Source organism: Meridianimarinicoccus roseus, assembly GCF_003172915.1.
Taxonomy (GTDB): domain Bacteria; phylum Pseudomonadota; class Alphaproteobacteria; order Rhodobacterales; family Rhodobacteraceae; genus Meridianimarinicoccus; species Meridianimarinicoccus roseus.
Window position 1 is genome coordinate 1 of record NZ_QGKU01000010.1, and the last position, 50,605, is coordinate 50,605.

A 50,605-nucleotide genomic window follows, 5' to 3' on the forward strand; every position below is an offset into this window, starting at 1 on the left:
AAGGTCGGCGGGCGCCCAGGCCGACCGCCACGCGGCGCGCGCCAGGTCATGTCCTTGTCGACCCAGATCAGCAGCGATCCTCGCTTCCGCAACGATGCGTTGTAGCTGGACCAGTTCGTCGTGCGATAGCGGGCGGGTGATGGCTTGCTCATGCAGTGCGTCTATCGGCACGGATTCACGAAGTGAATCCTTCACGACGATAGTTCTGAAACAACGCCGTGTGAGAAGGACGATGGGTTCGACTTGTTTGGCCCGGAAACTTCGGAGCGGGGAAACTTGGGTTGCGCTCACTCGGGTGGTGCGTGACGTCTGAGTGCGCCGGTGCTACAAGACGTTTCTTCGGTGCTACAATTGTAGCACCGGCAGCCGAAATAGTCGCAAATCGCTGCGAATGGTCACAGATCGAAGCCGCCATCGACGGAGGATAAGCGAGTGAAACAAGCGATTCGCAGCATGGTTGATACTGCCCGCCTGTCCGTTGCGCCGATGATGGACTGGACCGACCGGCACTGCCGGTATTTTCACCGACTTCTGTCGCGCAATGCCCTTCTTTACACGGAAATGGTGACGGCGCCGGCGCTGGTGCGGGGCGGTGCGAGGCAGCTGCTGGCGCACGATCCTGCCGAACATCCGGTCGCGCTGCAACTTGGCGGGTCCGATCCTGCGGAACTGGCCGAGGCCGCGCGGCTTGGTGGGCAGGCGGGGTACCGCGAGATCAACCTGAATGTCGGCTGTCCGTCGGACCGCGTAAAATCGGGTTGCTTTGGGGCGGTTCTCATGAAGCAGCCGTCGCTTGTGGCGGAGTGCCTTGCCGCGATGGCCGCGGCGACCGATGCCGAGATCACCGTGAAGTGCCGCATCGGCGTGGATGACCAGGTGCCCGCAGAGGTGCTTCCACGCTTCCTCGGAGCGATCCGAGATGCCGGAGTTTCGCGCGCGATAATCCATGCGCGGATGGCGTGGCTAGATGGGCTCAGCCCAAAGCAGAACCGCGATGTCCCGCCGTTGGAGTACGACCTCGTTCTTGCGATGAAGCGGGCCTTCCCGGACATGCACCTGTCGATCAACGGTGGGATCACGTCGCTGGCGCAGGCGCGGGACCTTCTGGATGCGGGCATGGACGGGGTGATGATCGGGCGCGCCGCTTACCACGCACCCGCCGACATCCTTGCCGGGGCCGATGTCGCGATCTGGGGCGACAGCCGCCCGCCGGCTGACCCTGTGCAGGTGGCACGGGCGATGATCCCCTATGTCGATGCCCACGTCGCTGGGGGAGGGCGCGCGCATTCGGTGACGCGGCACATGCTGGGTCTGTTCGCGGGGCGGGCCGGAGCGCGGGGCTGGCGTCGGCACCTGTCGCAGGCCGCGGTGAGGCCTGGTGCGACAGGAGCGGTGATTGCGCAGGCGCTGGACTTCATCGCAGCGCCGCACTCGAGCGCCGCGGAGTGACCGGGCCGGAAACCGGCGCGCAGCTGGCCCATGACGGCTGGTGCCGCGTTCCCGCCGATGCGGGAGCGCGATCCTGGGCCGCCGGAGCGCTGTCGCTGGCACGGGCGGCGCTGTCCGGCGTTCAAGCCGATCAGTGGCGCTGCGGCGCCACATGGTGCGTCGGGCTTGATCTTCTCCCGAACGGACCCGCCGGCCACCTGCCGGACGGCACGCCGCCGCCTGAAGAGGCACTGCGCTTGGCGTGGGCACATCTGGGTCGCGCACCGGCGGCGCTACACCCAGCGCAGGTTTCGGTTTTGCGTCCCGGTTATCCGCGTCACGGACCCGAAGACAGCGCTGCAGCCTTCCGCTACAGGCTGGAGCGGGACGCGGCGCACGTGGACGGGCTGCTGCCCTGCGGTCCCGCGCGTCGGCGCCACCTGCGCGAGGCGCATGGCTTCATCCTGGGGATCGGGCTGACGGCTGGCGGCACCGGGCAAGGCCCGCTCGTCGTATGGAACGGTAGTCACCGGGTGCTTGGCGCGGCCTTTGCGGAGGCGCTGGCGGGACTGGACGCGAACGGGATCGCCGCCACCGACCTGACCGAAACTTACCAGACCGCTCGCCGTGCGGTGTTCACAAGCTGCGACCGGGTTCCGGTCGCGCTGGCGCCGGGCGAGGCTGTTCTGCTGCACCGGCATTGCCTTCACGGAATCGCGCCTTGGCCAGCGGACATACCGGCCATCGATCCGTCAGGATTTCGGATGACCGCCTATTTCCGCCCCGCGCCCTTTGAAGATCTGCGTGAATGGGTGCCGGATCAGAGCTTGGGAACCTGACGCGCCGCGCGTCCGCCGCGGCGGTTCGTCGGCGCGGGCACACGCTGGGGCAGGGCTGTCATGACCGCGCGGCGATCGTCCGCCGACATTCGCGACCACGCTGTGATTTCGTCGATGCTGCGCGCACATCCCGTGCAAAGCCGGGTCTGCGGATGAATCACGCAGATATTTATGCAGGGGCTTTCGATCTCGTCGCGTTTCCAGACCGGGTCCGTCATGGCTGCCTCATGTGATTCAGGCGATCCAGCGCGCCCTGAAGGATGTATCCCGCCGCCACGTGGTCGATCAGATCGGCACGCCGGGCGCGCGACGTGTCCGCTTCCAGGAGGGCGCGTTCGGCGGCGACCGTGGACAACCGCTCATCCCAAAAGGCGACCGGCAGATCAATGACGCGTGACAGGTTGCGCGCGAAGGCGCGGGTCGATTGGCAGCGCGGCCCTTCGCTGCCATCCATGTTGCGCGGCAGGCCGAGCACGATGCCTGCGATATCGCGATGCGCGAACAGGTCCGACAGGGTGGCGGCATCGACAGTGAACTTGGCGCGCCGCACGGTCTGCAGCGGGGTCGCGACACTCAGCAGCCGATCCGACACCGCGACGCCGATCGTCTTGGTGCCGAAATCCAGCCCGGCGATCGCGCGCGTCTCCGGCAGCGCGGCGGCGAATTCGGCCAAATCGTCGGTGATCATTCCCGCAGTCCGGCACGTTCGGCGGCGGCATTCACCTCGGCCAGCCCGGCGCTGTCGTCGGCAAATACGCCCTGCGCCTCGCTCCAGATCGCCTGCGCGTTGCCTGTGTCGCCAAGCACACCGAGCGCAGTGATCAGGCGGGCCCATTCCGCCGCGGTGCCGCCCTGCGACGCGAGGCGATCAGACAGGCCTTCGACCATGCCGCGGATCATCGCCGTGCGGTCGGCCTCGTCCATGTCCTGCGCCGATGCGATATCGGCCGCGGAGGGGCCACGGAGGCCTCCGCCCGGCGGCGGCAGCTGGTAGCGGCGTCCGGCGCGCGCCGCCACGTCGTCAATCTGCGCGCGGATTGCGGGCACCCACGCCGCATCGGGTGACGACGCATCGAGCAGGCTGCGCCAGATGTCGAAAGCGATGTCAGGACGTCCATTCTGCGCTTGCATCAGCCCGGCATAGTACCGCGCGGGACCGTTGTTCGGATCGCGAGACAGCGCCTGCCCCAGCACGGCTTCCGCTTCGGGCGATACATAGCCGCCGGCGGCCAGCACCATCATATCGGCCAGATCGGCGAAATTGTCGGCATCCGCCCGTGCGCCCAGAACGCCGATCAGCCGTTCCTGCGTTTCATAGGCGGTCTTGAAATTGCCAAGGGCAGCTTCGTTGCGCGCCAGAAGTTCCAGCCCGCGGGCATCTTCCGGGCGCGCGGCGACCGTGTTGCGCAGCCGCTCAACCAGCGCAACGTATTCTTCGCTTGGCGGCGGAATGTCGGGTTGGAACGCGGCGGCCTGCGCTTCGGCTTCGGCTTGACCGGGGCGGGCCTTGCGCAGCTCTTCACTGGTTGCCAGACGCTCCTTCAGCGGCAGATCGCCATAGCCGGGCGCACCCTGCGCAAGATACAGCCCAACGCTGCCGCCGAGAACGATCACGCCGACGATCGCCGCGGCCGCAAGATTGGCCCATTGCGGAGCCAGCCCTTCGCGGTCGCTGCCACGCTGGCGGTCCGCATCAAGGATGCGGCGCGACACCTCGATCCGGGTGCGTTCTGCGGCTTCTGGCGTGATCACGCCCCGCGCCACGTCCTCGTCCACCGCGGCAAGCTGTTCGCGGTAAACGGCAATGTCGTAATCCGCGCGTTCCCGGTGAAGGCGGCGGTGGCGCAGCAAGGCTGCGGCCAGAAGCGCGGCGACGGCGGCGGCCAGCGCGGTGATCAGAAGCCAAAAGGTCATGGCTCCGACATAGTCAATCCCCGCGCCGGGAAAAAGACCGGATCGCGCAGGGCGATGCGACTGCGGCCAACGGCCTCGCCAAATGCCTTCCGCGCACGGCGTCCGGCACGCCGACGCCTGGCGCGCACCATCCATAATGGGGGGATCGGGGTTGACCTTCCGGGGGTGCGACCCTCATGTAGCGACTAACGAAACGCAACAGACAGGGGGCCAAAATGGCATTCGAACTTCCCGACCTTCCCTATGCGCACGACGCGCTTGCAGATCTTGGCATGTCCAAGGAAACGCTGGAATATCATCACGATATTCACCACAAGGCGTATGTCGACAACGGCAACAAACTGATCGAAGGCACGCAGTGGGAAGGCAAGTCGGTCGAAGAGATCGTCAAGGGCACCTATGACGCGGGCGCGGTTGCGCAGTCCGGCATCTTCAACAATGCCTCGCAGCACTGGAACCACACCCAGTTCTGGGAAATGATGGGTCCGGGCACCGGCGGTATGCCGGGCGAGCTTGAAAAAGCGATCACCGACAGTTTCGGATCGGTGGACGAGTTCAAGTCGCAGTTTTCCGCGGCGGGCGCGGGGCAGTTCGGCTCCGGCTGGTGCTGGCTGGTCAAGGACGCTGATGGCAGCCTGAAAGTGACCAAGACGGAGAATGGTGTGAACCCTCTCTGCTTCGGTCAGACGGCGCTGCTAGGCTGTGACGTGTGGGAGCATTCCTACTACATCGACTTCCGCAACAAGCGTCCGGCGTACCTGAGCAACTTCCTCGAAAAGCTGGTGAACTGGGAAAACGTCGCCGCCCGCATGTGATCGGAGCGACACTCGAAACGACAAAACCCGGCCGCTGCGGCCGGGTTTTCTTTTTCCTGCGCCCGTCGGCGTGCTGTGTCAGGCAGCGTCGAGTGCATCGATGATCGCGCCGAAATCGGCTGCCTTCAACGACGCCCCGCCAACCAGTGCGCCATCGACGTTCGATACGGCGAAGATGTCGGCCGCGTTCGACGGTTTGACCGATCCGCCATAGAGAAGCCGAACACCATCCGCCCCGTCGGCGAACCGTGCGCCCAGCTGGTCGCGGATGAAATCGTGAACCTCGGCGATCTGTTCCAACGACGGGGTAAGACCGGTGCCGATGGCCCAGACAGGTTCATAGGCGATCACGGTCGTGGCCGGTGTCATCTCGTCAGGAATAGAACCCGAAAGTTGTGCGCCGATCACGTCCAGCGTCTGACCATTCTCGCGTTCCTGAAGTGTCTCGCCAATGCAGATCACCGCGATCAGTCCGGCATTCCACGCCGCGGTCGTCTTGGCGCGCACCGTCGCATCCGTCTCGCCGTGGTCCTGACGCCGTTCGGAGTGGCCGATGATCACGTGGGACGCGCCCGCATCCACCAGCATCGCGGCGGAAATGTCGCCGGTATGTGCGCCCGATGTGGCGGTGTGACAGTCCTGCCCGCCCACTGCCATCGGCGCATCGCCCAGAAGGGCCCTCATCCGGTCGATCAGCGTAGCGGGAGGACAGATCAGCATATCGGTCTGCCGTGTCGCGGCCCGGCCCATAAGGGTGCGGATCTCGCCCAACTCGACCGACCCGCCATTCATCTTCCAGTTACCCGCGGCCAGTTTACGGCGCATCGATCATCTCCCTTGTCATGTCGGGAGCATAAAAACGACTTGGGCGGGCAGGTGCAAGGGCCGCGCGCGTTACGTGCCCGGCGTCAGTGCCTCGTCAAACTTGATGGATTCGCCACAGCCACAGGCTTCGGTCACGTTGGGATTGCGAAACTTGAACCCGGCTTCCAGCAGCGACACCTCGTAATCGATCTCGGTCCCGAACAGGAACATCTGCGCCATCGGCGCGATCATTACGCGTGCACCGTCCTGTTCGACCACCTCGTCCATCGGATCGATCTCGGAGACGTAATCGAGCGTGTATTCCATGCCCGCGCAGCCGCCTTTCTTAACGCCAAGCCGAAGGCCCTTGCTGTCCTTCTTCGACATCAGCCCGCTGATCTGCTTGACGGCGGCGGGGGTCAGTGTGACGGCCTGTTTTCCAGGAATTCCGAACATTGGCAGTGTCCTTTCGCTACTAAGGATAATAGCCCGCCTGCGCCGCATCAAGGGCCGTCAGGGTACGGAGTATGAACTGCGTGCCAAGCCCCGCCATCACCGCCCACAAGAACGATCCCAGCGCCCCGGCCAGGTCCGGTGCGGGGCGAGCCGACCGCATTATCATAGCCAGCCGGGCAACGCACAGCAGACCGGCCAGCACCGGCGCCACAACCAGCCCGCCGAAGATCACCGCCCGCTCGACGATGGCGGCGTGGTGGGCCCTGCCGTCAAGGTCACGCCAGGCGCATGCGGGGCATGGGCGCGGTGCGACGAGGTGATCGACGAAGAACAGCCCGCCCCGCGTGGCATAGACCGCACCCATCGCAAATATGCCAAACGCTAGCAGCCAATGCCCAAGGCCCGTTGCCGATCCGGCCCAGATGCCCCGGTGCCAGGCGTCCGGCACCAGCAGCGCCACGGCCAGGATAGTTGCGAAATGCACACCCTGATCAAGCCCGTAACTGAACCCGGTCTTTGCCATCTTGCGGGTCTTCGAGACGTCCATAGCAAGGTGCGACAGCGCCAGCGCCAGAACGGCAAGCGGCGCCGCGAACCCCAGCGCAGCCCAACTGGTCAGCCCCACGATGCCGATATGCACCGCCATCGGCATCAGAGCGCGCTTGTTCAGCGCGATCCACCGCGTCTGCAACAGAAAATCACTTGCGATATGTGCAATGGCAAGGGCTGAAAACGTTTCGATCGCTGGCATGCGTGAGGGCCAAGAAAATTGTGCAAACTATGGAATTCCATAGCAGCACGGTTTTCGACCCGCGAATGTGCGGCAGCGTACATAAAACGTTAAAGCCGTTCGCGTCAGCGGCGCGGCAGGGGTTTGGCGGGGTTTCCGGCGTATGTGCTTCCGCTCGGCACGTCGCGGGTGACGACCGATCCGGCGCCGATGATGGCGTCGTCGCCAACCTGAACCCCTGGCAGAATAAGTGCCCCGCCGCCGATCCAGACATTCGACCCGATGCGCACAGGCGCGCCACATTCCAGTCCCTGCGCGCGCGCCCCCGGGTCGCGCGGGTGATCTGCCGCCAGAATCTGCGTCATCGGGCCGATCTGCGTGCCGTCGCCAATCTCGATCGGACAGACGTCAAGCAGCACGCATCCGTAGTTGAGGAATACGTCCGCTCCGATCGTGATGTGCACGCCGTAGTCCACGTAAAACGGTGCCCGAATCGCACTGCCTCGTCCGATCGCGCGCAGCAGTTTGGCCAGCAGCGGCTTGCGCACTGCGCCGTCGGCGACTGTCGTCGCATTATAGGACTGCATCAGGCTTTGCGCTCGGGCGCGCATTTCCACGAGTTCAGCATCGCCGGGGCGGTAGTTCGCCCCCGATACCATCTTCTCGCGTTCGCTGTTCACATGAAGCCGAGTTCGAGCCGCGCCTCGTCGGACATCATGTCCATGCCCCAAGGCGGATCCCAAGTGATTTCCACATCCACGGTCTTGACGCCGGGCAGGGGTTCGATCGCTTCCGCCAGCCAGCCGGGCATTTCGCCCGCCACCGGACAACCTGGCGCCGTGAGCGTCATGACGACCCCGACCGCGCCGTCCTCGGCGATGTCGATGGTGTAGACCAGCCCGAGGTCGTAGATGTTGACCGGAATTTCCGGGTCATAGACGGTGCGGCACGCCTCGACCACGCTGTCGTAAAGCGGATGGTCGGTGCTGGACGGCCGGATCAGCGGTGCGCCTTCCAGCCTGGTATCGCTTTGCGGGGCGGACATGGCAGTTCCCTTACTATTTCACACGGGAATATATGGACGCGCCCGGCGGGCGTCCAGTGGCATCAGGGCGCGGGCCTGTCGGTGGCGACCTGCGCCGCGCCGGTTCTGCGCCGCGCCGGTGTCGGGCGGACCCGCTTTTCGATGTCGTCGTAGAGCAGGGCTGCGATGTTCTTGCGGCTGGCCTTTTCGATTCCCTCGAATCCAGGCGAGGAGTTCACCTCCAGCACTTTCGGGCCATCTTCGGACCGCAGCAGGTCCACCCCGGCCATGTTCAGTCGGAAGGCCCGGGCCGCGCGCACGGCGGTTTCCCGTTCGGCCTTGGTGATCCGGACCGAAGCGGCGATGCCGCCACGATGCAGGTTGGACCGGAAATCGCCTTCCGCCGCCGACCGTTTCATCGACGCGACGACCTTGCCGCCGATCACGAGGCAGCGGATATCCTCACCATTGGCCTCCTTGACGAACTGCTGCACGAGGAAATTGGCCTTCAGGCCCCGGAACGCGTCGATGACCGACTCGGCCGCCTTGCGGGTTTCGGCCAGCACCACGCCTTTTCCCTGGGTGCTCTCAAGCAGCTTCACGATCAGCGGCGCGCTGCCGACAAGGCCGATCAAGTTGGATGTGTCCTTGGGCGATGCGGCGAAGGCGGTGGCGGGCATGCCGATCTTGTGGCGGGCCAGGATCTGGTGCGCGTGCAGCTTGTCGCGGCTGGCTGTGATGCCGTCGGACGGGTTCACGCAATACGTGCCGATGGTTTCGAACTGACGGATCACCGCTGTGCCGTAGGGCGTGATGGACGCGCCGATGCGCGGGATGATCGCGTCGTAGCGCGCAAGCCGCTTGCCGTCGTAATGAACCTCGGGGGCGAGTTTGTTGATCGCCATGTAGCAGCGCGTGGTATCGATCACCTCAACCACGTGACCACGTTTCTCGCCCTCCTCGACAAGGCGGCGGGTGGAATAGTTTCCCTCCTCACGGCTCAGCACGGCGATGCGCAGGGCGCGGGTCGGTGCGGCGGCCTTCACAGCTGCCGAATGGTAGACGTCATAGTTGAGTTGCGGCTGGCAGAACCGCTGCGAGGGGGTGATGATCATGTCGTCGCGCAGCGCCTGTCTGCCCAGCAGCATCCGGTAGGTCAGCTGCGAGCGGTCCGTCAGCGTAATCTCGATCGGCCAGCGATGCCCACCAAGCACGATCTGGCTTTCGATCACATAGCGCCATTCCGACTCGCCGTTCGAGGATGTGACCTCGCGGCGGTCGATGATGCTGGCCGAGCAAGGGATGGACACGTCATCGCGCCCCGGGATCGGATGAATCGCGAAACGGACCTTGGGCGCGCTGGCCGGGCCGAATGCCTCTATGTCGAACGCATGCAGAGCGGAGGTGCGCGCGCCGGTGTCTATCTTGGCCCGCAGGGCAGGCAGGCCGAGCGATGGCAGGCCGACCCATTCTTCCCAGCCGATGCGAAAGCCACCGGCGCTGCTGTCGGTTTCGTTCATGGCCTGACCCTTGTCTTGGCTGAATGTCGCGGGCGCGCCGCGCGGGCCCCCGGATGCGATCGGCGAGCGGGTCGGTAACCGGCTGCCACCACCGTGATGCGTCAGCCGCGCACGCGATACAAGACCCGGCCGCATGACAATCTCACCACTGCCCGATCGCCGCGGTGGCGTTGCCGCCCTGCCGCACCCTTGCGTTGCGGCGCGGCTTGGGTAAATGGCACCGTATGACACAGCGATTTTCTTTCGACCTTAAGGCCACCGACGGCACGGCGCGCACCGGCGTCATAAGCACGCCGCGCGGCGACATCCGCACGCCCGCCTTCATGCCCGTCGGCACCGCGGCCACGGTCAAGGCGATGCTGCCTGGCTCGGTGCGCGAAACCGGCGCCGATATCCTGCTTGGCAATACCTATCACCTGATGCTGCGCCCGACTGCCGAACGGATCGACCGGCTGGGCGGATTGCACCGATTCATGAACTGGGACGGTCCGATCCTGACCGATAGCGGTGGCTTCCAGGTGATGAGTCTGGCCGAACTGCGCAAGCTGAACGAGGAAGGGGTGAGCTTTCGCAGTCATATCGACGGCGCGCGCCACATGCTTACGCCAGAGCGGTCGATGGAGATCCAGAAACTGCTCGGATCCGATATCGTCATGTGCTTCGACGAATGTCCGGCGCTGCCTGCTGATCGCGCCCGGCTGGAAAGCAGCATGGAGTTGTCGATGCGGTGGGCGCAGCGTTCGCGCGATGCCTTCGGCGACAGGCCCGGGCACGCGTTGTTCGGCATCCAGCAGGGTGGCGACGATGCGGAACTGCGCGCGCGCAGTGCCGAAGCGCTGAGAGGCATCGGCTTCGATGGCTACGCGGTTGGCGGCCTTGCAGTGGGCGAGGGGCAGGAGATCATGTTCCGCGTGCTCGATACCGCGCCGGGGATGCTGCCCGCGGACAAGCCGCGCTACCTTATGGGTGTCGGAAAGCCCGACGACATCGTGGGTGCCGTCAAACGCGGCATAGACATGTTCGACTGCGTTCTGCCGTCCCGGTCCGGGCGAACCGGGCAAGCCTTCACGCCGCGCGGGGTTGTGAACATCAAGAATGCGCGCCACGCCGACGATCCGCGCCCGCTGGACGACAGCTGCGACTGCCCATGCTGCACCGGGTATTCACGCGCCTATCTGCACCATGTGTTCCGGTCCCAAGAGATCATCAGTTCCATGCTGCTTACCTGGCACAACCTGCGTTATTATCAGCGTCTCATGGCCGACATCCGCGCTGCGATCGCCGCGGGTAATTTCGCCGGCTTCGAAGCTGCTTTCGAGGCAGGCCGGGCCGCGGGCGACATCCCGCCCGTCTGATTGCCGACGGCGAAGGCTTCAACGCCTGCTGCCGGACGGTGACCGGGTTCGGTCGCGGGCCGTTCCGTGCTTGCATATACCGTGCGATGCGCCAATTTGACCGACAGAGAGTTATTGGAAGGAGGCGGTTCGATGGGGAAGACCTGCAATTCGCCGCGCGGGCGCCTCGGCGGGGCATATCGAGCGGTGCGTCGCATCACGGCTGCGTCCGTGCTGATCGTCGCGGGAGCAGCTGGCGCACAACAGGCGCAGCTTGCGCCGGGCGACTGGGGCGTGCGCTGCGAAGCGCAGGGATGCCTTGTTGTCACGTCGGTTGCCGACGAACAGAGCAACCGCATGCTGTCGCTCACGCTCGCGCTGCCGCGCACGGAGGGGCCGGTTCGCTTCGCCGTGCTCACGCCTCTGGGAACCGCTCTCGACAAGGGGTTGCACTTGCGCGCCGGCGTGCTCGACCAGACCTATCCGTTCGCGACCTGCACGCCCGAAGGCTGCGCGGTGCTGCTGGACCTGCCGCAGCCAGATGTCGTGCAGCTTGCCGCACAGCCACAGCTGCGCGCGACCTTCTACGCCGTTAACCGGCGGGAACCTTACGAGGTCAATGTCAATCTGGAAGAGATGGGCGCGGCGCTTGACGCGGCCATGACCGAGTTGGCGCGCTGAGCCGCGGCTTGGGACTTGCGGCTTCCTGCGAGGGCTGACACTCTCGATCCAAGGGTGACGATGCGAGTTGACACGCCTGATCGGCGCCACCACCTATGTCGTCTGTCCGGAGAGGGTGCAGCGCTGCCATGCCGGGGCGCGCGCCTGCTGCCATAAGGAATCATCATGGAAGACCAACTCAGCCCGTCTTATGCCGTTCTTCCGCTGCGCGACATTGTGGTGTTCCCGCACATGATCGTGCCGCTGTTCGTGGGCCGCGAGAAATCGGTCCGTGCACTGGAAGAGGTGATGGCGGACGACAAACAAATCCTGTTGTCCTCGCAGATCGACGCCTCCGTCGACGATCCGAGCGCGGATGGCATCTACAAGACCGGCGTTCTCGCGAACGTGCTGCAATTGCTCAAGCTGCCCGATGGCACCGTAAAGGTGCTGGTCGAAGGCCGGTCGCGCGTGCGGATCGTGGAATACCTTGAAAATTCGTCGTTCTTCGAAGCGAGGGCCGAACCGCTGTCCGAAACGCTGGGTGACGGCGCCACTGTCGAGGCGCTTGTGCGGTCCGTGGCGGACGAGTTCGAACGCTATGCCAAGGTGCGCAAGAACATCCCAGACGAGGCGATGACCGCCGTGTCCGAAACCCGCGAGCCGGGCAAACTGGTCGATCTCGTGGCCGGGCATATCGGGGTGGAGGTTGATCAGAAGCAGGATCTGCTTGAAACGCTGTCGATCGCTGAGCGGCTTGAGAAGGTCTATGGCCTGATCCAGGGCGAGATGTCCGTGCTGCAGGTCGAGAAGCAGATCAAGACGCGCGTGAAGTCGCAGATGGAACGGACGCAGCGCGAGTATTATCTGAACGAACAGATGAAGGCGATCCAGAAGGAACTGGGCGACGGCGAGGACGGCCAGAACGAGGTTGCCGAACTGGAAGCGCGCATCGAGGCGACGCAGCTGTCCAAGGAGGCCCGCGAAAAGGCCGAGGGCGAGTTGAAGAAGTTGCGCAACATGTCGCCCATGTCGGCCGAGGCGACGGTGGTGCGCAACTACCTCGACTGGATGCTGTCGATCCCGTGGGGCACCAAGAGCCGTGTGAAGAAGGACCTCGGCCGTGCCGAGGAAGTTCTGGACGCCGATCATTTCGGGCTTGAGAAGGTCAAGGAACGCATTGTCGAATACCTTGCCGTGCAACAGCGGTCCAAGAAGTTGAAGGGGCCGATCCTGTGCCTCGTTGGCCCGCCGGGCGTGGGCAAGACATCGCTGGGCAAGTCCGTTGCGCGCGCGACCGGGCGGGAATTCATTCGCATCAGCCTTGGCGGCGTGCGGGACGAGTCCGAGATCCGGGGCCACCGCCGCACCTATATCGGCTCCATGCCGGGCAAGATCATCCAGTCGCTGAAGAAGGCGAAGACGACGAACCCGCTGATCCTGCTCGACGAGATCGACAAGATGGGGCAGGACTTCCGCGGCGATCCCGCCTCGGCCATGCTCGAGGTGCTGGACCCCGAACAGAACGGCACGTTCGTCGATCACTACATGGAGGTCGAGTACGACCTGTCCAACGTGATGTTCCTGACAACTGCGAACAGCTACAACATGCCAGGGCCGCTTCTGGACCGGATGGAGATCATCCCGCTTGCAGGCTACACCGAAGACGAGAAGCGCGAGATCGCGCGCCAGCACCTCATCGCCAAGCAGATCAAGAACCACGGCTTGAAGAAGGGCGAGTTCGAGATCGACGACGAGGCGCTGAGCGAGATCATCCGCACCTATACCCGCGAGGCGGGCGTCCGGAATCTTGAACGCGAGATCGCCAAGCTGGCGCGGAAGTCGGTCACTCAGATCGTGCGCAAGAAGACCGACAAGGTGCGGGTCACGAAGGACGATCTTGAAGAGATGCTGGGCGTGAAGCGTTATCGCTATGGGCTGGCGGAAGCGGATGACCAGATCGGCGTCGTGACCGGGCTTGCGTGGACGCAGGTGGGCGGTGATCTGTTGTCGATCGAGGCGCTGCGCCTGCCGGGCAAGGGCCGGATGAAGACTACCGGCACGCTGGGCGACGTAATGAAGGAAAGCATCGATGCCGCGTCCAGCTTCGTCCGTTCGATCGCGCCCGAGATCGGGGTGAAGCCGCCGCGCTTCGACAAGCTGGACATTCACGTTCACGTGCCCGAAGGCGCGACGCCCAAGGACGGGCCGAGCGCGGGCGTGGCTATGGTGACCTCCATCGTATCGGTACTCACGCAGATTCCGGTGCGCAAGGACATCGCCATGACCGGTGAGGTGACGCTGCGCGGCAATGTGCTGGCCATCGGCGGGCTGAAGGAAAAGCTGCTCGCCGCGCTGCGCGGGGGCATCACCACGGTGTTCATCCCGCAAGACAATGAGAAGGATCTGCGCGACATCCCCGATAACGTAAAGGATGGGCTGACCATCATCCCTGTTAGCCATGTGCGGGAAGTTCTGGCCAAGGCGCTGGTCCGTCAACCCGAACCCGTCGAATGGGACGAGGCTGCTGAAGAAGCAGCCGCTGCCGCCGCGCTTGCGGCGAAGGGGGATGGCGGCGGGTCGGGCGCTACGGCGCACTGATCGGCAAGCATCGGCGGTTCATTTAGGAGGGGCGGCATCGAAAAATGCCGCCCTTTGCATGTCTGACGCCCCGGCCTTGCGCATGCATCGCGGGGTGTTATGTCGGTCGAATACAAGGAGGCAACCGATGAAGATCGAATATCTGCACACGATGGTCCGGGTGAAGGATCTCGAAAAGTCCCTGGAATTCTACAAGTTGCTTGGGCTCAAGGAACGGCGCCGCACCGAGAACGAGAAGGGGCGCTTCACGCTGGTGTTCCTGTGCCCGCCGGGCCAAGAGGATGGGCGCGCGGACGTGGAGTTGACCTACAACTGGGATGGGGATGACGGGCTGCCGTCGGACGGCCGCCATTTCGGGCATCTCGCCTATCGCGTAGAGAACATCTACGACATGTGCGAGAAGCTTCAGGCCGCCGGGGTCACCATCAACCGGCCGCCGCGCGACGGGCATATGGCGTTTGTCCGGTCGCCGGACAACGTGTCGGTGGAACTGCTTCAGATGGGAGAGTCGCTTCCGAGCCAGGAACCTTGGGCGAGCATGGAAAATACGGGCCACTGGTAGGTCGGAGTAGGGTGGACCGTTCTGGTCCATTCGGTACGGGCGTTCACGCCCGGCCGGTCAGTAGATGTAGCGGATCTGGTCGGTCCAGTAGCGTTCGACCCGCCGAAGCGCGGTGGTGATCTGGCCCATCCCTTCGGGGCCCATTACGCCGCGTTCTTCCAGTCCGGTGGCATGGCGCGCGAACAGCGCTTCCATGATCCGGCGGATATCGCGCCCTCGCTCTGTCAGCTTGACGCGGACGGAGCGGCGGTCGATCTGGCAGCGCTGGTGGTCCATGAAGCCCATCTCCACCAGCTTCTTTAGATTGTAGGACACGTTCGATCCCTGATAGTAGCCGCGCGTCTTCAACTCACCTGCGGTGACTTCGTTGTCGCCTATGTTGAATAGCAGCAGTGCCTGCACGGCATTGATTTCAAGGATGCCGACACGTTCGAATTCATCCTTGATGACGTCCAGCAGCAGCCTGTGAAGCCGCTCCACCAGTGCGAGCGACTCCAGGTAGCCGCCCATCAGGTCGGTTTCGTCGGTCCCATCCGACAGGTTCGGGTGTATACTCATCGACATTCTCCACGGTTACACGTGGTTGGAATGTCACGGGGTTTCCCAAAAATTGGGTTAAGTTCGCGCGGGAACTTAGATCAATTGCCCATCACTTCGGATTGGTGCGCGGCAATGCGGGTGACCAGCGCCAGATAGGTTTCGGGCGTGGGCTTCTGCCCGCTGACCCAACCGTAGAGATCATGATCGTTTTCGGACAGCATCATGTCGTACAGCGCGACCTCTTCAGGGGACATGCCAGGCAGAACGTCATCGGCGAAACGACCGAGGATCAGGTCCATTTCCTTGATCCCGCGCCGCATGGAGCGCATTTTCAGCCGCTTCAGTCGCGCCTCCGGTGCTTCGCCTTCGGGGGGCAGTTCTCGCATCATGGCGCGGGGTCCTTCAGCAGTCGGCGTAGCCGCTTTTCCAGAATGCCGACTCGGTCCGCCTCGCGCATGAGGTCCGTGCGGACCTGTCGCAATTCGGTCAGCGCACTGCGCAGGTCGTCCGACAGCGGCTCGTCCTGCGCGGGGCCTTCCAGACCTTCGCCGCGGGCCGTCAGCAGCCATGTCAGCGATACGCCCAGCAGGCCCGACAGCATCTGCAGCCGGTTCGCGCGCGGTTCGGCCAGATCTTCTTCCCATTTGTCGATGGTGGACACTTTCAGACCCATGCGGCGCGCCAGTTGTTCGCGGCTCATGCCCGCAGCCTCGCGCGCGCCGGCCAGTCTGTCGCCGAAGGTGCTGTTCTCGGCAGTGTACCAGTCGCCATCGGTTTCGGCGTCGGTGTTTTCCGTCGGAATATCTTGATCCATCATGGCTTGCACCCTAAGCATCCGCAGCATTCATGACAACCGGAGAGACCGATGAGCTTCCTGTCCGCGACCCTTGCCCGCGTCAAACCTTCCCCCACAATCGCGGTCACCACCAAGGCCCGCGAACTGAAAGCCGCCGGCAAGGATGTCATCGGCCTTGGTGCGGGGGAACCGGATTTCGACACCCCCCAGAACATCAAGGACGCTGCCGTTGCGGCCATCGCGGCGGGCAAGACAAAGTATACCGCCGTCGATGGGTTGCCCGAACTGAAGGAGGCGATCTGCGCCAAGTTCCAGCGCGACAACGGGCTGAGCTACACGCCCGCGCAGGTCACGGTGGGGACGGGGGGCAAACAGGTTCTCTACAACGCGCTGATGGCAACGCTGAACCCCGGCGACGAGGTGATCATCCCAGCGCCGTACTGGGTCAGCTACCCGGATATGGTGCTGCTCGCGAGCGGCACACCCGTGGTCGCCGAAGCGTCCAGCCAGACCGGTTACAAGCTGACGCCCGAACAGCTTGAAGCGGCGATCACGCCAAAGACCAAATGGCTGATCTTCAACTCGCCCAGCAACCCGACCGGCGCGGGGTATTCGTGGGATGAATTGAAGGCGCTGACCGACGTGCTCGTGCGTCATCCGCATGTCTGGGTGATGTCGGACGACATGTATGAACACCTTGTCTATGACGGATTCGAGTTCTGCACGCCCGCGCAGGTGGAACCGGCGCTTTACGACCGCACTTTGACAGTGAACGGGGTGTCCAAGGCCTATGCCATGACCGGCTGGCGCATCGGCTATGCCGCGGGCCCCGAACAGGTGATCGGCGCGATCCGGAAGGTGCAGTCGCAATCCACCTCGAACCCCTGTTCGATCTCGCAATGGGCGGCGGTCGAGGCTTTGAACGGCACGCAGGACTTCATTCCGGCGAACAACGCCACCTTCAAGCGCCGCCGCGACCTTGTCGTGTCGATGCTCAATGCGTGCGAGGGGATCACATGCCCGACGCCGGAAGGGGCGTTCTACGTCTACCCCCTGATCTCGGGCTGCATCGGCAAGACCAGCGCGGCCGGCGCGGCGATCACCGACGACGAGGCCTTTGCGACGGCGCTGCTGGAAGAGAAGGGAGTCGCCGTCGTGTTCGGTGCGGCCTTCGGCCTGTCGCCCTGCTTCCGCGTAAGCTATGCCACCTCGGACGAGGCGCTGAAAGAAGCGTGCACCCGCATTCAGGACTTCTGCGCCGCCCTGCACTGAGCGGCACCGCAACACCTCAGGGGCGCGCCGCCAGGTCGGCGCGCTCCAGTCCCGGCATGATGCGCCACCAGAAACGGTGGGTCATCAGCACCGCGGCGCCGGTCAGCCCCAGCGCCAGCCCAAGCCAGATGCCCACACCGTCCAGACCAAGCGGAAATCCAAGCAGAAGCGCGACGGGCGCGCCCAGTATCCAGTAGCTTACGGCGGCGTGGATCATCGGCACGCGGGTGTCCTGCACGCCGCGCAGCAGTCCCAGTGCCATCACCTGTACGCTGTCGGCCAGCTGGAACAGCGCCGCCGCCGCCAGCAGCGACACGCCGATCGCCAATATCTCCGGCAGTTGCGGCTCGTCCGGGTCAAGAAACAGCCGGATCAGCGGTTCCGGTATGGCCAGGAAGGTCGCGACCGTCAGCACGGCGACCGCCAGAGACAACCCCGAGGAGACGATCCCTCCGCGCCGCAGATGGGCGATATCCCCGCGCCCGAATGCGCGTCCCGCGCGCACGGTGGCGGCCTGGCTCAGCCCGAGGTGGATCATGAAAACCCCCGTCGCCAGTTGTAACGCAATGCCATGCGCCGCCAGTGCTTGCGTGCCGACCCAGCCCATCATCACCGACGACGCGCCGAACAGCGCGGTTTCGGCCAGCGAGGTCAGCGAGATCGGCAGCCCGATCCGCACCACGCGCCGCAGCGCACCCCAGTCGGGTTTCCAGAGCCGCACGAAGATCTCGTGCTGCGGCTCGCGCCAACGAGCATAGACCGCAAGTCCAGCCGCCGCCACGACATTCGTGCCGATAGAGGCGATGGCCGCCCCCCGCACGCCCAGTTCCGGGAACCCGAGATTGCCGAAGATCAGCACCCAGTTCACGGCAGCATTGACCACGGCCGAGGCCAGCGTCGCCCACAGCACGATCTGCGTACGCTCCAATGCGGACAGGTAGCTGCGCAGCACCATGATGGTCAGCGCGGGCAACAGGCTCCAGGCGGCGATGGCGAAGTACTGGCCCGCAAGATCGGCCACGATGCGGGTCTGCCCCAGCTTGCCGAACAGGTCCGGCACCAGCAGAAGCGGCGGAAGCGTCAGCGCGACGAAGCCCAGCGAAGCCCACAGGCCCATACGCGTGACGCGCCGCACACTGATCTCGTCGCCGGCCTCGGCCGCAGCGGCGGCCAGCGGCATGAGGCCCCAGGCAAAGCCCGACCCGAAGATGATCATCGTCATGACCAGCGAGTTGGCGACCACCAAAGCGGCAAGATCGGGCACGCCATACCAGCCGATCATCACAACATCGGTCACTTGGATCACGAACTGGCCAAGCTGGCCCCCAATCAACGGCAGGCCAAGCGTCAGCGTAGCCCGGGCATGGGCGAAATGCGACATTTGCGGGGTCATGCCCCGTGCTAATCCGCCTTTCGCGGCCCCTCAAGCGGCAAGTTCTGACCAGCCCCGCCGCCGCGCGGCCGCCCCAGAACCATCTTCTGGTCCGCAAGGTCGTCGCGCCCGCCGACCCACGCATAGAGCAGCAGCGCCGGTTCGTCGCGTGCAACCGTGATCCGGTGCATGTGCGCGGGCGGATTGAAGATGAACGAGCCGGGCGCATAGACGCCGACATGGTTCTCGGACACCGCGCCGGTCAGGCAGACATAGCTTTCCGTCAGCCCGTGATGCGCATGAGCAGGATAGACGCAGCCCGGCGCGAACAGCACCAGCCCAAGGATCACGTCCGGGCTTTCGACAGGCCCATTCGGCCCCGCGAGCTCCGCAAAGCCGTACCGCGCGGCCAGCCCGCGCGGCACGCGGTCGTATCCGTACTGCCATTGCAGCTGTTCGCGGACATGCTCGATGCAGCGCACGATGGGCGCAAGCGGCGTGCTGCGGCCCGAATCGAGCGCGCGATTCAGGTGGTCCGTCACCGGCACGCGGGCCGGAGTGGGTGCCCGGACCGCCGGATCGTCCTGCATCAGGCGGCTGATCGTTTCGCGGACCTTGCGCATGTGGGCCCGGATCTTGTCCGATCCGCCTGATGACGAATAGCGGTAAAGTTCGTAGGTTTCCTGCAGCAAGTATCGCCAGTCGGGGCGGGCGGACAGACGCGGCAACGGCTCCGGCGCGCCGGACGACACAGCGTCGCCGGGCGCGGGGCTCTGATCAAAGGCCGACATGACGTGGTCCCTTCGCTACGATGCCAGCAGGGCTACTGCGCTTCCATATAGCGCTGCATGATCCGGCCAAGTCCGCCTTGGCGCTGGCTTTTCAGCGACGAGGTGCCCGGAACGATACGAATGCCGCCGGCAAATTCGTCATAGCTTGCGAAGCCGCGATAATCGTCAAAGGCTTCGCTGTACTCCAAAAAGAAGCTCATGCCCCAGCCGCTGGGTCGATACTCCACTCCCGCGCCATAGGCTTCGCCGTCGCTGTCGGCAAGCAGACCCGCCGACAGCGCCAGAGAGTCTGACGCATAGACCGTCGCCTCGCCCTGCACGAAGAAGCCTGAGGCATCGCGCCCCGGCACCTTGGTTTCATCTGCGATCAATTGCATCCCGACCAGCCCGCGCAGGTCGAGCGAGTTTCCGATATGTTCGATCGCATAGGCGATTTCGGTGGTGGTGCTCAGGTCCTCCAGCGTGCGCAGTCGCGCGCCGAGCCCATAGCGCTGGTTGCCGACCTTGCGCGCGAACACAAGCTCGCCCCCATAGTTGGCCGGGTAGTCCCCGTTCCAGTTGTTGTTGTTGCCGAAACCAAGCTCCAGCGCCGCGCGCATCCGCCCGTCGCCCGCGCCCCAGCTCAGGCCCGCGGTCAGGCGGGCAATATCATTGTCGATCTTCTCGGTCTGGCCCGGAAGGACGATCTCGTCCCGCGCGGTATAGGCCAGTGCCGCGTCAAACTGTGTTCCCTGCGCCATAACCGGCGCTGATCCGACCGCGGCAAGTGCGGCCATGATGAATACTGCCTTGCGCATCTTGTTTTTTCCTGCCTCGCTGCCCCATCATGTTGTGGCATGACATAGGTTTCAGATCAACCTTGCGCTGCGGCAATTTCGGTCTTTGATTGCCTGTCCTGCGCCGATCAGGCTACACTCGCGGCCAACCACAAGAAAAGAGCAGCACAATGGCCAACGATCTTCTCAGCGGTGCCGCGCAGCCCGATGCCTACGACGCCTCGTCGATCGAGGTGCTTGAAGGGCTGGAGCCGGTGCGCAAGCGGCCCGGCATGTATATAGGCGGGACCGACGAACGCGCGCTGCACCATCTTGTCGCCGAAGTGCTGGACAATTCGATGGACGAGGCGGTCGCGGGGCATGCCAACCGGATCGAGGTCGAGATGCACGGCGACGGGTCGGTGACGATCCGCGACAATGGCCGCGGCATCCCGGTAGATCCGCATCCGAAATTTCCGGACAAGTCCGCGCTTGAGGTGATCCTGTGCACGCTGCATGCGGGCGGCAAATTCTCGGGCAAGTCCTACGAGACGTCAGGCGGGCTTCACGGCGTCGGCATTTCGGTGGTGAACGCGCTGTCCGACCATCTGCGGGTGGAGGTCGCGCGCAACAAGCTGCTCTACGCGCAAGAGTTTTCCCGGGGTATCCCTCAGGGTTCGGTAACCGAGGTCGGGCAGGCCCCCAACCGCCGCGGTACCTCGGTCACCTTCCACCCAGATGCCGAGATATTCGGAAAGTTACGGTTAAAACCTGCCCGGCTTTTCAAGATGGTCCGGTCCAAGGCCTATCTCTTCTCCGGGGTGGAGATCCGCTGGAAATCCGCGATCGACGATGGCGAGACACCGCCCGAGGCGCGCTTTCACTTCCCCGGCGGGCTGGCGGACTACCTGACCGAAACGCTGGGGCAGGCGGCCACCTATGCCGACCGTCCCTTCGCCGGCAAGGTATCGTTCAAGGACCGGTTCAACACGCCCGGATCGGTGGAGTGGGCGATCAACTGGACGCCCTCGCGTGACGGGTTCATCCAGTCCTACTGCAACACGGTGCCGACCCCGGAAGGTGGCACGCATGAGGCAGGGTTCTGGGCCGCCATCCTGAAGGGCATCCGCGCCTATGGCGAACTGGCAAGCAACCGCAAGGCCGCCAATATCACCCGCGAAGACCTTATGGCGGGGGGCTGCGCCCTGGTGTCCTGCTTCATCCGCGAGCCCGAATTCGTCGGCCAGACCAAGGATCGGCTGGCCACATCCGATGCCGCGCGGCTGGTCGAGGGCGCGGTGCGGGACCATTTCGACAACTGGCTTGCCGCGGACACGAAATCGGCCGGTGCGATCCTTGATTTCCTCGTGCTTCGGGCCGAGGAACGGCTCAAACGGCGGCAGGAAAAGGAAACCGCCCGCAAGTCCGCCACCAAGAAGTTGCGCTTGCCGGGCAAGCTGGTGGACTGCACGTTGTCGGCCCGCGACGGGACAGAGATCTTCATCGTGGAGGGCGACAGTGCGGGCGGCTCTGCCAAGATGGCTCGCGACCGCAAGACCCAGGCCCTGCTGCCGCTGCGCGGAAAGATACTGAACGTGCTGGGAGCGGCGTCGTCGAAAATGTCCCAGAACGCGGAAATCAGCGATCTGTGCCAGGCGCTCGGCGTCGGGATGGGGTCGAAATTCCGGCTGGACGACCTGCGCTATGACAAGATCATCATCATGACGGATGCCGACGTGGACGGCGCGCACATCGCCTCGCTGCTGATGACCTTCTTCTTTTCCCAGATGCGCCCGCTGATCGACGGCGGGCACCTGTATCTGGCCTGCCCGCCGCTCTACCGGCTGACCCAAGGGGCAAACCGCGTCTATTGCCTTGACGAGGCCGAAAGGGACGCGTGGCTTGCCAAGGGTCTGGGCGGCAAGGGCAAAATTGATGTAAGCCGTTTCAAGGGCCTTGGCGAGATGGACGCGAAGGACCTGAAGGAGACCACGATGCACCCGGCTTCGCGCAAGCTGATCCGCGTCAGTATCGACGATGACGAACCGGGCGAAACCGATGATCTTGTCGACCGCCTGATGGGTAAGCGGCCCGAAAAGCGGTTCGAGTACATCACCGACAACGCCCGTTTCGTCGAGGAACTGGACGTCTGAACCCGCGCGCCGGGCCGTGCCGCCGGTCAGGCCGGGGCGCCGACAGTCCAGCTGCGCGCGATGTCGGTCAGGTCGTCCACCTTGCCGGGATTGGCGGCTTCCCAGTCACGTAGCGCCGAGAACGCCGCGTTGGATTGGCGTGCCCGTTCCGGGGTGCCTTCGGGTGCGGGGGGTGCGGCATAGAAATGGGTCTTGACCCGTTCATAGGCCAGTGAACAGCGCATGGCCTCGTCACCCGGTACCGGGGCCTGTTCCGCGGCCATTGCACAGGCGTAATAGAGGATAAGGTCGGTCATGAAACGTGTCATTGCGGCCTCCGTCGCAGGTTGGCGGAGGGACCGGCCGTCGGGGGACGTTGCATCACGTGCAAACCGATCCCCCCGCCCTGACCTTAGCGGGAAGCTCTAATGATGGCGCACCAAGAATGCTGCATTGCAGCATGACTGCGCCGTTTTGCCGATGTTTCGGGCAGTCTTTGGGGAAGTGCGCAGTGATCGGGCGATTGCTGCGCGGCAGCGCTAGTCGATCAGCTTCAGCTCAGACGCGGACTCCCGTCCATCGCGGCCTTCGCGCATCTCGAACGAAACTTTCTGATTGTCCGCAAGGCCGGTCAGGCCCGCGCGTTCGACAGCCGATATATGCACAAACACGTCCTTGCCGCCGGTGTCCGGTGCAATGAAACCATAACCTTTCGTGGTATTGAACCACTTCACGGTGCCTGTGGGCATCGCGTTTCTCCCTCTTGGTGCCCGCGTCGGGGCCGTCCTTACCATTCCGGCGCGCCGCGGCTTGGAAGCAGGGCCCGTGCCGCAAGCGCACCCCTTCTAAACAAGTTGGATCAGCCCTAAAAACAAGTCTTGAGCAAAGAAAATACCCGCACGGCGGGCGATTCAGGGGAAAGATGCAATGTCGATGATCACGGTTTACGGGATCCGCACCTGTGACACCTGCCGCAAGGCGGTGAAGGCGCTGGAGGCGGCCGGGTATAGCGCGGTTCTGCATGACGTGCGGGTCGACCCGGTCGGCACGGATCGTTTGATGGTCTGGATCGATGCGTTCGGCGATGATCTTGTGAACCGGCGTTCCACCACCTGGCGCGGACTGGACGACGCGGCGCGCGCGATGCCCACAGCGGCGCTGCTGGCTGCGCACCCCTCGGTCATGAAGCGTCCCGTGATCGACACCGGCGCGGCGCTGCATCTTGGCTGGGCCAAGCCGGTGCAGGCCGCGCTGGCAATATGAGCAGCGGGGGCGGCGCGGTCGGGCGCCGCCCCAAGCAGGTCAGACGAGATCCGGCGCGCGCGCGGCGATGCCAAGCTCGTTCACGATCGCATCCAGCGTTTCGGTGCTGGTGGCCTTCTCGCCCAGTCGGCGCACGGTGACGCTGCGCGTGTCCACCTCGCGCGCGCCGCAGGCGAGGATCACCGGCACCTTGGCGACCGAATGCTCCCGGACCTTGAAGTTGATCTTCTCGTTGCGCAGGTCCGCTTCGGCGCGCAGCCCCGCGCCCTGAAGGGCGTTCACGACTTCGCGGACGTAGTTATCCGCCTCCGAGGTGATGGAAGCGACGACCACCTGCCGCGGTGCGATCCAGAACGGCATCCGCCCGGCGTAGTTCTCGATCAGGATGCCGATGAACCGCTCGAAACTGCCCAACACGGCGCGGTGCAGCATCACGGGGCGGTGTTTCTCGCCATCGGTGCCGATGTAGTTGGCGTTCAGCCGTTCGGGCAGGTTGAAATCGGCCTGGAATGTGCCGCACTGCCATTCGCGGCCGATCGCATCGGTCAGCTTGAAGTCCAGCTTTGGGCCGTAGAACGCGCCTTCTCCGGGATCGACTTCATAATCATTTCTGATACTTAGAATGGCTTTCTCAAGTGCCTGTTCGGCCTTGTCCCAGACCTCGTCAGACCCGACGCGCACCTCGGGACGGGTGGACAGCTTGATGTCGAAGGATCCGAAGCCGGTGTCGGTATACACGCGGGACAGCAGGTCGATGAACTTGGCGCATTCCGCCTCGATCTGGTCCTCGGTGCAGAAGATATGCGCGTCGTCCTGGGTAAAGTTGCGCACACGCATCAGGCCGTGCAGTGCGCCGTGCGCCTCGTAGCGGTGGCACGACCCGAATTCCGCCAGTCGCAGCGGCAGGTCGCGGTAGGACTTGATGCCCTGGTTGAACACCTGCACGTGGCAGGGGCAGTTCATCGGTTTGAGGGCATTGACGCGCTTCTCGTTGGCGTGTTCTTCGTCGATCTCCGTGATGTACATGTTTTCACGGTATTTGTCCCAGTGCCCCGAGGCTTCCCACAGCTTGCGGTCCACCACCTGCGGAGTGCGGATCTCGCGATAGCCGTCGCGGGTCAACTGGCGGCGCATGTAATCCTCGAGCTCGCGGTAGATCGTCCAGCCGTCGGGATGCCAGAACACCATGCCCGGCGCTTCGTCCTGGAAGTGGAACAGATCCATCTCACGACCCAAGCGGCGATGATCGCGCTTTTCGGCTTCTTCAAGGAAATTCAGATACTTCTTCAGCTCATCGCGGTTCTGGAACGCGACGCCGTAGATGCGCTGAAGCATCGGGCGGGTGCTGTCGCCGCGCCAGTAGGCACCGGCCACCGACATCAGCTTGAACGCGTCGGCGGGCACCTGTCCGGTGTGCTGCAGATGCGGGCCGCGGCACAGGTCCTGCCAGTCGCCGTGCCAGTACATCCGCAGCGGTTCATCGCCGGGAATGGAGTCGATCAGTTCGACCTTGTAGGGCTCTCCGAGCGCCTTGTAGTGGGCGATGGCGCGGGGGCGATCCCAGACCTCGGTGCGCACGGGATCGCGCGCCGCGATGATCTCTTTCATTTTTTTCTCAATGAGACCAAGGTCTTCCGGGCTGAATGGATCGGCACGGTCGAAGTCGTAGTACCAGCCGTTCTTGATGACCGGGCCGATGGTGACCTTGACGTCCGGCCAGATGTCCTGGACCGCGCGCGCCATGATGTGCGCAAGGTCGTGCCGGATCAATTCCAGCGCCTGCACGTCATCCTTCAGAGTGTGGATCGCGATTTCGGCATCGGCGGTGATGGGCCACTGAAGATCCCAATGCGCGCCGTTCACCGTGGCGGAAATAGCCTTTTTTGACAGTGACTTGGAGATATCTTCGGCGACAGCGGCGGCGGTCACGCCAGCCGGGAACACGCGGTTCGAGCCATCGGGAAGGGTGAGGGTGACGTCTGCCATCTGGTGGCCTCCTCGTCGGTTTGGCGCCTACAAAACGCCCGGTTGCGGGTTGGGTTCGGCGCGGTTGTGCGCGCCGGGCCGGGGCATGTCAAGCCGCGCCGGAGCGTGATCCGGCGGTGTATGAATTCCATATGACCGTCATATGAATCGCATAGGACTCCGCTCACGCTTCGGCCGTAGGTCGGCGCGGGGGTCAGGCGGCGCTGACCGCTGCGCCGAAACGGGCCGGTGTGCCGGTCTCCAGCCATGTCTTGAGCCCCGACGCCCACCGCGCCCAGCCTTCGCCGACGCCGTCGGCCCCGTATTGCAACCCATAGTGCTGGATCGTGAGGCGGCAATGATCGCCTTCCGGCGCGATGAGATAGACTACGGTGGAGGTCACCGCCGCGGCGTCCCATTTCGGTTCGAAGGTGGTCACGAGCCGGGTCATCGGCGTCGCCTCGGTCACGCGGCAGACCAGCATCTCGGCCCCGTCTGGGGTGTAGCTGACCATCGCATCGCCGCGCATTTCGGCATGGCTGGCCATGAAATGGAACTGGCGGACCGCGTCGGGGTCGGACAGGGCCTGCCACAGCGCGTCCTGCGTGCAGCGGATGAAGGTGGTCATCACGAAATCGGGCTTGGTGGGCGTGTCCATGGCGGAAGCTCCTTCGAGGCGGGATTTTAGGTCGAGCGCCGCGCGGGCGGCGGGTTTGACAAGAAGCGGGTCGATCCAGCGGTCGATGACCTGCTGAAGCGGGACGGCGTTGAGGTAGTGATACTTGAACCGCCCGGCCTTGTGGGTCGTGACGAGGCCGGCGCCTTCCAGCACGCGCAGGTGTTTCATCACCCCGAAGCGCGACATCTCGAACCGGGTTTCGAGGTCGGTCAGGGTCTGCCCGTCCCGGTCGCGCAAGGCATCGAGTAGCGCGCGGCGGGCGGGATCGGCGAGGGCTTTGAAGATGCGGTCCATGCAGATCCTATACGTGATTCGATAGTCACGTGACAATAGGGTAACTTAAATGACTGATTGGGGGCTTGCCGCGGGTCCGCGCCGGGGCGAAGCTGCCTGCAACCCGACCGACAGCAGGAGAGCGCCCATGCCGCCCACGGACAGTCCCGAGTATCTCGACACGCCCGAAGGCCGCAGGCTGGCCTATCACCGGACGGTCGGAACGGGGCCGGGTGTGGTCTTCCTGGGCGGCTTCGCATCGGACATGACCGGCACCAAGGCGCAGCATCTTCAGGCCTGGGCGGCGGCGGAGGGGCGCGGCTTCCTGCGGTTCGATTACAGCGGGCACGGGGCGTCCTCGGGGCGTTTCGAGGATGGGTGCATCGGTGACTGGGCGGCGGATGCGCGGGCGGCGATCACGGCGCTGACGGATGGGCCGCAGGTGCTTGTCGGCTCCAGCATGGGGGGCTGGATCAGCCTGCTCATCGCGCGCGACATGCCGCAGCGCCTGGCCGGGCTGGTCACCATCGCCGCGGCGCCGGATTTCACCGACGGGATGTGGGACGGGTTCACCGACGAACAGCGCGCCGAGGTGCGCGCGGCGGGGCAGGTGGCGTTGCCGTCCGATTACGGCGCCCCGCTGCCCGTGACGCTGCGGATGATCGAAGAGGGGCGCGCCAACCGTGTTCTGGACCGGCCGCTGCCGCTGCCCTTTCCGGTTCGCTTCCTGCAGGGCACGGCCGACGTGGAGGTAAGCGTGGACACGGCGCTGCGCCTGCTGTCCCATGCAGATGGACCGGACCTGCGGTTGACGCTGGTCAAGGGGGCGGAGCACCGGTTTTCCGCTCCGGAGTGCCTGGCGCTGGTCGAGGCCGCTATCGGGGAGGTGACGGGCTGATGGAGACAGTGATGGCGATCTTGCGCTGGGTGATCGGCATCGGGGTCGCGGCATGGTTGGCGACACTGGTGCTGGACCTTATCGGGCCAACGGTGGCTGCCGATCTGACGGTACGACCGGTCGAGGTGCCGCAGGCCGATGGGCTTGAGGACTGGCTGGCCGAGGCGGAGGCCGGGGTGCCGGACCTGCGCCCGGAGGCGGCCAAGCAGATCGTCTGGGCGGGCGCGCCGGGCACCCGCAGCGACTGGGTGGTTGTGAACCTGCACGGCTTCTCGGCCAGCCGGGAGGAGCTGCGTCCGCTGCCTGACCTTGTGGCGGAGCGGCTTGGCGCCAACCTGTTCCTGACGCGCCTCGCCGGGCATGGCCGGGACGGCGCGGCAATGGCCGAGCCGCAGGTCGCCGACTGGGTGGACGACCTGGCCGAGGCGGTGGCGGTGGGTCGCGCGCTGGGGGACCGGGTACTGCTGCTGGGCAGTTCGACCGGGGGCACGCTGGCGGTGCTGGCCGCCGCCGACCCGGAGCTTTCGGAGGCGCTGGCCGGGGTGGTGCTGCTCTCGCCCAACCTGCGGGTGGCGGGCTGGGGCGGGCGGCTGATCGAATGGCCCGGCGCCGCCGCCTGGGGGCCGCTGCTGATTGGCACTGAGCGGTCGTTCGAGCCGCGCAGCGCGGGCCATGCCGAGCATTGGACGACGCGCTATCCGACACGCGCCGTCGCTGTACTGGGTGCGTTGACCCATGCGGTGCGCGGGCTGGACATGGGCGCGATCACGGTGCCCGCGCTGGTCGCGGTGTCGGGCCGGGACGAGGTGATCGACGGGCGCGCGGCCGTGCGCGCCGCTGCCGAATGGGGTGCGCGGTCGGAGCTGGTGCCGGTGACGCTTGCGGTGGGCGACGATCCGTCGGGGCACGTGCTGGCGGGCGACATCCTGAGCCCGGCCACCACCGCGCCGCTGGTGGAACGTATCGTCGGCTGGGTGCGCGGCCTGTGAGCCCGGGCGCGGCCGGGCTGGCCGCGCTGCGGGACGCGATCCCGGCGGTCTACCAGCGGCAGGCCGCGGTGTGGGACGCCCAACGCCCGCGCGGGCTGCACGAGCGGGCGTGGCTGGAGCGGGCCGTGGCGGGGCTGGCACCGGGTGCGCCGGTGCTGGACCTGGGCTGCGGCGCGGGAGATCCGATCGCGGGCTGGCTGATCGGGCAGGGCTTCGCCGTGACCGGGCTTGACGTGGCCCCGGCGATGCTGGCGCTGGCACGGGCGCGGTTCCCGCAGGCCTGCTGGCTGGAGGGCGACATGCGCGGCGCGCTGCCCGACGGACCGTTCGGTGCGATCCTTGGCTGGGACAGTGTGTTCCACCTTGTCCCCGCGGACCAGCGGGCGCTGATCCCGCGGCTGGTGGCGCGGCTCGCGCCCGGCGGGCGGCTTCTGGTCAGCGTGGGTCCGCGTGCGGGCGAAGAGTTGGGCAGGGTCGGCGGCGAGCCGGTCTACCATGCCAGCCTCGATCCCGATGACTACCGCGCGCTGTGCCGCGCCGCGGGCTGTGCGCAGGTCCGACTGGTCACCGAGGATCCGGACTGCGATTTCCGGTCGCTGCTGCTGGCGCGCCGCGCCGGGTGATCCGCGCCGAACGGCGCGGAACGCCGAAGTGCGCGGCGGGGTCAGACGCTGCGCAGGCCCTGAGCGGCTTCGGGCGCGGGGCGGCTGTTCGCGTCGATGAATTCCAGCACCAGCGGGCGGATATTGTTGCGCCAGCTTTTCCCGGCGAAGATGCCGTAATGCCCTGCGCCCGGTTCCAGGTGCGCGGCTTTCTTGCTTTCGGGCAGGCCGGTCAGAAGGTCGAGCGCGGCGAGGCACTGGCCCGGCGCGCTGATATCGTCTTTCTCGCCTTCGACGATCTTGACGGCGATGTCGGTGATCTTGCCGATATCGACGCGGTGCCCGTCAACGACGAATTCGTTGCGGGCGATTTCAAGGTTCTTGAAGATCCGCTCCACCGTCGAAAGATAGAATTCCGCCGTCATGTCCATCACGGCGAGGTATTCGTCGTAGAACTTGTTGTGGTGGTCGTGGTCGGACGCCTCGCCCTTGGCGACGCGCACGATCTGATTGAAGAACGCCTCACCGTGGCGGTCGGCGTTCATCGACATGAAGGAAGACAGTTGCAGCAGGCCCGGGTAGACCAGCCGCCCCGCGCCGATATGGTTGAAGCCGACGCGCTGCACGGCGAGTTCCTCGAGCTGGCCCATCGTGATACGGCGCCCGAAATCCGTCACATCGGTCGCGGCGGCGTCCGGGTCGATCGGTCCGCCGATCAGCGTGAGCGAGGCGGGCTGCCCATCCGGGTTGCGTTCGGCGAGGTAGGCGGCCGCGGCCAGCGTCAGCGGGGCGGGCTGGCACACGGCGATCACATGCAGATCGTTGCCCAGCTCTTCCATGAAGTCGGCCAGGTAGAGCGTGTAATCCTCGATGTCGAACTTGCCGATGCTGACGGGGATGTCGCGGGCGTTGTGCCAGTCTGTGATGTAGACATCGCAGTCGGGCAGCAGGCTGAGCACGGTGGAGCGCAGCAGGGTGGCGTAATGCCCCGACATGGGCGCGACGAGCATCACCTTGCGGCGCATCGGGTTGCGGCCCTGCACTTCGAATTTCAGCAGATCGCCGAACGGGCGTGCGATCACCGGACGGGTGGTTACCGTGTGGTCGCGCCCGTCTTCGCCGACGACGCAGGTGATGTTCCAGTCCGGCTTGGCGACCATCCGCGCGAAGCTGCGTTCCATCACCTCGCCCCAGGCGGCAATCATCTTGAAGGCTGGGGTGGGCGCGAGGCCCATTGCCGGGTAGGACCCGAAGGCCCGCGCAGTGGCGCCGAGCCACTGGTTCGTGTTGCGGACCGTTTCCATAAGGTCGTAGGTCGCCATGTAGCGCATATTCGTCTCCTGGGCCGGGGCCGCGCGGCCCCCCGTAACAATTCGTCGCTTTGGCCCCCCTCCGCTACGACGTTACAAGCATCGTGCATGAACCTACGGGGGAAAACGGGCCATGACAACTGACGAAAAGGAAGCAGGCGCCGAGCTGGAACGCCTGAACGAGAACATTTCGCGCATGGAGGAACTGTCCCAGAGGCTCGTGGCTGCAATGGCGAACAAGCGCCAGGTCGACCCGTCCCTGCAGGGACCGAGTCAGGATGTTTTCCGCAAGGCGGCAACCGCCTACTGGACCGAATGGATGAACAACCCGGCCAAGCTGATCGAGCATCAGGCCGGCTACTGGGGCAAGATGCTTCAGCACTACGTGGACGTGCAGCGCACGCTGAGCAGTGGAAAGCTGATCGCGCCGCCCGACGACACGCCGGGCGACAAGCGCTTCGCCAACCCGCTGTGGAGCACGCATCCGTTCTTCAACTTCATCAAGCAGAACTACATGCGCACCACGCAGGCGATCGACGACGCGGTCGCGGCGCTGGAGGATCTGGACGACCGCGACCGCCAGAAGGTCAGCTATTTCACACACCAGATCATGGATATGTTCGCGCCGACGAACTTCCTTGCGACCAATCCCGACGCGCTGGAGCGCGCGGTTGCGACGCAGGGCCAGTCGCTTGTGGACGGGCTGGAAAACCTCGTGCGCGACATCGAAAGCCATGATGGCGACCTGATCGTGACGCTGTCGGATCCAAAGGCGTTCCAGGTGGGCGAGAATCTGGCGACCACGCCGGGCAAGGTCGTATTCCGCAACCGGATGTTCGAGCTGATCCAGTACACGCCGACGACCGAGACGGTGCACACGACGCCGCTGCTGATCTTCCCGCCCTGGATAAACAAGTTCTACATTCTCGATCTGAAGGAGAAGAACAGCCTGATCAAGTGGATCGTCGATCAGGGCTTCACGCTGTTCGTGGTGTCCTGGGTCAACCCGGACGAAAGCTATGCCGACGTGAGCATGGACGACTACGTGCAGGACGGCTACCTGACCGCGATTGAGCAGGTGAAGCAGCTGACCGGCGAAAAGCAGATCAACGCGGTCGGCTATTGCATCGCGGGCACCACACTGAGCCTGACACTGGCGCTGATGGCCAAGCGCGGGGACACGTCGATCAAGTCGGCGACATTCTTCACGACGCTGACAGATTTCTCGGACCCCGGCGAAGTCGGCGTGTTTCTGGACGACAGTTTCGTCGACGGGATCGAGCGGGAATGCGCGCAGACCGGCATACTCGATTCCTTTTTCATGTCGCGGACCTTCTCGTTCCTGCGAAGCAACGACCTGATCTACGGGCCGGCGGTGAAAAGCTACATGATGGGCGAGGCGCCGCCCGCCTTCGACCTGCTGCACTGGAACGGCGACGGCACGAACCTGCCCGGCAAGATGGCGGTGCAGTACCTTCGCGGGCTCTGCCAGTCCGACCGCTTCGCCACCACGGGTTTCACGATCTGCGGCGAAACCGTCACGTCCGCCGACGTCAAGACGACGCTCTGCGCCATCGCCTGCGAGACGGACCACATCGCGCCGTGGAAGCCGTCCTATCGTGGCATCCAGAAGTTCGGCAGCCGGTCCAAGACCTTCATCCTGTCCGAGTCGGGCCACATCGCGGGTATCGTCAATCCGCCCAGCAAGAAGAAATACGGCCACTACACCAATACTGACCTGAAGCTGTCGCCAGATGATTGGCGCGCGGGGGCAGAGTTCCATGAAGGGTCATGGTGGCCGCGCTGGGGCGAATGGCTGGCCAAGAAGTCCGGCAAGCAGGTTCCGGCGCGCATGCCCGGCGACGCCGAACACCCCGCGCTGACCGATGCGCCGGGCACCTACGTGGTGGCGCGCAAGAAGGCGTCGTGACGTAAGGACAAACAAAAATGCTGCGGCGCAGAAAAAGGACTTGAAATGCTGCGCTGCGGCAGGCATATGTTCCTCAGCACCAACAAAGGCGGTCACACGGATTTCCGCCTACCATGCTAAGGAGAAAACCAATGGCTGCGACCAAAACCAACGACATGACCAAGATGATGCAGGAAATGATGGGTGCATTCCCCGTCGACACCAAGGCGATGCAGGACGCGTTCAAGACGTCGGCGACGCTGAACGAAAAAATGTCCAAAGTGGCTCTGGAAGCCGCCGAAAAGTCGAGCGAGATCTCGGCCAAGTGGACCAAGGACACCCTGGCGAAGATGGCCGCTGTCGCAACCGTCAAGGACGAGCCGGCGGACTACGGCAAGGCGATGACCGACTTCGCGTCGGCCCAAGCTGAAATGACCTCGGAAGCGATGGCAGCATTCGCTGAAGTCGCCAAGAAGGTGCAGATGGAAACCGTCGAACTGATGCTCGCCGCCGGCAAGGACATCAGCGAAGACGCGACCGCCGCCGTCAAGAAGGCGACGACCGACATGACCGCTGCTGCCAAGAAGGCAACCGCGACGGCGACCGCCGCCGCCAAGTGATCGGCCGGCGCCGACACGGCGCACAGGCTGAATTTCAAGTCCGCAGGCGACCCTCCCTCGCTGCGCGGACTGGGAAGAGCGGGCTCAATGCCCGCTCTTTTCTTTTGGGGCGGGCTGTCCTACTCTGCACTGCGGCGACCCGAGCGGAGGATGACCGGTGTCAGATACAGAAAAACCGTTGCTGATTAAGCGCTACGCCAGTCGGCGTCTCTACAACACCGAGACCAGCGACTACGTCACGCTGGAAGACATCGCCGGGTTCATTCGCAGCGGGCGCGAGGTCAAGATCGTCGATCTGAAGTCCGGGGACGACCTGACGCGCCAGTATCTTCTCCAGATCGTGGCCGAGCATGAAAGCAAGGGCGAAAGCGTGCTGCCGATCGCGGTGCTGACCGACCTTGTGCGCAGCTACACCACGCAGGCGCAGTCGGTGGTGCCGCAGTTCCTTGCCATGTCCTTCGACATGCTGCGCGACAGCCAGTCCAAGATGATGGAGAATTTTTCGACCCTTCCCACGCCGATGAACCCGATGTCGGGTATCGAAGCGATGAAGCGCCAGCAGAAGGCGTTCCTTGCGACGATGGTGCCCGGTTGGCAGCCTGGCGACGACGGCGGCGAGGCGCCGGCCGCGGAGCCGCCCAAGGCGGAGTTGAGCGCGGACGAGAAGCAGGAACTGGATGACATCCGCGCGCAGCTTGCCGATCTGAAGGACAAGATGTCGAAGCTGGGCCAGTGACCCGGCCCGCCGCGCGGCACGGCTAGGGCGGGGGCTGCGATGACCGACCCTCAGGGCCGTCTCACGCTCTGGATGATCGAGATCTTCGCGGCCATTGCCGAGACGCGGGCGATCTCGGGCGCGGCGAAGCGGGTCGGGGCCAGCGCCTCGGCCGTCAGCCAGCAACTCAGCAAGCTGGAGGCGGGGGTCGGTGCGGTGCTGGTGGACCGCGCGGCCCGCCCTCTGCGTCTGACACCGGCGGGCGAGACGTTCCTGCGACGGGCGCAAACAATCTTGGACGAAGCGGCGCTGGCGCGGTCGGAACTGCTTGGCCCGGATCTGTCGCACCTGACGCGCGTGCGGCTTGGCATGATCGAGGATTTCGATGCGGACGTGACGCCGCGGCTGCTGACCGACATGGCGGGCGACCTGCAATCGTGCCAGTTCCTGCTGGAGACGGGAGCGAGCCACCGGCTGCTTTCCGGACTGGGCGAGCGGGCCCTAGACATGGTCGTCGCCGCCGACACCGCCGCTCCGGCCGAGGGGCTGGAGATGCATCCGCTGCTGGCCGAGCCGTTCATCGCGGTGGTGCCGCTGGAGCACGGTTCGCCGGTCTGTGCCGCGCCCGAGGCGCTGCGCGCGCTGCCCTTCATCCAGTATACCCAGCGTCACCACATGGGCCGCCAGATCGCGGCGCACCTGGCGCGGCAAAATTTCGTTCTCTCCTCGCGGTTCGAGATGGACAGCTACCACGCGATCCTATCAATGGTCGCGGCGGGAGCGGGCTGGTCGATCCTCACGCCGTTGGGGCTTCTGCGCGCACACCGGTTCGAGGCGCGGGTCGGCGTGATCGCGCTGCCAATGGCGCCGCTGGGCCGGGCGGTGTCGCTTTGGGCGCGGCGCGGCGCGCTTGGGGACATGCCGCAGCAGACCGCCGCGCGGCTGCGCCCGATCCTCCATGAATTGATCGTGCGGCCCGCGCTGGCGCGGATGCCATGGCTGGCGCCCTCGCTGGTGGTGCTGGGCCCGGACGGAGCGCCCGAAGGCCCACCGACCGTAGCCGGGGACGCTTCGCCGTCAGGTCGCGCGGCGGGTTCGGGGACAGAAGCCGGGACCGCCTGGTCCGGCGCCGCCGGACAGGGGCAGGGCCGTCGGCTTCAGGTACCGTAGGCGCGCGGCGCCATCACGCTGTCCACCGCCATCAGCAATGCACCGGCGATATAGTCAAGCTCGTCCCGGGTCAGGCGCGCCGGCAGGCGCACGTCGCAGGCCCGCATCAGCATCGCGCGGGTGCGCGGCAGGTCCGGCTGTTCGCCAAGGAACTGCCAGTTCCAGAAGGCGCGCGCGTTGTCGGTGCTCAGCCCGAAGACCTGCACCTTCACGCCGCGTGCCGCCGCGGCGTCCGTGAAGGCGTCGACATCCGCATCGGTCATGCCCAGAAGGTTGAACTGGATCGAATCCGGCGCCCGGCGTTCCGGGGCCAGCGGCGCGGGCACCGACATGTGCGGAGAGGCGTTGAGTTGCGCTGCGACATGGTCGTGCCCCGCGCGCCCGTCGCGCACCCGCCGTGGCAGTTCGGCCAGTTGGGGCCGGATCACCGCCGCTGACAGGTTGTTCATCCGCGTGTTGTAAAGCGGCAGGCGATTCTGCCATGCCTCGAACTGGGCATTTACAGCCGGGTGCTTGCGCCAGTTGTGTTCATATGCGCCCGACATGATGACCGCGCGTGCGATGATCGTGTCGTCGTCGGTCACGAGAATGCCGCCTTCGCCCGCGTTCAGCAGTTTGTAGGACTGGAACGAGAAACAGCCGATCCGCCCCAGCGTGCCGATGTTGCGCCCGTGCCACGTGGTGCCGAGCGAGTGGGCCGCGTCCTCAACCACCGGCAGACCATGCGCCTCTGCAAGCCGAAGAATTGCGTCCATGTCCGATGTATGGCCCCGCATGTGGCTGATCAGCACCGCGTCCGCGCCCGCAAGCTTCGCTTCGAAATCGGCCATGTCGATGCGGTAGGTTTCATCCACCTCGACCAGCACCGGCACGCAATCGGCGTGCACCACCGCCGAGGGCACCGCACCGAAGGTGAAGGCCGGGATCAGCACCTTCGCCCCACGCGGCAGGTCCAGCGCCTTCAGCGACAGGAACAGCGCCGCCGAACAGGACGCTACCGCGAGCGCGTATCGGCTGCCCAGCATCTGAGCGAACTCCGCTTCCAGCAGCGTGACCGGCGCGTTTTCGCTGGTGTAGCGGAACAGGTCGCCCGTACCCAGCAGGCGGTCGATCTCGGCGCGGGCGGCCTCGGGGATGGGCTCTGCATCATAAACGTTGGGGGCGGTCGCCGTCGGAGTCATTTTCGATTTCCTGAAACTGATCTTTCGGAAATCTTTACAACAGCGCCGGCGACATTTCCATGACACAGTTGCGCGGGCGCGTAATTCAACTTTGACGGGAAAGTCGTATGGCTAGGGCATCCTTGCGGCGGGGCAGCGCACTTCTGGCGCAATGTTCCCGCGCCAACGGCTTTTCAGAAACCCAGCCGGTCGCGCAGGGCGAACCACGTCATCGCCAGCACCAGAAGCGGGTTGCGCAGGGCCGGGCCACCCGGAAAGGCCGGAGCGGGCAGGCGGGACATCAACGCGAAGCGTGCGGCGTCGCCGTCCACCGCCTCGGCGATCAGCCGCCCCGCGAGCGTGGCCAGCGCGACGCCGTGCCCGGAATAGCCCGACGCGGTGTAAAGCCCCGGTTCGGGCTGCGCGAAATGCGGCAGCCGCGAGCGGGTGATCGCCAGCGTGCCACCCCAGGCATGGGCGATGCCGATACCCGCCAGCTGCGGATAGAGCCGTTCCATAAGCGGGCGCACCATCGCGGCGATATCCGCCGGAAAACGGTAGCCGTAGGTTTCGCCACCGCCGAACACCAGCCGGTCGTCGGCGCTGCGCCGCCAGTAGTTCACCACGAACTTGTCGTCGGCGGCGGCGATGCCGCGCGGCAGCACGCCCGGGAAGGCATGAAGCGGGTCGGTGGCAACGATGAAGTTGTTGATCGGCATCACCCGGGCGGCGGTCGGGCCGTGCAGGCGCCCGAGATATCCGTTGCAGGCCAGCACCAGCGTGTCCGCCGTAACCCGGCCCTGCGCCGTTGTGACCACGTGGTGCGCGCCGTCGCGGGCAAGGCTGGTCGCCTCGCTGCATTCATGCAGCCGGGCGCCCGCCTCGCGCGCGGCACCTGCCAGCCCCAGCACGAAGGCCAGCGGATCGAGATGCCCTGCACCCCAGTCGATCACGCCGCCCGAAAAGCCGCGCGCCCCGGTCTCGCGCGCGGCGTCGTCGCGGTCCAGAATCTCTGTCGCGGTGTATCCGTAGTGGCGCGCCAGATGATCCGCCAGCGCGGCCTCGTGCGCGGCGGCCTGCGGGCTCCGGGCGAGGTGGGCCACGCCATCGCGCCAGTCGCAGGCGATTGCGTGATCGGCGATCAGCGCGCGCACCTCCGCCTTGGCATCTTCTGCCAGTTGCCAAAGGAGGCGCGCATCGTCCGGACCGGCCAACCGTTCCAGATCGCGCTGGTCCATCCGCTGGCCGGAGCCGACCTGCCCGCCATTACGTCCCGACGCGCCGAACCCGAGGCGCTGCGCCTCGAGAAGGCACACGTCGTAGCCGCGCCGTGCCAGATGCAACGCCGCCGAAAGGCCGGTGTAGCCGCCGCCGATCACGCAGACATCGGCCCGCAACGCACCCGTCAGCGGCGCGGACGGCGCGGGCAGAGGGCGGGCCGCGGCATAGAGACTGGGCGGGTAGCGCCCGGGCCGGTCGTTGGCGTGAAGAAGGTTCACCGGCCGGACCTCAGACGTTCAGCAGCAGATGCTCCCGCTCCCAGGGCGAGATGACTTGCAGGAATTCGTTGTATTCCTCGCGCTTGACGATCTCGTAGACCCGGCTGAAATCGACGCCCAGCAGCTGGCGCAGCCCGTCCGCCTCCTCGAAAAGCTCGAGCGCGGAGAACAGGTCATGGGGAATGTCGCTTTCCCCGGCATAGGCGTCGCCTGCCATCATCGGGCGCGGCTGGGCGCCCGCGCGCAGGCCCAGAAGACCGCAGGCCAGCGAGGCCGCGATGCCGAGATAGGGGTTACAATCCATCCCGGCGAGGCGGTTCTCCACCCGACGCGCTCCTGGTGTCGAGATCGGCACGCGGATGCCGGTGGTGCGGTTGTCGCGGCCCCATTCGAGGTTGATCGGCGCGGCATGGTCGCGGACGTAGCGCCGATAGCTGTTCACATAAGGCGCAAGGATCGCGATGGCGCTGGGAAGATGGGTCTGTAGCCCCGCGATGAAGTGGTGGAAGGCCGGGGTTTCGGTGCCGTCATCGGTCGAGAAGATGTTGCGACCGGTGGACTTGTCGATCACCGAGTGGTGGATGTGCATGGCCGAACCCGGCTCGTCCGCGATCGGCTTGGCCATGAAGGTGGCGAAGCAGTCGTGGCGCAGCGCGGCCTCGCGGATCAGGCGCTTGAAGAAGAACACCTCGTCGGCGAGCTTGACCGGGTCGCCGTGGCGCAGGTTGATCTCCAGCTGGCCCGCGCCGCCTTCCTGCGTGATGCCGTCGATCTCGAAGCCCTGCGCTTCGGCGAAATCGTAGATGTCGTCGATCACCGGGCCGTATTCGTCCACCGCGGACATGGAATAGGCCTGCCGTGCGGCGGCGGGTCGGCCCGACCGGCCCAGCATGGGCTCGATCGAGCGGGCCGGGTCGAGGTTGCGGGCGACAAGGTAGAATTCCATCTCCGGGGCGACGACCGGGCGCAGGCCCTGCGCCTCGTACTGGGCGAGGACCCGCTTGAGCACATTGCGCGGGGCAAATGGCACGGGCGTGCCGTCGGTGCGCTGCGCGTCGTGTATCACCTGCAGTGTCCAGTCGCCGGTCCAAGGCGCGGCGGTGGCGGTTTCCATGTCCGGGATCAGGATCATGTCCGGTTCGGTGAAGCCTTGCGGACCCGCTGCCTCGCCCCAGCCGCCCGCGATGGTCTGGAAGAAGATCGACTCTGGAAGGTAGAACTTGGCCTGCCGTGCGAACTTGCCCGCCGGTACTGCCTTGCCGCGGGCGATGCCCGGCAGGTCCGATATGATGCATTCGACCTCGTCCAGTCTCCGCCCGTCGAGAAAGCGGCGCGCGGCGTCGGGAATGCGGGTCAGCCAGTCAGCCATTGGACACCTGTCCTTGCCGGGGTGCGGGGGCGGCATCGCGGGTGGCCGGGGCTGCCGGGCGCGACGGGTGGCCGAGTGCCGCTTCGAAGAAATCCGCGATCATCGCCATCATCCGCCCGTCGTCCAACGGGGCGGCCAGATCCGCGCGGGCGGGGGCGATCAACGCCTGCGGGAAGCTCGCGTCGCGAGCCTTCAGCTCCACGAAATCGGCGCTGATGCGCGGCCCGAACTCGGGATGCGGCTGCACGCTCAGCCCCCAGTTGCCATAGCGCAGCCCGGCAATCGGACAGAAGGCGTTGCGCGCGATCACCTCTGCGCCTTGCGGCGCGCGGACCACCTGGTCCTGGTGGATCGCCGTCACCGCCATCTCGCCCGCGTCTCCCATGTCATAGACCTGCCGCCCGAAACCCCAACCCCGCTTGGACTTCTCGACCCGCCCGCCAAGCGCCTGCGCCATAACCTGGTGACCGAAGCATATGCCCGCCATTGGCCGCCCCGCCGCGCGCGCGGCCCTGATGAACGCTTCCAGCGGCGCGATGAAGGGCAACGGATCGTAGCAGCCGTGGCGCGATCCGGTCAGCAGCCAAGCGTCCGCGTCCGCGGACCCGCCGGGCGGGAACTCCATCCCGTGCACGCACCAGCTTGCGAAAGTCCGGCCGGGCGCGTCCAGCAGCCGTGCGAAGAGTTGCGGATAGGTGCCGTGGCGCTCCGCGATCTCCACCGGGGTGGGACCGCATTCCAGGATGCCGATGTGCATGAAAGCCTCGTTTTGCAATGGGCGCAGCATATTCCTGCGCCGCCGCAAGGTCCAGCGCCGCCGCAGCGTCCGCCGTCAGACGCGGTCGTGCAGTTGCAGCGCCACCAGTTCCGGGTCGCGGCTGCCCATCAGCCGCTGTTCCTGCCGCTTCACCTTGACCAGCATCTCGACCAGCAGGCGTGGAAAGATCCGGGCCATCCGCGGCGACGTCTCGAATCGGGTGATCGCCTCGTCCCAGTCGGTCGGCACCTTCAGGATCGGCTTGCTGTAGGCGTTGCCGATGATCGGCTCGGGTGGGGACAACTCGTCCTCCACTCCCATCAGCGCGGCACCGAGGATCGCGGCCATCACGAGATAGGGGTTGGTATCGCCCCCCGCCATCCGGTGTTCGAAGCGCCGCGCCGATGGATCGCCGCCCGGAATGCGCAGCGCCGTCGTGCGGTTCTCGTAGCCCCAGGATGCGCCGGTCGGAGCATGGCTGCTCGGCGCGATACGTTCATAGCTTCCGGCATGCGGCGCGAAGACCAGCATCGCGCCCGGCATCCCCGACAGGCATCCCGCAACCACCTGACGCAGCAGCCCGCTGCCCGACATCACCCCGTTGTCGAACAGGTTCTGCCCGTGGGCGTCCTTCACCGACACGTGCACATGCAGCCCGTTGCCCGGATCGTCGGGAAACGGCTTGGCCATGAAGGTCGCCGCCATGCCATGCCGCTTGGCCAGACCCTTGACCAGCGACTTGAGCAGCCAGGTATCGTCGGCGATGCGCATCGCGGGGCCGTGGTTCAGGTTCACCTCGAACTGGCCGATCCCGCCTTCGGAAACCGCCGCCTGCACCGAGATGCCCATCGCCTCCGCCCCGGCATAGAGTGCATCGAAGAATGCGGCGAAATCGTCCAGCGCATCGACCGAGTTGATGTCGCCCGAATGCAGCGCCATCCCTGTGACCGGGTCGATCGCCTGCGCGATGCTCCGCCCACTTATGTCGAGCAGCGTGAACTCCAGTTCCGTTGCCGCGACCACTTTCCAGCCGCGCCGTGTGTAGCGCGCCAGCACCCGGGCCAGCGCGTGGCGCGGGCAGGCGTCGAACGGTCGCCCGTCGTCGGTGTACATCCACATCGGCAGCAGTGTCGCCTGCGGATCGAGCCAGGGCATCGGCACCGGACCCCGTTCGGTCAGGCGCAACTGCCCGTCCGCGTCGCCAGACGCATGGACCAACGGGCTGCCCTCCACGTCGTTGCCCCAGATGTCGAGCGACAGCGCCGACAGTGGCATCCGCTGGCCGGCGAATTCCAGTTTCGCCGCGTCCGAGGCGGGCAGGCGCTTGCCCCGCATCACCCCGTTGAGATCCGCGCTGGCGGTGCGCAGGCTTGCCGTCTGTATGTCCATCGTCCTCAGCGCACCAATTGCGGCCTGATCTTCAGCGACGGACGCGCGTCGCGCGCCAGGTGCCGGTTCAGCCGGGCGTTGATCCGCCCGAACACCACAATCACGATGACCGTCAGAACGATGAAATAGCCGGCGAAGATGGGATAGGGAATGAACGGGTTGAAGGTGCGGTCCGCGAGGTAGCTGGCGTAATAGAGCGCGTCGCCCTGCTGGCGCCAGGCAGGGAAGCTGGAGAAGAACACCAGCGCGGTGGCGTGGAACAGGAAGATCGCCTCGTTCGTGTAGCCCGGCCAGGCAAGGCGCAACATGGTCGGAAAGGTGATGCGGCGGAATTTGGTCCAGCCCGCCATGCCGTAGGCGTCGGCCGCTTCGCTTTCGCCGCGCGGGATCGACCGCAGCGCGCCGTGGAAGATTTCCGCCGCATAGGCCGAGGTGTTCAGGAACAGCACCAGCAGCGCCCCGGCCCAGGCGCGCGTCACCCACGAGGTTTCGATGGTCAGGGTCACAATGCCCAACGGCAGCGAAACTCCGGTGCGGGGCAGAAGCGTCAGCGCCTCGTAGGCGAGGAAGAACTGGATGAAGAGCGGCGAGCCGCGAAACAGGAAGATGAACCATTCGCAAGGCTTGCGCACCAGCGCCCGGCTGGACGCCTTGCCCATCGCCAGAGCCACCGAAAGAAAGAAACCGAAGGCCAGCGCGAGCACGCCGAAATAGACGTTCCAGATCATGCCGGAGCCGATCAGGGTGAATTGCTCGCACAGCGTAATGTCGGAGCGCGGCAGCAGCCGTTCGCCGATCCCGAGCGAGCGCAGCCCGTAGTCCTGGATCGTCTGCCAGCAGCTCATGCGGCGGCCTTGCGCAGCGCATCACCCGCTGCGGTGGCCTGACCGCGCGACAGCCGACGCGCCAGTCGGCCGAATGCGATCTCCGACACCTGCGTCAGCGCAAGGTAGAACACCAGCAGGAACAGGAAGTAATAAAGCCGCCAATCGGGATGGGGGTAGGTGAAGGTGCTGGTCTTGGACCCGCCCAGTTCGCGCGCCCAGTAGACGATGTCTTCTACCCCCAGCAGGAAAAGCAGCGGCGTCGCCTTCACAAGGATCTGCCACAGGTTCGACAGGCCGGGCAGGGCGAAGATCCACATCTGCGGCACAAGGATGCGCCAGAACGCCTGCCTGCGGGTCATCCCGTAGGCTTCGGCGGTTTCCATCTGCGCGCGCGGCACCGCGGTCATCGCGCCGTGGATCACGTTGGCGGCGAAGGCGCCGAACACCACTGCGAAGGCCAGCACGGCGGTTCCGAAGCCGTAGCCCTCGTGCACCCATTGTGGGGCATTGGACAGCGGCAGCTTTGCGATGTCGCAGACCACGAAATCGTTGCCCTGCCGCACCGGAAGCTCCCAGTCGGGGCATCGGACCTTGTGGCGCAGCCATTCCAGCCCCTGATCGAGCGCGATCGGCACGAAGAGGAAAAAGGCGATGTCCGGGATGCCGCGCACCATCGATGTATATCCCCGCCCGAGCCAGCGCAGCGGTGCGATCTGTGACCGGGTCGCCATCGCGCCGAGAAACCCGAACAACAGCGCGACGGGCGCTGTGATCGCCAACAGCAGAAGCACCGTCCCGAACGAGGCGTAGAAGGCCATGTGCTTGCCCGTGGTCAGGTAGCACGCCATCCACGGCAGGTCGTCCAGCAGGGCAGGGTCGGTACAGAAGGAGAACACGGGTCAGAAGGTCCGATCTGGCGAAGGCGCGGCAGGGCCGGGCACCCGTTTCAGGGCGCCCGGCGGAACGGGATCAGAACGGCGCGCTTTCGGGCAGCCACTTCGCGATGAGCTCGTTCAGGGTGCCGTCGTCCTTCATGGACTGGATCGCGGCATTGAAGGTTTCCTTCAGTTCGGCGTCGCTTTCGCGGATGCCCATGCCGATGCCACCGCCCAGAAGAATGTCGTCGCCGACATACATCAGGTCCGCATCCTCGGTCACGATGGGTTCAAGGAACGCCTTGTCGGCGATCACCGCGTCCACCTCGCCGTTGCGCACGGCGGCGACGGTTTCGTCGGGGCTGGCAAATTCGACCAGCGTCGCGCCGATCTCGGCGACGTAGCCCGCCTGAATGGTGCCGGTCTGCGCCGCGATCACCGCGCTTGCGAGATCGAGGTCCGGCGTCATGCCCACGACGGAGGACGGATCGGGCTGGGTGTAGGGTTGGGTGAAGTCGATCACCTCGTCGCGTTCCGGCGTGATCGACATGCCTGCGATGATCGTGTCGTAGTTGCCCGACACGAGGTTCGGAATGATGCTGTCCCAGTCGTTGGTGACCCACTCGCAGGTCAGTTCGGCCCGCGCGCACAACTCGTCGCCCAACTCGCGCTCGAAGCCGTCGATCTCGCCATTGTCGTTGATGAAGTTGTACGGAGGATACGCCCCCTCGGTGCCCATGCGGACCACGTCCTGCGCGAGTGCAGCGCCCGTTCCGAAGGCCAGAAGGGCCGTCGCAAGTGTCAGTGTTTTCATTGGTTTCCCCTTGTTGGTGATGGTGGCCCCGGTTCAAGCCGGGGCGGAATGTGACAGGAACTGCTGCAGCCGGGCGGATTTCGGCGCGCCGAACAGCGCGTCCGGCGGGCCTTCTTCCTCGATCCGGCCCTGATGCAGGAAGATCACGTGGCTCGACATGTCAGCGGCCATGCGCATGTCGTGGGTCACGATCATCATGGTGCGCCCCTCGGCGGCGAGATCCTTGATCACACGCACGACCTCCTGCTCAAGTTCGGGATCGAGCGCTGAGGTCGGTTCGTCGAAAAGCAGCGCCTGCGGTTCCATGCAAAGCGCCCGCGCGATGGCGGCACGCTGCTGCTGCCCGCCCGAAAGCTGCGCTGGATAGACGTCGCACTTGTCGCCGATCCCGACCTTGTCGAGCAGCCCTCGCGCGCGCGCCTCGACCGCGTCGCGGTCCTGCCGCAGGACGGTGACCGGCGCTTCCATGACGTTCTCGAGGATCGACATATGTGCCCACAGGTTGAACTGCTGAAACACCATCGACAGGTTGGTGCGCACGCGCAGCACCTGTCGTGCGTCGCCCGGCCGCCGGTCGTGACCGCTGCCCTTCCAGCGGATCGGCTCCCCGTTGAACAGGATCTCGCCCTGTTGGCTGTCCTCAAGCAGGTTGCAACACCGCAGCAGCGTGGATTTTCCCGACCCGGACGAGCCGATCAGCGATACCACATGCCCCTTGTCCGCCGTGACCGACACGCCCTTGAGCACTTCGAGGGACCCATAGGATTTGTGGAGGTCGCGGATTTCGATGACAGGTGCGGGCACGCGGACTCCTCGGTGCGGGACAGTGAGGAAATACTCTTTAAACTCCGCCGAATTGCAATGGCCCGCAGGCGTGACGTGGCGAAAAAACCGACACTTGCCCGACAAACCGGCACAGTCGCCGGGTTCAACGCTCTTCCACGGTGCGCCGCGCGATGTTGCTGTCGCGGTCGGTGATGCCCAAGAGGTTCGCCACCATCCGCATCAGGCTGTCCTCTTCGTCGTCGCGCTGCCCGTCGGCCAGCACAACCTGCCACAGTGCGGCGATCACGGCGAGCCGGTCGTCATAGGGCACCGCGTCCTTGATCGCGCGGGTGAAGCGCACGGTGTCGGGCGCCTCGGTCTCCAGCGTCTCGGCGTCGCGTCGCAGCTTGCCCGCCTCGAATGGGCTGAGCGCATAGCGCGCCGCGAGGATCCGGTCGATGCGGTCGATCTCGATCTGGGCGTAATCGTCGTCCGACCGTGCGATGCGCACAAGCAGCGCGGCCAGCGCAAGGCGGGCATCGGTGTCGGGAAGCGGGGCGGGGTCTGGGGCCATCAGGCCCTGAAGCAGCTTCTGGAACATTCTCCAGATGTAAGCGCGACGCGCAGCGGGGCCAAGGCCAAAACCCGCCCGCTGGCTGCGGGCCTGCCGCAGGGGCACCCGCTGGGCGGTGTTGCATGACGCGCCCGTGCGCATAGCTGGTGGGAACAAGCGGGCGGAACATACCGTTTCCGACCCGATCACGCCTGACTGGAAGGACCAGACCATGACCCATTCCCACAAGATCCTCATCATCGCGACTTCGGCGCGCGACATGGGCAACGGGCAGGGTGAGACCGGCCTTTGGCTGGAGGAACTGACAACGCCCTACTACGCCTTTCTCGATGCGGGGGCGGAAGTGACCGTCGCGTCGATCAAGGGCGGCGAGATCCCGATCGACGCGCGCAGCCTGTCTGACGAGGACGAGAAGCCCGCTTCGGTCCGGCGCTATGAGGCGGACGAGACGTTTCAGCGCGCAATGAAGAGTTCGGCCTGTTTCTCGCGCCTGCCCGCGACCGAATACGATGCGATTTTCCTGCCCGGCGGGCACGGCACGATGTTCGACTATCCCGACAGCCGCGCGCTGGCCGGTCTGGTGACCGAAACGCTGGAATCCGGGCGCGTCGTCGCTGCCGTATGCCACGGGCCGGCCGGGCTTATCTCGGCGTTGAACTCGGACGGAACTCCGGTGGTGCAGGGCCGTCGCGTGACCGGCTTCACCGACACCGAGGAAAAGGCCGTCGGGCTGGACGGCGCGGTTCCTTTCCTTCTGGAAACGCGCCTGCGCGAGTTGGGCGCGGATTTCGTCAAGGCCGATGACTTTGCGGTGCACGCCGTGCGGGACAGCACGCTGGTGACCGGGCAGAACCCCGCATCGGCTGGCCGCGCCGCCGAACTGGTGATGGAGGTGCTGGCCGAACGGGTCAGCGCCTGATCTTGCTGCTGCGGTGCGGGCAAGGGCACGGGGTTCGGCCCGCGTCCGCGCCGCGGCGCTCTCAAAGGTTGACGACCTGAACTGCGAGATACGCGCCGTAGAGCGTCAGCAGCACCGCGCCCTCTCGCCGCCCGATGCGCCAGCCTGTGCGCGCAACCAGCAGGATCGCAGCCGTCGCGGCCAGCATCGCCCAGCCGTCGACGGCGGCGATGCGCGTCGGCACCTCCATCGGCCGCAGCAGAGCGGTGACGCCGAGGATGCCTAGAATGTTGAAGATGTTGCTTCCGATCACGTTGCCGAGCGCGATGTCGCTTTGCCCGCGGCGCGCGGCGACGGCCGATGTCACCAGTTCCGGAAGCGACGTGCCCACCGCCACGATCGTCAGTCCGATCACCGCCTCGGGCACCGAAAGCGCCGTCGCCAGCCCGATCGCGCCGTCCACCAGAAGTCCCGCCGACAGGATCGTCACAACGATGCCGCCGACCAGTCCAACGGTGTCGCGCCAGGCGGGGGTTGCAGGCGCGGACGCGGGCAATTGTGCCGCTTCGGCCTCGTAGAGCGCGCGGGCGGCGCTGGCGCTCCTGCGCTCGACCCGCAAGGTGCCCAGCGCATAGACTACCAGCGCCGCCAGCAGCACCGCGCCTGCAACGCGCCCGATTTCGCCCCACAGCAGCAGCGCCACCGCCGCCAGCGTAACGGCGGCCAGCACGCTGCCGTCGCGGCGGAACGCGGCCGGTGTGATGGCGATGGGCAGGATTACCGCGGCGATCCCCAGGATCAGGAGCGCGTTGGCGATGTTGCTGCCCACGACGTTGCCCACGGCGATCCCGGGCGCGCCTGCGAAGGCAGCCTGCACGCTGGTGACCAGTTCCGGGGTCGAGGTGCCAAAGCCGACGAGGGTCAGCCCGATCACCATCGGAGGCACGCCGAGGCGCTGAGCCAGCGCCGCCGCGCCCTGGACCAGCAGGTTGCCGCCAAGAAGAAGGCCGGCGAAACCGGCCAGGATGAAGAGAACGTCGAACATGGGGATGCTGCACCTCCGGCTGCCGCCCGGTAGCTCGCGCGGGACGCGGCGGCGCAGAGGGCGCGATGGGTCAGATCGTGCGCGTCGCGCGCGCTTTCAAGGGCTTCGGTCCGTAACCCCGCGGCAGGCCGGATGCGCGCTGCGCCCGGCCTGCCTGGTGTCATCTCTGGATTATTACAGTTTTCAGTCTGCGCCTTTGACGTTGAGTTTTGCGTCTGGGTTTGGGTGGATTGTTTTTTGTATTGTCCAGGCGGCTGCGATGGTTGCGAGGCCTATGATGTCCGTGACGAGGCCGCCTTCGATCATGGTGAGTGCGGCGAGCAGGAGGCCTGCGCGGATGAACCACGCTGTGCGTCCGCCCATGAACCACCCCTGCACGCCGGCCGACAGCAGGAACACGCCGACGGTTGCCGTGGCGCCTGCGCGGATCACCTCGAACCAGGTTCCCTCCATCAGCAGCGCGCCGTTGTAGAAGAACATGAAGGGCACGATGAAGGCGGCGATGCCGATCTTGAACGAGGCGACGGAGGTTTCCATCGGGTTGGCGCCGGAGATGCCGGCCGCGGCGTAGCTTGCGAGCGCGACGGGCGGCGTGATGGCGGAGAGCACGGCGAAGTAGAACACGAAGAAATGCGCGGTCAGCTGCGGGATGCCAAGCTCCACGAGGCCGGGCGCGACCACGGAGGCGGCGACGGCGTAGGCGGCGGTGGTGGGCATGCCCATGCCGAGCAGGATGGAGATGCACATGGCGAAGAACAGCGCCAGGAACTGACTGACGCCCGCGAGGCCGAGCAGCAGGTTGGAGAAGCGCGCGCCGACGCCGGTCAGGCTGATGACGCCGACGATGATGCCCGCGCAGGCGCACACGGCGATGATCTGGATCGACATGACGCCCGCGATCTCGAACGCCTTGAGGGTGGAGCGCGGCCCCATCCGGTAGGGGGTGAGCCAAGAGACGACGGCGGCCGAGAGCGTGGCGTATGTGCCCGCGCGGATGACGGAGTATCCCATGAACAGCGCGGCGATCAGGATGAGGATGGGCAGGAACAGGAAGACCCGGCGCATCATGGTGGAGAGTTTCGGGATCTCGTCGGCGTTCATGCCGCGCATGCCGAGCTTGGCGGCCTCGAAGTCGACCATGAAGAAGACCGACACGAAGTAGAGCACGGCGGGGATGATGGCGGCGATGGCGATCTCGGTATAGGGGATGCCGGTGATCTCGGCCATGATGAAGGCGCCCGCGCCCATGATCGGGGGCATGATCTGCCCGCCGGTCGAGGCGGCGGCCTCGACGGCGCCCGCGGTCTTCTTGTGGTATCCGACCTTCTTCATGAGCGGGATGGTGAGCGAGCCGGTGGCGACGACGTTGCCCGCGGAGGTGCCGTTGATCATGCCCATCAGGCCGGAGGCGAAGATGGCGACCTTGGCGGGTCCGCCGCGGGTGCGGCCTGCGGCGGCGAAGGCGAAGTTGACGAAGTAGTCGCCGACCTTGCTGGCCTGCAGGAAGGCGGCGAAGATGATGAACAGGATGATGTAGGTCGAGGACACGGCGGTTGTCGGCCCGAGGATGCCGGCATCGGTGTAGACCTGGCTGAAGAAGCGCTGCCAGCTGATCGCGGGGGAGTTCAGGAAGCCCGGCAGGTACTGGCCCGCGAACACGTAGGCCAGGAACACGCCCGCGATGATGACGAGCGCGAGGCCCGCGACGCGGCGTGTCAGTTCCATGATCAGCGCGGTGCCCGCGACGGCGGCGATGGAGATGCCGATCGGCGCGAAGGGGGTGCCGGTGGAGTTGCGCATCAGCGTGCCGTAGATGGTGATCAGGTAGGCGGCGACGGCGACGGCGCAGATGCCGAGCACGATGTCGGGCGCGGCGAGGCGCGCGCGCGGGGCGCTGTGGGCCCAGGACAGGCCGATGGCCCCTGCGGTGGCGAGCAGCAGCGGCACGCCGAAGAGCCATGTCTCGCGGAACTTGATGGTGGCGTCCATGCCGTTCCACATGGCGCCGCCTTCGATCAGCAGGGCGAACCAGATCGCCGTGCCGAGCGCGAGCAGCGCCGGGACGGCGAGCGCGATGGCGGCGGTGTGCAGCGCGGGCCGGGCCGGTGTGCCGGGCGCGTCCGCGTCGCCGGGGAAGTCGGCGGCGGCGTACATCAGGAAGCCCAGCACCAGCGCGCCGGCGACATGGACGATGCGGAAGTTCCAGGTTTCCATCGGGAATTGCGGCAGGAAGGGCAGCTCGATCCCGGTCAGGGCCGAGATCGACAGCCCGTTCAGCGCGGCCATGTGGAACATCGCGTAGAGCGTGGCGAGGGCGGCCATGGCCCAGAAGGTCGATCCCTCGAAGATGCGGCGGTTGGCCTCGACGGCTTCGTCGTCGACGCCGTCGGCGATCATGTGCTCGTCGGTCTGCGCGGCGGCGTCGCCGCGGCCGCTATCGGCGGGGGCGCGGCAGGGCCGGGTGCGGGCTCCGGGGGAAAACGGGTCGTGACGGGCGGGGGGGTGCATCGGCGGTGGTCCTCCGGTGGGGTCCGGGTCCGCGCGGGCCGGACGGGCCGGGCGCATGGCGGGTTCGGGCGGAAATGGGGGAAGTGACGGGGTGAAGGCGGGTTGGCGTGGCGGGGAGGGCCGGGCCGGTGTGCCGGTCTGGCCGGGGGCGGGTCGGCCCCCATGCGTCCGCCGCGGCCTGCCCCCCTGTCTTCGCGGGGGGCTGCGCGGGTCTGTGCCGGGGCCATCGATGGCCGATCGGGGCCCGGTTGGCGCCCGGTCGGGCAGGGGGCGCCGCGATCCTGTTCGCGCCCCGTGCGAGAGGTCCGTCCTAAGAAGACCGTGCAGGGAGCCCGTGCGGAGCCGGTGCGGGATCCCGTCCGGGGCCGGGCCCGCCCCGCAAGCGCCCGGCACGGGGCCGGACGCGCGGGGCGGGGGCTGGCTTACTGGCCGTAGATCATGTCGGCCGGGATATCGGCCCCCGCGTTCTCGGCGAACCATTCGGCGGCGCCGGGATGCCAGGGCATGACCTTGTTCTTGTCCCAGTTCGAGGGCACGGTGGACCGCGCGGCGCGGTGGATGCCCACCATCCGCTCGTTGTCCGACATCACCACGTCCACGACCGCCTTCACGAAGCTGGCGGGCAGGTCGCAGTTGGCGATGGCGAAGTTCCACATCGACACCGACCGCGCCGGCGCCTCGAGCGTGGTGTAGGTGTTCGCCGCGATCTCGAACTCGGACACCGGGAAGGCCTCCATGATCGTGGCCTGCTCGGCCTCGGTGAACTCGATGATATTCACGTCGGTCTGCACTTCAAGCTGGCTGACGGCCGGCACGGGCACGCCCGCGGCGAAGGCGATCACGTCCAGCAGACCGTCCTGCAACTGGCCGCCAAGGTCCGACCAGCCGCCGTTGCGCCGCTCGAAATTGACGCCCAGCGTTTCCATCATGCGCGGGAAATACGTGTCCGAGGTCGACCCCGCGGGCCCGAAGCCGATCCGCGCGCCGTCCGGGATCTCGGAGATCGAGGTGATCCCGCTGCTCGACAGCGCGGTCACGCTGAACGGGGTCTGGTACATCGGGAACATCGCGCAGGCCTTGTCCATCGCCAGGCCCGGCGCGATCGGGTTGGTGCCCGCGAGGCTCTCGGCGGCCGGGCCCATCGTGGTCATCCCGAAGGCCGCGTCGCCGGTGTGCACCAGCGCCATGTTCTGCATCGGGCCGCCCGTCACCTCGCCGCCGCCCGAAAGGCCAAGCTCGTCCGCGACAAGGTTCGCCCAGCCCGAGCCATAGGCGAAATACGTCCCGCCCTGCGACGCCGTGCCAACCGTGAACGACGCAGGCCAACCAGACCGATCCTCCTGAGCACCGCAAACACCAGCAGCAAGCGCCGCTATACCAAATGTCA

Annotated in this window: 51 protein-coding genes and 1 pseudogene; 18 read left to right on the forward strand and 34 right to left on the reverse strand. The window is 65.8% G+C overall.

What is annotated here, in order from left to right:
* Positions 1 to 152, reverse strand: a pseudogene (locus DKT77_RS02440) (IS5/IS1182 family transposase); the annotation flags it as partial.
* Positions 153 to 453: 301 nt separating this feature from the next.
* Between DKT77_RS02440 and dusA the strand changes: the two are divergent.
* Both dusA and DKT77_RS02450 read left to right on the forward strand, forming a co-directional pair.
* Positions 454 to 1,449, forward strand: a complete 996-nt coding sequence (gene dusA, locus DKT77_RS02445) for a tRNA dihydrouridine(20/20a) synthase DusA (RefSeq protein WP_109810161.1) — start codon at positions 454 to 456, stop codon at positions 1,447 to 1,449.
* Positions 1,446 to 2,267 carry a hypothetical protein gene (locus DKT77_RS02450; protein ID WP_238547633.1) on the forward strand — a complete coding sequence of 274 codons (822 nt, stop codon included), beginning with the start codon at positions 1,446 to 1,448 and terminating at the stop codon, positions 2,265 to 2,267. The genes dusA and DKT77_RS02450 overlap by 4 nt, the downstream gene beginning before the upstream one ends.
* Here DKT77_RS02450 and DKT77_RS02455 read toward each other — a convergent pair.
* The 3 genes from DKT77_RS02455 to ccmI are packed head-to-tail and all read right to left on the reverse strand — an operon-like array spanning position 2,249 to position 4,181.
* Positions 2,249 to 2,485, reverse strand: coding sequence for a DUF1289 domain-containing protein (locus DKT77_RS02455; protein WP_109810162.1), 237 nt, complete (start codon positions 2,483 to 2,485; stop codon positions 2,249 to 2,251). The genes DKT77_RS02450 and DKT77_RS02455 overlap by 19 nt on opposite strands.
* Positions 2,482 to 2,955: a Holliday junction resolvase RuvX gene (ruvX, locus tag DKT77_RS02460; RefSeq protein ID WP_109810163.1), complete on the reverse strand. Its 474-nt coding sequence runs from the start codon at positions 2,953 to 2,955 to the stop codon at positions 2,482 to 2,484. Before ruvX ends, DKT77_RS02455 begins: the two co-directional genes overlap by 4 nt.
* Positions 2,952 to 4,181, reverse strand: coding sequence for a c-type cytochrome biogenesis protein CcmI (gene ccmI / locus DKT77_RS02465; protein WP_109810164.1), 1,230 nt, complete (start codon positions 4,179 to 4,181; stop codon positions 2,952 to 2,954). Before ccmI ends, ruvX begins: the two co-directional genes overlap by 4 nt.
* 215 nt (positions 4,182 to 4,396) lie before the next feature.
* Here ccmI and DKT77_RS02470 point away from each other — a divergent pair, with 215 nt between their 5' ends.
* Positions 4,397 to 4,996, forward strand: coding sequence for a superoxide dismutase (locus DKT77_RS02470; protein WP_109810165.1), 600 nt, complete (start codon positions 4,397 to 4,399; stop codon positions 4,994 to 4,996).
* A gap of 78 nt (positions 4,997 to 5,074) precedes the next feature.
* Here the strand turns inward: DKT77_RS02470 and tpiA are convergent, their stop codons facing one another.
* The 6 genes from tpiA to rimK form a co-directional block, all read right to left on the reverse strand.
* Positions 5,075 to 5,821 (reverse strand): triose-phosphate isomerase, encoded by a 747-nt coding sequence (tpiA, locus tag DKT77_RS02475; RefSeq protein WP_109810166.1) that lies wholly within the window; start codon positions 5,819 to 5,821, stop codon positions 5,075 to 5,077.
* A 69-nt stretch (positions 5,822 to 5,890) separates the two neighbouring features.
* On the reverse strand, positions 5,891 to 6,256 hold the full coding sequence (locus DKT77_RS02480; RefSeq protein WP_109810167.1) for a HesB/IscA family protein: 366 nt from the start codon (positions 6,254 to 6,256) through the stop codon (positions 5,891 to 5,893).
* A gap of 19 nt (positions 6,257 to 6,275) precedes the next feature.
* Positions 6,276 to 7,007 carry a DUF3307 domain-containing protein gene (locus DKT77_RS02485; protein ID WP_109810168.1) on the reverse strand — a complete coding sequence of 244 codons (732 nt, stop codon included), beginning with the start codon at positions 7,005 to 7,007 and terminating at the stop codon, positions 6,276 to 6,278.
* A gap of 104 nt (positions 7,008 to 7,111) precedes the next feature.
* Positions 7,112 to 7,666, reverse strand: coding sequence for a sugar O-acetyltransferase (locus DKT77_RS02490; protein WP_109810169.1), 555 nt, complete (start codon positions 7,664 to 7,666; stop codon positions 7,112 to 7,114).
* The gene (locus DKT77_RS02495) at positions 7,663 to 8,031 is read right to left on the reverse strand and encodes an SUF system Fe-S cluster assembly protein (protein WP_109810170.1); all 369 of its coding nucleotides are present in this window, start codon (positions 8,029 to 8,031) and stop codon (positions 7,663 to 7,665) included. The genes DKT77_RS02490 and DKT77_RS02495 overlap by 4 nt, the downstream gene beginning before the upstream one ends.
* Positions 8,032 to 8,093: 62 nt before the next feature.
* The gene (rimK, locus tag DKT77_RS02500) at positions 8,094 to 9,530 is read right to left on the reverse strand and encodes a 30S ribosomal protein S6--L-glutamate ligase (RefSeq protein WP_109810171.1); all 1,437 of its coding nucleotides are present in this window, start codon (positions 9,528 to 9,530) and stop codon (positions 8,094 to 8,096) included.
* Positions 9,531 to 9,754: 224 nt separating this feature from the next.
* On the opposite strand from rimK, the gene tgt reads away from it, so the two are divergent.
* The 4 genes from tgt to DKT77_RS02520 all read left to right on the forward strand — a co-directional run bounded on the left by tgt (position 9,755) and on the right by DKT77_RS02520 (position 14,687).
* Positions 9,755 to 10,885, forward strand: a complete 1,131-nt coding sequence (gene tgt, locus DKT77_RS02505) for a tRNA guanosine(34) transglycosylase Tgt (protein ID WP_109810172.1) — start codon at positions 9,755 to 9,757, stop codon at positions 10,883 to 10,885.
* Between the two features lie 132 nt (positions 10,886 to 11,017).
* The gene (locus tag DKT77_RS02510; protein ID WP_109810173.1) at positions 11,018 to 11,545 is read left to right on the forward strand and encodes an invasion associated locus B family protein; all 528 of its coding nucleotides are present in this window, start codon (positions 11,018 to 11,020) and stop codon (positions 11,543 to 11,545) included.
* A 165-nt stretch (positions 11,546 to 11,710) separates the two neighbouring features.
* Positions 11,711 to 14,125, forward strand: a complete 2,415-nt coding sequence (gene lon, locus DKT77_RS02515) for an endopeptidase La (protein ID WP_109810174.1) — start codon at positions 11,711 to 11,713, stop codon at positions 14,123 to 14,125.
* 127 nt (positions 14,126 to 14,252) lie between these two features.
* Entirely contained in the window at positions 14,253 to 14,687 is a 435-nt protein-coding gene (locus DKT77_RS02520; RefSeq protein WP_109810175.1) for a VOC family protein, read from the forward strand.
* Between the two features lie 57 nt (positions 14,688 to 14,744).
* On the opposite strand, the gene DKT77_RS02525 is transcribed toward DKT77_RS02520, so the two are convergent.
* From DKT77_RS02525 to DKT77_RS02535, 3 genes are all read right to left on the reverse strand, one after another.
* The gene (locus DKT77_RS02525; RefSeq protein WP_109810176.1) at positions 14,745 to 15,245 is read right to left on the reverse strand and encodes a MarR family winged helix-turn-helix transcriptional regulator; all 501 of its coding nucleotides are present in this window, start codon (positions 15,243 to 15,245) and stop codon (positions 14,745 to 14,747) included.
* 80 nt (positions 15,246 to 15,325) lie between these two features.
* Positions 15,326 to 15,616, reverse strand: a complete 291-nt coding sequence (locus tag DKT77_RS02530; RefSeq protein ID WP_238547635.1) for a succinate dehydrogenase assembly factor 2 — start codon at positions 15,614 to 15,616, stop codon at positions 15,326 to 15,328.
* Entirely contained in the window at positions 15,613 to 16,044 is a 432-nt protein-coding gene (locus tag DKT77_RS02535; RefSeq protein ID WP_238547636.1) for a helix-turn-helix domain-containing protein, read from the reverse strand. Before DKT77_RS02535 ends, DKT77_RS02530 begins: the two co-directional genes overlap by 4 nt.
* A gap of 48 nt (positions 16,045 to 16,092) precedes the next feature.
* Between DKT77_RS02535 and DKT77_RS02540 the strand changes: the two genes are divergently transcribed.
* Positions 16,093 to 17,295: a pyridoxal phosphate-dependent aminotransferase gene (locus DKT77_RS02540; RefSeq protein ID WP_109810177.1), complete on the forward strand. Its 1,203-nt coding sequence runs from the start codon at positions 16,093 to 16,095 to the stop codon at positions 17,293 to 17,295.
* 16 nt (positions 17,296 to 17,311) lie between these two features.
* Here the strand turns inward: DKT77_RS02540 and DKT77_RS02545 are convergent, their stop codons facing one another.
* From DKT77_RS02545 to DKT77_RS02555, 3 genes are read right to left on the reverse strand one after another with little or no spacing between them, the layout of a single operon-like run.
* Positions 17,312 to 18,688, reverse strand: coding sequence for an MATE family efflux transporter (locus tag DKT77_RS02545; RefSeq protein WP_109810178.1), 1,377 nt, complete (start codon positions 18,686 to 18,688; stop codon positions 17,312 to 17,314).
* Positions 18,689 to 18,696: 8 nt separating this feature from the next.
* Positions 18,697 to 19,458, reverse strand: coding sequence for a dimethylsulfonioproprionate lyase family protein (locus DKT77_RS02550; protein ID WP_109810179.1), 762 nt, complete (start codon positions 19,456 to 19,458; stop codon positions 18,697 to 18,699).
* A gap of 32 nt (positions 19,459 to 19,490) precedes the next feature.
* Entirely contained in the window at positions 19,491 to 20,255 is a 765-nt protein-coding gene (locus tag DKT77_RS02555) for a hypothetical protein (protein WP_109810180.1), read from the reverse strand.
* Positions 20,256 to 20,404: 149 nt separating this feature from the next.
* Here DKT77_RS02555 and parE point away from each other — a divergent pair, with 149 nt between their 5' ends.
* A complete protein-coding gene (gene parE / locus DKT77_RS02560; RefSeq protein ID WP_109810181.1) occupies positions 20,405 to 22,366 on the forward strand; it encodes a DNA topoisomerase IV subunit B in 1,962 nt (653 codons plus the stop codon).
* 26 nt (positions 22,367 to 22,392) lie between these two features.
* On the opposite strand, the gene DKT77_RS02565 is transcribed toward parE, so the two are convergent.
* Positions 22,393 to 22,674: a hypothetical protein gene (locus tag DKT77_RS02565; RefSeq protein WP_109810182.1), complete on the reverse strand. Its 282-nt coding sequence runs from the start codon at positions 22,672 to 22,674 to the stop codon at positions 22,393 to 22,395.
* A gap of 210 nt (positions 22,675 to 22,884) precedes the next feature.
* Positions 22,885 to 23,094: a cold-shock protein gene (locus DKT77_RS02570; RefSeq protein ID WP_109810183.1), complete on the reverse strand. Its 210-nt coding sequence runs from the start codon at positions 23,092 to 23,094 to the stop codon at positions 22,885 to 22,887.
* Positions 23,095 to 23,281: 187 nt separating this feature from the next.
* Here DKT77_RS02570 and DKT77_RS02575 point away from each other — a divergent pair, with 187 nt between their 5' ends.
* A complete protein-coding gene (locus DKT77_RS02575) occupies positions 23,282 to 23,608 on the forward strand; it encodes an ArsC/Spx/MgsR family protein (protein ID WP_109810207.1) in 327 nt (108 codons plus the stop codon).
* A gap of 39 nt (positions 23,609 to 23,647) precedes the next feature.
* On the opposite strand, the gene thrS is transcribed toward DKT77_RS02575, so the two are convergent.
* Together thrS and DKT77_RS02585 are read right to left on the reverse strand one after the other, a co-directional pair.
* Positions 23,648 to 25,594, reverse strand: coding sequence for a threonine--tRNA ligase (gene thrS, locus DKT77_RS02580; RefSeq protein ID WP_109810184.1), 1,947 nt, complete (start codon positions 25,592 to 25,594; stop codon positions 23,648 to 23,650).
* A gap of 193 nt (positions 25,595 to 25,787) precedes the next feature.
* Entirely contained in the window at positions 25,788 to 26,546 is a 759-nt protein-coding gene (locus DKT77_RS02585; RefSeq protein ID WP_109810185.1) for an ArsR/SmtB family transcription factor, read from the reverse strand.
* Positions 26,547 to 26,673: 127 nt separating this feature from the next.
* Between DKT77_RS02585 and DKT77_RS02590 the strand changes: the two genes are divergently transcribed.
* The 3 genes from DKT77_RS02590 to DKT77_RS02600 are packed head-to-tail and all read left to right on the forward strand — an operon-like array spanning position 26,674 to position 29,035.
* Positions 26,674 to 27,423 (forward strand): alpha/beta fold hydrolase, encoded by a 750-nt coding sequence (locus DKT77_RS02590; protein ID WP_109810186.1) that lies wholly within the window; start codon positions 26,674 to 26,676, stop codon positions 27,421 to 27,423.
* Between the two features lie 11 nt (positions 27,424 to 27,434).
* Complete coding sequence (locus DKT77_RS02595) at positions 27,435 to 28,412, forward strand: alpha/beta hydrolase (RefSeq protein ID WP_238547637.1); 978 nt, start codon at positions 27,435 to 27,437, stop codon at positions 28,410 to 28,412.
* Entirely contained in the window at positions 28,409 to 29,035 is a 627-nt protein-coding gene (locus tag DKT77_RS02600) for a class I SAM-dependent methyltransferase (RefSeq protein WP_238547638.1), read from the forward strand. Before DKT77_RS02595 ends, DKT77_RS02600 begins: the two co-directional genes overlap by 4 nt.
* 41 nt (positions 29,036 to 29,076) lie before the next feature.
* Here the strand turns inward: DKT77_RS02600 and phaZ are convergent, their stop codons facing one another.
* Entirely contained in the window at positions 29,077 to 30,345 is a 1,269-nt protein-coding gene (phaZ, locus tag DKT77_RS02605; protein WP_109810189.1) for a polyhydroxyalkanoate depolymerase, read from the reverse strand.
* A 112-nt stretch (positions 30,346 to 30,457) separates the two neighbouring features.
* On the opposite strand from phaZ, the gene phaC reads away from it, so the two are divergent.
* The 4 genes from phaC (at position 30,458) to DKT77_RS02625 (ending at position 34,738) form a co-directional block, all read left to right on the forward strand.
* The gene (gene phaC, locus DKT77_RS02610; RefSeq protein ID WP_109810190.1) at positions 30,458 to 32,254 is read left to right on the forward strand and encodes a class I poly(R)-hydroxyalkanoic acid synthase; all 1,797 of its coding nucleotides are present in this window, start codon (positions 30,458 to 30,460) and stop codon (positions 32,252 to 32,254) included.
* Between the two features lie 131 nt (positions 32,255 to 32,385).
* Positions 32,386 to 32,853, forward strand: a complete 468-nt coding sequence (locus DKT77_RS02615; RefSeq protein WP_238547639.1) for a phasin family protein — start codon at positions 32,386 to 32,388, stop codon at positions 32,851 to 32,853.
* A 157-nt stretch (positions 32,854 to 33,010) separates the two neighbouring features.
* Positions 33,011 to 33,589 carry a polyhydroxyalkanoate synthesis repressor PhaR gene (gene phaR / locus DKT77_RS02620; RefSeq protein WP_109810191.1) on the forward strand — a complete coding sequence of 193 codons (579 nt, stop codon included), beginning with the start codon at positions 33,011 to 33,013 and terminating at the stop codon, positions 33,587 to 33,589.
* 39 nt (positions 33,590 to 33,628) lie between these two features.
* Positions 33,629 to 34,738 (forward strand): LysR family transcriptional regulator, encoded by a 1,110-nt coding sequence (locus DKT77_RS02625; protein WP_238547640.1) that lies wholly within the window; start codon positions 33,629 to 33,631, stop codon positions 34,736 to 34,738.
* Here the strand turns inward: DKT77_RS02625 and DKT77_RS02630 are convergent.
* The 10 genes from DKT77_RS02630 to DKT77_RS02675 form a co-directional block, all read right to left on the reverse strand.
* Positions 34,726 to 35,919, reverse strand: a complete 1,194-nt coding sequence (locus DKT77_RS02630; RefSeq protein WP_109810192.1) for a DegT/DnrJ/EryC1/StrS family aminotransferase — start codon at positions 35,917 to 35,919, stop codon at positions 34,726 to 34,728. The two genes, DKT77_RS02625 and DKT77_RS02630, sit on opposite strands and share 13 nt — an antisense overlap.
* A 173-nt stretch (positions 35,920 to 36,092) precedes the next feature.
* Complete coding sequence (locus tag DKT77_RS02635) at positions 36,093 to 37,397, reverse strand: NAD(P)/FAD-dependent oxidoreductase (protein WP_109810193.1); 1,305 nt, start codon at positions 37,395 to 37,397, stop codon at positions 36,093 to 36,095.
* A 10-nt stretch (positions 37,398 to 37,407) separates the two neighbouring features.
* A complete protein-coding gene (locus DKT77_RS02640; protein WP_109810194.1) occupies positions 37,408 to 38,766 on the reverse strand; it encodes a glutamine synthetase family protein in 1,359 nt (452 codons plus the stop codon).
* The gene (locus tag DKT77_RS02645; RefSeq protein WP_109810209.1) at positions 38,759 to 39,523 is read right to left on the reverse strand and encodes a type 1 glutamine amidotransferase; all 765 of its coding nucleotides are present in this window, start codon (positions 39,521 to 39,523) and stop codon (positions 38,759 to 38,761) included. The genes DKT77_RS02640 and DKT77_RS02645 overlap by 8 nt, the downstream gene beginning before the upstream one ends.
* A gap of 75 nt (positions 39,524 to 39,598) precedes the next feature.
* On the reverse strand, positions 39,599 to 40,912 hold the full coding sequence (locus DKT77_RS02650; RefSeq protein WP_109810195.1) for a glutamine synthetase family protein: 1,314 nt from the start codon (positions 40,910 to 40,912) through the stop codon (positions 39,599 to 39,601).
* Positions 40,913 to 40,917: 5 nt separating this feature from the next.
* Positions 40,918 to 41,757, reverse strand: a complete 840-nt coding sequence (locus tag DKT77_RS02655; protein ID WP_109810196.1) for an ABC transporter permease — start codon at positions 41,755 to 41,757, stop codon at positions 40,918 to 40,920.
* Positions 41,754 to 42,635 carry an ABC transporter permease gene (locus tag DKT77_RS02660; RefSeq protein WP_109810197.1) on the reverse strand — a complete coding sequence of 294 codons (882 nt, stop codon included), beginning with the start codon at positions 42,633 to 42,635 and terminating at the stop codon, positions 41,754 to 41,756. Before DKT77_RS02660 ends, DKT77_RS02655 begins: the two co-directional genes overlap by 4 nt.
* A 73-nt stretch (positions 42,636 to 42,708) precedes the next feature.
* Positions 42,709 to 43,428, reverse strand: coding sequence for a transporter substrate-binding domain-containing protein (locus DKT77_RS02665; protein ID WP_109810198.1), 720 nt, complete (start codon positions 43,426 to 43,428; stop codon positions 42,709 to 42,711).
* Between the two features lie 33 nt (positions 43,429 to 43,461).
* Positions 43,462 to 44,232, reverse strand: coding sequence for an ABC transporter ATP-binding protein (locus tag DKT77_RS02670; protein ID WP_109810199.1), 771 nt, complete (start codon positions 44,230 to 44,232; stop codon positions 43,462 to 43,464).
* 124 nt (positions 44,233 to 44,356) lie between these two features.
* Positions 44,357 to 44,794, reverse strand: coding sequence for a tellurite resistance TerB family protein (locus tag DKT77_RS02675; protein WP_109810200.1), 438 nt, complete (start codon positions 44,792 to 44,794; stop codon positions 44,357 to 44,359).
* A 184-nt stretch (positions 44,795 to 44,978) separates the two neighbouring features.
* On the opposite strand from DKT77_RS02675, the gene DKT77_RS02680 reads away from it, so the two are divergent.
* Positions 44,979 to 45,686: a type 1 glutamine amidotransferase domain-containing protein gene (locus DKT77_RS02680; RefSeq protein WP_109810201.1), complete on the forward strand. Its 708-nt coding sequence runs from the start codon at positions 44,979 to 44,981 to the stop codon at positions 45,684 to 45,686.
* 61 nt (positions 45,687 to 45,747) lie between these two features.
* Here the strand turns inward: DKT77_RS02680 and DKT77_RS02685 are convergent, their stop codons facing one another.
* The 3 genes from DKT77_RS02685 to DKT77_RS02695 form a co-directional block, all read right to left on the reverse strand.
* Positions 45,748 to 46,710, reverse strand: a complete 963-nt coding sequence (locus tag DKT77_RS02685; protein ID WP_109810202.1) for a calcium/sodium antiporter — start codon at positions 46,708 to 46,710, stop codon at positions 45,748 to 45,750.
* Positions 46,711 to 46,893: 183 nt separating this feature from the next.
* Complete coding sequence (locus tag DKT77_RS02690; protein ID WP_238547642.1) at positions 46,894 to 49,107, reverse strand: TRAP transporter permease; 2,214 nt, start codon at positions 49,105 to 49,107, stop codon at positions 46,894 to 46,896.
* A gap of 533 nt (positions 49,108 to 49,640) precedes the next feature.
* The gene (locus DKT77_RS02695; RefSeq protein ID WP_109810210.1) at positions 49,641 to 50,594 is read right to left on the reverse strand and encodes a TAXI family TRAP transporter solute-binding subunit; all 954 of its coding nucleotides are present in this window, start codon (positions 50,592 to 50,594) and stop codon (positions 49,641 to 49,643) included.
* Positions 50,595 to 50,605: the final 11 nt, after the last annotated feature.

What these genes read in the sequence shown, in the direction of transcription:
- ruvX (WP_109810163.1), bottom strand. Translation starts at nt 2,955, where the DNA reads ATGATCACCGACGATTTGGCCGAATTCGCCGCCGCGCTGCCGGAGACG.
- DKT77_RS02665 (WP_109810198.1), bottom strand. Translation starts at nt 43,428, where the DNA reads ATGAAAACACTGACACTTGCGACGGCCCTTCTGGCCTTCGGAACGGGC.
- DKT77_RS02650 (WP_109810195.1), bottom strand. Translation starts at nt 40,912, where the DNA reads ATGGACATACAGACGGCAAGCCTGCGCACCGCCAGCGCGGATCTCAAC.
- DKT77_RS02485 (WP_109810168.1), bottom strand. Translation starts at nt 7,007, where the DNA reads ATGCCAGCGATCGAAACGTTTTCAGCCCTTGCCATTGCACATATCGCA.
- dusA (WP_109810161.1), top strand. Translation starts at nt 454, where the DNA reads ATGGTTGATACTGCCCGCCTGTCCGTTGCGCCGATGATGGACTGGACC.
- parE (WP_109810181.1), top strand. Translation starts at nt 20,405, where the DNA reads ATGGCCAACGATCTTCTCAGCGGTGCCGCGCAGCCCGATGCCTACGAC.
- DKT77_RS02555 (WP_109810180.1), bottom strand. Translation starts at nt 20,255, where the DNA reads ATGCGCAAGGCAGTATTCATCATGGCCGCACTTGCCGCGGTCGGATCA.
- DKT77_RS02585 (WP_109810185.1), bottom strand. Translation starts at nt 26,546, where the DNA reads ATGGACCGCATCTTCAAAGCCCTCGCCGATCCCGCCCGCCGCGCGCTA.
- DKT77_RS02680 (WP_109810201.1), top strand. Translation starts at nt 44,979, where the DNA reads ATGACCCATTCCCACAAGATCCTCATCATCGCGACTTCGGCGCGCGAC.
- DKT77_RS02685 (WP_109810202.1), bottom strand. Translation starts at nt 46,710, where the DNA reads ATGTTCGACGTTCTCTTCATCCTGGCCGGTTTCGCCGGCCTTCTTCTT.
- ccmI (WP_109810164.1), bottom strand. Translation starts at nt 4,181, where the DNA reads ATGACCTTTTGGCTTCTGATCACCGCGCTGGCCGCCGCCGTCGCCGCG.
- DKT77_RS02455 (WP_109810162.1), bottom strand. Translation starts at nt 2,485, where the DNA reads ATGACGGACCCGGTCTGGAAACGCGACGAGATCGAAAGCCCCTGCATA.
- DKT77_RS02675 (WP_109810200.1), bottom strand. Translation starts at nt 44,794, where the DNA reads ATGTTCCAGAAGCTGCTTCAGGGCCTGATGGCCCCAGACCCCGCCCCG.
- DKT77_RS02630 (WP_109810192.1), bottom strand. Translation starts at nt 35,919, where the DNA reads ATGACTCCGACGGCGACCGCCCCCAACGTTTATGATGCAGAGCCCATC.
- DKT77_RS02550 (WP_109810179.1), bottom strand. Translation starts at nt 19,458, where the DNA reads ATGTCGGCCTTTGATCAGAGCCCCGCGCCCGGCGACGCTGTGTCGTCC.
- DKT77_RS02545 (WP_109810178.1), bottom strand. Translation starts at nt 18,688, where the DNA reads ATGACCCCGCAAATGTCGCATTTCGCCCATGCCCGGGCTACGCTGACG.
- DKT77_RS02655 (WP_109810196.1), bottom strand. Translation starts at nt 41,757, where the DNA reads ATGAGCTGCTGGCAGACGATCCAGGACTACGGGCTGCGCTCGCTCGGG.
- DKT77_RS02535 (WP_238547636.1), bottom strand. Translation starts at nt 16,044, where the DNA reads ATGATGGATCAAGATATTCCGACGGAAAACACCGACGCCGAAACCGAT.
- tpiA (WP_109810166.1), bottom strand. Translation starts at nt 5,821, where the DNA reads ATGCGCCGTAAACTGGCCGCGGGTAACTGGAAGATGAATGGCGGGTCG.
- DKT77_RS02625 (WP_238547640.1), top strand. Translation starts at nt 33,629, where the DNA reads ATGACCGACCCTCAGGGCCGTCTCACGCTCTGGATGATCGAGATCTTC.
- DKT77_RS02525 (WP_109810176.1), bottom strand. Translation starts at nt 15,245, where the DNA reads ATGAGTATACACCCGAACCTGTCGGATGGGACCGACGAAACCGACCTG.
- DKT77_RS02540 (WP_109810177.1), top strand. Translation starts at nt 16,093, where the DNA reads ATGAGCTTCCTGTCCGCGACCCTTGCCCGCGTCAAACCTTCCCCCACA.
- DKT77_RS02495 (WP_109810170.1), bottom strand. Translation starts at nt 8,031, where the DNA reads ATGTCCGCCCCGCAAAGCGATACCAGGCTGGAAGGCGCACCGCTGATC.
- DKT77_RS02565 (WP_109810182.1), bottom strand. Translation starts at nt 22,674, where the DNA reads ATGACACGTTTCATGACCGACCTTATCCTCTATTACGCCTGTGCAATG.
- lon (WP_109810174.1), top strand. Translation starts at nt 11,711, where the DNA reads ATGGAAGACCAACTCAGCCCGTCTTATGCCGTTCTTCCGCTGCGCGAC.
- DKT77_RS02615 (WP_238547639.1), top strand. Translation starts at nt 32,386, where the DNA reads ATGGCTGCGACCAAAACCAACGACATGACCAAGATGATGCAGGAAATG.
- phaC (WP_109810190.1), top strand. Translation starts at nt 30,458, where the DNA reads ATGACAACTGACGAAAAGGAAGCAGGCGCCGAGCTGGAACGCCTGAAC.
- phaZ (WP_109810189.1), bottom strand. Translation starts at nt 30,345, where the DNA reads ATGCGCTACATGGCGACCTACGACCTTATGGAAACGGTCCGCAACACG.
- DKT77_RS02470 (WP_109810165.1), top strand. Translation starts at nt 4,397, where the DNA reads ATGGCATTCGAACTTCCCGACCTTCCCTATGCGCACGACGCGCTTGCA.
- DKT77_RS02530 (WP_238547635.1), bottom strand. Translation starts at nt 15,616, where the DNA reads ATGATGCGAGAACTGCCCCCCGAAGGCGAAGCACCGGAGGCGCGACTG.
- DKT77_RS02645 (WP_109810209.1), bottom strand. Translation starts at nt 39,523, where the DNA reads ATGCACATCGGCATCCTGGAATGCGGTCCCACCCCGGTGGAGATCGCG.
- rimK (WP_109810171.1), bottom strand. Translation starts at nt 9,530, where the DNA reads ATGAACGAAACCGACAGCAGCGCCGGTGGCTTTCGCATCGGCTGGGAA.
- DKT77_RS02570 (WP_109810183.1), bottom strand. Translation starts at nt 23,094, where the DNA reads ATGCCCACAGGCACCGTGAAGTGGTTCAATACCACGAAAGGTTATGGT.
- DKT77_RS02480 (WP_109810167.1), bottom strand. Translation starts at nt 6,256, where the DNA reads ATGTTCGGAATTCCTGGAAAACAGGCCGTCACACTGACCCCCGCCGCC.
- DKT77_RS02595 (WP_238547637.1), top strand. Translation starts at nt 27,435, where the DNA reads ATGGCGATCTTGCGCTGGGTGATCGGCATCGGGGTCGCGGCATGGTTG.
- DKT77_RS02590 (WP_109810186.1), top strand. Translation starts at nt 26,674, where the DNA reads ATGCCGCCCACGGACAGTCCCGAGTATCTCGACACGCCCGAAGGCCGC.
- thrS (WP_109810184.1), bottom strand. Translation starts at nt 25,594, where the DNA reads ATGGCAGACGTCACCCTCACCCTTCCCGATGGCTCGAACCGCGTGTTC.
- DKT77_RS02520 (WP_109810175.1), top strand. Translation starts at nt 14,253, where the DNA reads ATGAAGATCGAATATCTGCACACGATGGTCCGGGTGAAGGATCTCGAA.
- DKT77_RS02690 (WP_238547642.1), bottom strand. Translation starts at nt 49,107, where the DNA reads ATGATCGCCGACGGCGTCGACGACGAAGCCGTCGAGGCCAACCGCCGC.
- DKT77_RS02510 (WP_109810173.1), top strand. Translation starts at nt 11,018, where the DNA reads ATGGGGAAGACCTGCAATTCGCCGCGCGGGCGCCTCGGCGGGGCATAT.
- DKT77_RS02640 (WP_109810194.1), bottom strand. Translation starts at nt 38,766, where the DNA reads ATGGCTGACTGGCTGACCCGCATTCCCGACGCCGCGCGCCGCTTTCTC.
- tgt (WP_109810172.1), top strand. Translation starts at nt 9,755, where the DNA reads ATGACACAGCGATTTTCTTTCGACCTTAAGGCCACCGACGGCACGGCG.